At 67.9% G+C, this 55985-nt stretch carries 49 protein-coding genes and 3 pseudogenes (2 of these 52 cut by a window edge); 33 read left to right on the forward strand and 19 right to left on the reverse strand.

Annotation, left to right across the window (positions count from 1 at the left end; translation table 11 throughout):
- Positions 1-393: the 3' end of a UDP-2,4-diacetamido-2,4,6-trideoxy-beta-L-altropyranose hydrolase gene (pseG, locus tag AB8P05_RS21415; RefSeq protein WP_472760269.1), read on the forward strand. 705 nt of this gene lie to the left of the window's left edge; the window shows 393 of its 1098 coding nt (coding positions 706-1098); the start codon falls outside the window, past its left edge; its stop codon occupies positions 391-393.
- Between the two features lie 18 nt (positions 394-411).
- On the opposite strand, the gene AB8P05_RS21420 is transcribed toward pseG, so the two are convergent.
- Positions 412-921, reverse strand: coding sequence for an RT0821/Lpp0805 family surface protein (locus AB8P05_RS21420; RefSeq protein ID WP_455174345.1), 510 nt, complete (start codon positions 919-921; stop codon positions 412-414).
- 170 nt (positions 922-1091) lie between these two features.
- Here AB8P05_RS21420 and AB8P05_RS21425 point away from each other — a divergent pair, with 170 nt between their 5' ends.
- From AB8P05_RS21425 to AB8P05_RS21435, 3 genes are read left to right on the forward strand one after another with little or no spacing between them, the layout of a single operon-like run.
- Positions 1092-2708 (forward strand): acyl-CoA synthetase, encoded by a 1617-nt coding sequence (locus AB8P05_RS21425; RefSeq protein WP_472760270.1) that lies wholly within the window; start codon positions 1092-1094, stop codon positions 2706-2708.
- 4 nt (positions 2709-2712) lie between these two features.
- The gene (locus tag AB8P05_RS21430; RefSeq protein WP_472760271.1) at positions 2713-3450 is read left to right on the forward strand and encodes a sulfite exporter TauE/SafE family protein; all 738 of its coding nucleotides are present in this window, start codon (positions 2713-2715) and stop codon (positions 3448-3450) included.
- 60 nt (positions 3451-3510) lie between these two features.
- Positions 3511-4215: an ABC transporter ATP-binding protein gene (locus AB8P05_RS21435; protein ID WP_472760272.1), complete on the forward strand. Its 705-nt coding sequence runs from the start codon at positions 3511-3513 to the stop codon at positions 4213-4215.
- 54 nt (positions 4216-4269) lie between these two features.
- Here AB8P05_RS21435 and AB8P05_RS21440 read toward each other — a convergent pair whose 3' ends face one another.
- The gene (locus AB8P05_RS21440) at positions 4270-5547 is read right to left on the reverse strand and encodes a tetratricopeptide repeat protein (protein ID WP_472760273.1); all 1278 of its coding nucleotides are present in this window, start codon (positions 5545-5547) and stop codon (positions 4270-4272) included.
- Positions 5548-5761: 214 nt separating this feature from the next.
- Here AB8P05_RS21440 and AB8P05_RS21445 point away from each other — a divergent pair, with 214 nt between their 5' ends.
- The 3 genes from AB8P05_RS21445 to AB8P05_RS21455 all read left to right on the forward strand — a co-directional run bounded on the left by AB8P05_RS21445 (position 5762) and on the right by AB8P05_RS21455 (position 9467).
- A complete protein-coding gene (locus AB8P05_RS21445) occupies positions 5762-6769 on the forward strand; it encodes a L,D-transpeptidase (protein WP_472760274.1) in 1008 nt (335 codons plus the stop codon).
- Between the two features lie 98 nt (positions 6770-6867).
- The gene (locus AB8P05_RS21450; protein ID WP_455174339.1) at positions 6868-7737 is read left to right on the forward strand and encodes a branched-chain amino acid ABC transporter permease; all 870 of its coding nucleotides are present in this window, start codon (positions 6868-6870) and stop codon (positions 7735-7737) included.
- Positions 7734-9467 carry a branched-chain amino acid ABC transporter ATP-binding protein/permease gene (locus AB8P05_RS21455; protein WP_472760275.1) on the forward strand — a complete coding sequence of 578 codons (1734 nt, stop codon included), beginning with the start codon at positions 7734-7736 and terminating at the stop codon, positions 9465-9467. The genes AB8P05_RS21450 and AB8P05_RS21455 overlap by 4 nt, the downstream gene beginning before the upstream one ends.
- 12 nt (positions 9468-9479) lie before the next feature.
- Here AB8P05_RS21455 and AB8P05_RS21460 read toward each other — a convergent pair whose 3' ends face one another.
- From AB8P05_RS21460 to AB8P05_RS21475, 4 genes are all read right to left on the reverse strand, one after another.
- Positions 9480-10073, reverse strand: coding sequence for a family 16 glycosylhydrolase (locus AB8P05_RS21460; protein ID WP_472760276.1), 594 nt, complete (start codon positions 10071-10073; stop codon positions 9480-9482).
- Positions 10074-10445: 372 nt separating this feature from the next.
- On the reverse strand, positions 10446-11612 hold the full coding sequence (rodA, locus tag AB8P05_RS21465; protein WP_455174335.1) for a rod shape-determining protein RodA: 1167 nt from the start codon (positions 11610-11612) through the stop codon (positions 10446-10448).
- 181 nt (positions 11613-11793) lie between these two features.
- Positions 11794-12990: a GGDEF domain-containing protein gene (locus AB8P05_RS21470; protein WP_472760277.1), complete on the reverse strand. Its 1197-nt coding sequence runs from the start codon at positions 12988-12990 to the stop codon at positions 11794-11796.
- A gap of 146 nt (positions 12991-13136) precedes the next feature.
- Positions 13137-13766: a TetR/AcrR family transcriptional regulator gene (locus AB8P05_RS21475; RefSeq protein WP_455174333.1), complete on the reverse strand. Its 630-nt coding sequence runs from the start codon at positions 13764-13766 to the stop codon at positions 13137-13139.
- Between the two features lie 236 nt (positions 13767-14002).
- On the opposite strand from AB8P05_RS21475, the gene AB8P05_RS21480 reads away from it, so the two are divergent.
- The 3 genes from AB8P05_RS21480 (at position 14003) to AB8P05_RS21490 (ending at position 17421) form a co-directional block, all read left to right on the forward strand.
- Positions 14003-15112 (forward strand): HlyD family secretion protein, encoded by a 1110-nt coding sequence (locus AB8P05_RS21480; protein ID WP_472760278.1) that lies wholly within the window; start codon positions 14003-14005, stop codon positions 15110-15112.
- Positions 15113-15249: 137 nt separating this feature from the next.
- A complete protein-coding gene (locus AB8P05_RS21485) occupies positions 15250-16803 on the forward strand; it encodes a DHA2 family efflux MFS transporter permease subunit (protein WP_472760279.1) in 1554 nt (517 codons plus the stop codon).
- A gap of 90 nt (positions 16804-16893) precedes the next feature.
- Entirely contained in the window at positions 16894-17421 is a 528-nt protein-coding gene (locus AB8P05_RS21490; RefSeq protein ID WP_455174330.1) for a hypothetical protein, read from the forward strand.
- A gap of 218 nt (positions 17422-17639) precedes the next feature.
- Here the strand turns inward: AB8P05_RS21490 and AB8P05_RS21495 are convergent, their stop codons facing one another.
- Positions 17640-18854, reverse strand: a complete 1215-nt coding sequence (locus tag AB8P05_RS21495) for an E22 family MetX-like putative esterase (protein WP_472760280.1) — start codon at positions 18852-18854, stop codon at positions 17640-17642.
- Between the two features lie 97 nt (positions 18855-18951).
- Entirely contained in the window at positions 18952-19272 is a 321-nt protein-coding gene (locus tag AB8P05_RS21500) for a heavy metal-binding domain-containing protein (RefSeq protein WP_455174328.1), read from the reverse strand.
- 180 nt (positions 19273-19452) lie between these two features.
- Between AB8P05_RS21500 and AB8P05_RS21505 the strand changes: the two genes are divergently transcribed.
- The 6 genes and pseudogenes from AB8P05_RS21505 to AB8P05_RS21530 all read left to right on the forward strand — a co-directional run.
- Complete coding sequence (locus AB8P05_RS21505; RefSeq protein WP_455174327.1) at positions 19453-20088, forward strand: XRE family transcriptional regulator; 636 nt, start codon at positions 19453-19455, stop codon at positions 20086-20088.
- A gap of 318 nt (positions 20089-20406) precedes the next feature.
- Positions 20407-21381 carry a YqaJ viral recombinase family protein gene (locus AB8P05_RS21510; RefSeq protein WP_472760281.1) on the forward strand — a complete coding sequence of 325 codons (975 nt, stop codon included), beginning with the start codon at positions 20407-20409 and terminating at the stop codon, positions 21379-21381.
- On the forward strand, positions 21369-22253 hold the full coding sequence (locus AB8P05_RS21515) for a hypothetical protein (protein ID WP_472760282.1): 885 nt from the start codon (positions 21369-21371) through the stop codon (positions 22251-22253). The genes AB8P05_RS21510 and AB8P05_RS21515 overlap by 13 nt, the downstream gene beginning before the upstream one ends.
- A 7-nt stretch (positions 22254-22260) precedes the next feature.
- Positions 22261-22590: a hypothetical protein gene (locus AB8P05_RS21520; RefSeq protein ID WP_472760283.1), complete on the forward strand. Its 330-nt coding sequence runs from the start codon at positions 22261-22263 to the stop codon at positions 22588-22590.
- Between the two features lie 33 nt (positions 22591-22623).
- Positions 22624-22884: a hypothetical protein gene (locus AB8P05_RS21525; protein WP_109156138.1), complete on the forward strand. Its 261-nt coding sequence runs from the start codon at positions 22624-22626 to the stop codon at positions 22882-22884.
- 133 nt (positions 22885-23017) lie between these two features.
- A pseudogene (locus tag AB8P05_RS21530) lies at positions 23018-23638 on the forward strand (LysE family translocator); the annotation flags it as partial.
- 140 nt (positions 23639-23778) lie between these two features.
- Here AB8P05_RS21530 and AB8P05_RS21535 read toward each other — a convergent pair.
- The 4 genes from AB8P05_RS21535 to AB8P05_RS21550 all read right to left on the reverse strand — a co-directional run bounded on the left by AB8P05_RS21535 (position 23779) and on the right by AB8P05_RS21550 (position 27972).
- Complete coding sequence (locus AB8P05_RS21535) at positions 23779-26130, reverse strand: Tex family protein (RefSeq protein ID WP_472760284.1); 2352 nt, start codon at positions 26128-26130, stop codon at positions 23779-23781.
- Between the two features lie 404 nt (positions 26131-26534).
- Positions 26535-26975 carry a periplasmic heavy metal sensor gene (locus tag AB8P05_RS21540; RefSeq protein WP_472760285.1) on the reverse strand — a complete coding sequence of 147 codons (441 nt, stop codon included), beginning with the start codon at positions 26973-26975 and terminating at the stop codon, positions 26535-26537.
- On the reverse strand, positions 26972-27400 hold the full coding sequence (locus tag AB8P05_RS21545; RefSeq protein WP_472760286.1) for a hypothetical protein: 429 nt from the start codon (positions 27398-27400) through the stop codon (positions 26972-26974). Before AB8P05_RS21545 ends, AB8P05_RS21540 begins: the two co-directional genes overlap by 4 nt.
- On the reverse strand, positions 27397-27972 hold the full coding sequence (locus AB8P05_RS21550) for a sigma-70 family RNA polymerase sigma factor (protein WP_472760287.1): 576 nt from the start codon (positions 27970-27972) through the stop codon (positions 27397-27399). Before AB8P05_RS21550 ends, AB8P05_RS21545 begins: the two co-directional genes overlap by 4 nt.
- Positions 27973-28292: 320 nt before the next feature.
- On the opposite strand from AB8P05_RS21550, the gene AB8P05_RS21555 reads away from it, so the two are divergent.
- The 3 genes from AB8P05_RS21555 (at position 28293) to AB8P05_RS21565 (ending at position 32116) form a co-directional block, all read left to right on the forward strand.
- Positions 28293-28982, forward strand: a complete 690-nt coding sequence (locus AB8P05_RS21555) for an MOSC domain-containing protein (RefSeq protein ID WP_472760288.1) — start codon at positions 28293-28295, stop codon at positions 28980-28982.
- 109 nt (positions 28983-29091) lie between these two features.
- Positions 29092-29712, forward strand: a complete 621-nt coding sequence (locus AB8P05_RS21560; protein WP_472760686.1) for a GNAT family N-acetyltransferase — start codon at positions 29092-29094, stop codon at positions 29710-29712.
- A gap of 67 nt (positions 29713-29779) precedes the next feature.
- Complete coding sequence (locus tag AB8P05_RS21565) at positions 29780-32116, forward strand: Orn/Lys/Arg family decarboxylase (protein WP_472760289.1); 2337 nt, start codon at positions 29780-29782, stop codon at positions 32114-32116.
- Between the two features lie 37 nt (positions 32117-32153).
- Here the strand turns inward: AB8P05_RS21565 and AB8P05_RS21570 are convergent, their stop codons facing one another.
- Positions 32154-32657 carry a winged helix-turn-helix transcriptional regulator gene (locus AB8P05_RS21570; protein WP_455174315.1) on the reverse strand — a complete coding sequence of 168 codons (504 nt, stop codon included), beginning with the start codon at positions 32655-32657 and terminating at the stop codon, positions 32154-32156.
- 207 nt (positions 32658-32864) lie between these two features.
- On the opposite strand from AB8P05_RS21570, the gene AB8P05_RS21575 reads away from it, so the two are divergent.
- The 5 genes from AB8P05_RS21575 (at position 32865) to AB8P05_RS21595 (ending at position 39508) form a co-directional block, all read left to right on the forward strand.
- A complete protein-coding gene (locus tag AB8P05_RS21575) occupies positions 32865-33218 on the forward strand; it encodes a DUF1428 domain-containing protein (RefSeq protein ID WP_455174314.1) in 354 nt (117 codons plus the stop codon).
- Between the two features lie 209 nt (positions 33219-33427).
- Positions 33428-34843 (forward strand): aspartate ammonia-lyase, encoded by a 1416-nt coding sequence (gene aspA / locus AB8P05_RS21580; RefSeq protein WP_472760290.1) that lies wholly within the window; start codon positions 33428-33430, stop codon positions 34841-34843.
- Between the two features lie 110 nt (positions 34844-34953).
- The gene (locus AB8P05_RS21585) at positions 34954-36228 is read left to right on the forward strand and encodes a dicarboxylate/amino acid:cation symporter (protein ID WP_472760291.1); all 1275 of its coding nucleotides are present in this window, start codon (positions 34954-34956) and stop codon (positions 36226-36228) included.
- Positions 36229-36341: 113 nt separating this feature from the next.
- Entirely contained in the window at positions 36342-38195 is a 1854-nt protein-coding gene (locus AB8P05_RS21590; RefSeq protein ID WP_472760292.1) for a sensor histidine kinase, read from the forward strand.
- The gene (locus tag AB8P05_RS21595) at positions 38168-39508 is read left to right on the forward strand and encodes a sigma-54-dependent transcriptional regulator (RefSeq protein ID WP_472760293.1); all 1341 of its coding nucleotides are present in this window, start codon (positions 38168-38170) and stop codon (positions 39506-39508) included. Before AB8P05_RS21590 ends, AB8P05_RS21595 begins: the two co-directional genes overlap by 28 nt.
- Positions 39509-39523: 15 nt before the next feature.
- Here the strand turns inward: AB8P05_RS21595 and AB8P05_RS21600 are convergent, their stop codons facing one another.
- The 6 genes and pseudogenes from AB8P05_RS21600 to AB8P05_RS21625 form a co-directional block, all read right to left on the reverse strand.
- Positions 39524-40060, reverse strand: a complete 537-nt coding sequence (locus AB8P05_RS21600) for an HD domain-containing protein (protein WP_472760294.1) — start codon at positions 40058-40060, stop codon at positions 39524-39526.
- A gap of 76 nt (positions 40061-40136) precedes the next feature.
- Complete coding sequence (locus tag AB8P05_RS21605; protein WP_472760295.1) at positions 40137-40571, reverse strand: hypothetical protein; 435 nt, start codon at positions 40569-40571, stop codon at positions 40137-40139.
- A gap of 141 nt (positions 40572-40712) precedes the next feature.
- Positions 40713-41612, reverse strand: coding sequence for a LysR family transcriptional regulator (locus tag AB8P05_RS21610; protein WP_472760296.1), 900 nt, complete (start codon positions 41610-41612; stop codon positions 40713-40715).
- A gap of 155 nt (positions 41613-41767) precedes the next feature.
- A complete protein-coding gene (locus tag AB8P05_RS21615; RefSeq protein ID WP_472760297.1) occupies positions 41768-42010 on the reverse strand; it encodes a hydrogenase maturation nickel metallochaperone HypA/HybF in 243 nt (80 codons plus the stop codon).
- A 209-nt stretch (positions 42011-42219) separates the two neighbouring features.
- Positions 42220-44390, reverse strand: a pseudogene (gene fdhF, locus AB8P05_RS21620) (formate dehydrogenase subunit alpha).
- A gap of 57 nt (positions 44391-44447) precedes the next feature.
- Entirely contained in the window at positions 44448-44990 is a 543-nt protein-coding gene (locus AB8P05_RS21625) for a 4Fe-4S dicluster domain-containing protein (RefSeq protein ID WP_472760298.1), read from the reverse strand.
- Between the two features lie 543 nt (positions 44991-45533).
- Here AB8P05_RS21625 and AB8P05_RS21630 point away from each other — a divergent pair.
- The 9 genes and pseudogenes from AB8P05_RS21630 to AB8P05_RS21670 all read left to right on the forward strand — a co-directional run.
- Positions 45534-46127 (forward strand): 4Fe-4S dicluster domain-containing protein, encoded by a 594-nt coding sequence (locus AB8P05_RS21630; protein ID WP_472760299.1) that lies wholly within the window; start codon positions 45534-45536, stop codon positions 46125-46127.
- Positions 46124-48151 (forward strand): hydrogenase 4 subunit B, encoded by a 2028-nt coding sequence (hyfB, locus tag AB8P05_RS21635; RefSeq protein WP_472760300.1) that lies wholly within the window; start codon positions 46124-46126, stop codon positions 48149-48151. Before AB8P05_RS21630 ends, hyfB begins: the two co-directional genes overlap by 4 nt.
- A gap of 12 nt (positions 48152-48163) precedes the next feature.
- Positions 48164-49102 (forward strand): respiratory chain complex I subunit 1 family protein, encoded by a 939-nt coding sequence (locus AB8P05_RS21640; protein WP_472760301.1) that lies wholly within the window; start codon positions 48164-48166, stop codon positions 49100-49102.
- 19 nt (positions 49103-49121) lie between these two features.
- Positions 49122-50584 (forward strand): annotated as a pseudogene (locus tag AB8P05_RS21645) (hydrogenase 4 subunit D).
- Between the two features lie 14 nt (positions 50585-50598).
- Positions 50599-51252: a hydrogenase 4 membrane subunit gene (hyfE, locus tag AB8P05_RS21650; RefSeq protein ID WP_472760302.1), complete on the forward strand. Its 654-nt coding sequence runs from the start codon at positions 50599-50601 to the stop codon at positions 51250-51252.
- On the forward strand, positions 51249-52883 hold the full coding sequence (locus AB8P05_RS21655) for a hydrogenase 4 subunit F (protein ID WP_472760303.1): 1635 nt from the start codon (positions 51249-51251) through the stop codon (positions 52881-52883). Before hyfE ends, AB8P05_RS21655 begins: the two co-directional genes overlap by 4 nt.
- A complete protein-coding gene (locus AB8P05_RS21660; RefSeq protein WP_472760304.1) occupies positions 52880-54595 on the forward strand; it encodes a hydrogenase large subunit in 1716 nt (571 codons plus the stop codon). Before AB8P05_RS21655 ends, AB8P05_RS21660 begins: the two co-directional genes overlap by 4 nt.
- A 12-nt stretch (positions 54596-54607) precedes the next feature.
- Entirely contained in the window at positions 54608-55198 is a 591-nt protein-coding gene (locus AB8P05_RS21665; RefSeq protein ID WP_472760305.1) for a formate hydrogenlyase complex iron-sulfur subunit, read from the forward strand.
- Positions 55195-55985, forward strand: the 5' portion of a protein-coding gene (locus AB8P05_RS21670; RefSeq protein WP_472760306.1) for an NADH-quinone oxidoreductase subunit B family protein. It continues 13 nt past the right edge of the window; the window shows 791 of its 804 coding nt (coding positions 1-791); it begins with the start codon at positions 55195-55197; its stop codon lies off the right edge, out of view. Before AB8P05_RS21665 ends, AB8P05_RS21670 begins: the two co-directional genes overlap by 4 nt.

The raw sequence follows: 55985 nt of genomic DNA on the forward strand, positions 1-55985 counted from the left end.
GATTGCCCGCGCATGGGCGCGCTGATGGCCGACAGCGGGCTGGCGGTCTCGGCGGGCGGCGGCACCATGGGGGAATTGGCGGCGCTGGCAGTGCCGACCCTGCTGGTGGTCACCGCCGACAATCAGGCGATGGCGAGCGGCGATGCCGCCGACCTCGGCTGGAGCGAGGCGGTGGACGCCCGCGGAAGCGATCCGGCGGGCGCCGCGGCGGCCATTGCCAAGCGAGCGCTCGCTCTCTGGGCGGATGCCCTGCGGCGGCAGCGGATGCAGGAAGCCGCCGCCGCCCTGCCACTGGACGGGGAGGGAGCGGTGCGCATCGCCCGCGCCCTGACCGGTCCTGCGCCGTCCCGCTCGGCCGGCAGCACCGCCCGGCGGCGCACGGCGCTGGCCTGACCCCGCTCCCTCACGCCGTCAGCTGACCACGCGCCAGGTGCCGTCGCCCTGCTGGCAGGCGGTGCCGAAGCCCTGCTGGGTACGGCCCTGGACCACGATGGTGGTCTGGTATTCGCGGCAGAGCTGGCCCTGCGGCCCGGTGCCCTCGCGCACCGGCGTGTAGCTGCCGTAATTGCCGGTCTCCGGGTTGTTCCAGCGGATGGTGCTGCCGGTGGGGGCGCTGTAGGCGTTGACCGCCGCCTGCTGGGCATAATTCTGGTCGGCACGGTCGAGCGAGGCGCCGGCCGCGTTGCCCAGTGCCGCACCCAGCAGCGTGCCGACGCCGACCGCCACCAGCTTGCCGCTGCCGCCGCCGAAGCGCGAACCGGCCAGGCCGCCGACCACGCCGCCCAGAACGGTGCCGGCCGTCTGCTTGTTGGCGCTGACGCCGCCATAGGAGTCGCCATAGCCGGGCTGGGCGCAGCCGGCGAGCGGGGCCGCGAGCAGGCTGGCGGACAGCGCGGCGGCGAGGAAGGGGCTGGCTTTCATGGTGGCTCTCGTCCTGTTGAGATCGTCACGAAACTGTTCGTTCCTGACGCCATCAACATGGCTGACCCGCATCTTATTCCCGGCGCGTGACGCGGTGCCTCGCTTGCCCCTATGATCGGGCCAACGGTTCCACAAAGGAATCGACGACAAGTCCTTGGGAGGGAACGAACATGCTGCCCAACGCGGACAGCTATGACGGGGTGTCCCGCGCCTTCGCCTGGCGCGTCCCCGACCGCTACAACATCGGCGTCGACGTCTGCGACCGCTGGGCGGAGTCCGAACCGGACCGCATCGCCCTGATCCACAAGCGGCGCGACGGCGGGGTCGAGGAGTACCGCTTCGCCGACATCCGCGCCCTGTCCAACCGCTTCGCCAACGTGCTGGCCGCCCAGGGCGTCGGCCGCGGCGACCGGGTCGGCATCCTGCTGCCCCAGGCGCCGGAAACCGCCGTCAGCCATGTCGCCGTCTACAAGCTGGGCGGCATCGCGGTGCCGCTCTTCTCGCTGTTCGGGGTGGAGGCGCTGGAATACCGGCTGGCCAACTGCGGCGCCCGTGCCGTGGTGACCGACGCCGCCGGGGCGGCCAAGATCGCCCAGATCCGCGACCGCCTGCCGGAATTGCGCGCCGTCTTCCGCATCGACGGATCGGGGCCGGGTTGCCACGACTGGCACGGGCTGTGCGACGCGGCGTCGGACGACTTCATCTCGGCAGACACCGGTCCCGACGACCCCGCTCTCATCATCTACACCTCCGGCACCACCGGCCAGCCGAAGGGGGCGTTGCATGCGCACCGGGTCCTGCTGGGCCACCTGCCGGGCGTGGAGATGTCGCACGACCTGTTCCCGCAGCCGGGCGACCGCATCTGGACGCCGGCGGACTGGGCGTGGATCGGCGGGCTGCTCGACGTGCTGCTGCCGGCCTGGCACCATGGCGTGACGGTGGTCTCCCACCGGTTCGAGAAGTTCGAGGCGGAGGCTGCCTTCGCCCTACTGGCCGAGTTCCAGGTGCGCAACGCCTTCCTGCCGCCGACGGCGCTGAAGATGATGCGGGCGGTGAAGGCGCCGAGGGAACGCCACGCCATCGCCATGCGCTCCGTCGCCAGCGGCGGCGAGACGCTGGGCGCCGGGCTGCTCGATTGGGGGCGGGAGACCTTCGGCGTCACCATCAACGAATTCTACGGCCAGACCGAATGCAACATGATCGTTTCCTCGGCCGCCACGCTGATGGCGCCGAAGCCCGGTATCATGGGGCGCCCGGTTCCCGGCCATGACGTGGCGGTGATCGACGGGGAGGGCAACCGGCTGCCGCCGGGACGGATCGGCCTGATCGCGGTGCGCCGTCCGGACCCGGTGATGTTCCTCGGCTATTGGAACAACCCCGACGCCACCGCGGCGAAGTTCGTCGGGGACTGGCTGGTCACCGGCGATCAGGGGGAACTGGACGCGGACGGCTACATCCGCTTCGTCGGACGGGACGACGACGTCATCACCTCGGCCGGCTACCGCATCGGTCCCGGCGAGATCGAGGACTGCCTGATCGGCCATCCCGCCGTCCGCATGGCGGCGGTGGTCGGCGTGCCCGACCCGCTGCGCACGGAGATCGTCAAGGCCTTCGTCGTCCTGCAGGAGGGGGTGACGGCGGACGATGCCCTGGTCGCCTCGATCCAGGAGCATGTGAAGACGCGGCTGGCCGCCCACGAATATCCCCGGGCGATCGAATTCCTTGAAAGCCTTCCCATGACCACCACCGGCAAGATCATTCGCCGGGAGTTGAGGAATCGCTCTTAATATCATGACGGAATTGATTTTATTGGTCGCGGCCTTCCTGGCCGGGGCGATGAATGCCGTTGCCGGCGGGGGCAGTTTCCTGACCCTGCCGGCGCTGATCTATGCCGGGGTCCCGCCGGTCGCCGCCAACGCGACCGGCACGGTCGCCCTGCTGCCCGGCTATGCCAGCGGGGTCTATGGCTACCGGCAGGATCTGACGCCGGTCGGCAACCTCAGCCTGCCGCTGCTGTCGGTGGTCAGCCTCGTCGGCGGTCTGGCCGGGGCGGGGCTGCTGCTGGTGACGCCGGATTCGGTGTTCCGCGGCATCGTTCCCTGGCTGCTGCTGCTGGCGACCGGGCTGTTCGCCTTCGGCAACCTGCTGGCGCAGCGGCTGCGCAGCCTCGGCCTGCACGGCAACGGGGCGATGCTGGGCACGCTGTTCGCTGTGTCGGTCTATGGCGGCTATTTCAACGGCGGGCTCGGCATCCTGCTGCTGGCGCAACTGAGCCTGTTCGGGATGACCGACCTCAACGCCATGAACGGGCTGAAGAACCTGTTCTCCGCCGTCCTGACCGCCATCGCCGTGGTGGCCTATGCGGCCGGCGGCGCGGTGGAATGGCCGAAGGCGCTGCTGATGACGGTGGCGGCGGTGGCCGGCGGCTATGTCGGTGCGCGGGTGGGGCGGAAGATCCCCAAGCCGGTGCTGCGCGCGGGCATCATCGCCGTCGGGCTGGTGATGAGCGCGGTGTTCTTCCTGAAATGATCGCGCTATAGAGGGCGCCACCCGCCATCCCTTGGCCCCGCTGCGACCGGATCCGTTGCCATGCTGACCGTTTCGGACCTCGACCTGTATTATGGCGACGCCCAGGCGCTCGACGGCGTTTCGCTGCAGGTCGCGGCGGGGGCGACCACCGCCATCGTCGGCGCCAACGGGGCGGGCAAGACCTCGCTGATCCGCGCCGTCGCCGGCATCCTGAAGCCGGCCCGCGGCAGCATCCGCTTCAAGGACCGCGAGATCTCCGGCCTGCCCAGCCATGTCGTCTGCGATCTCGGCATCGGGCAGGTGGCGGAAGGCCGCCAGATCTTCCCCAGCCTCAGCGTGCGGGAGAATCTGGAGATGGGCGCCGTCATCCCGCGGGCCCGTGCCACCGCCCGGCAGACCTACGACCGGGTGCTGGACCTGTTCCCCCGCCTGCGCGAACGGCTGGACCAGGCCGCCGGCACCCTGTCCGGCGGCGAGCAGCAGATGCTGGCGATCGGCCGCTGCCTGATGGGCAAGCCCGACCTCATCATGTTCGACGAACCGTCGCTCGGCCTGTCGCCGGCCCTGGTGCAGGAGCTGTTCCGCATCATCCGGGCGCTGGCGGCCGACGGGATGACGATCATCCTGGTCGAGCAGAATGTCGCGGCATCGCTGCGGATCGCCGGACAGGCCTATGTGCTGGAGAATGGCCGGGTGGTGCTGTCCGGGACCGGCGAGGCGCTGCTGGCCGATCCCGCGGTGAAGCAGGCCTATCTGGGGCTGTAGGGGAGGAGGGGCGCGGCGGCCCCCACCCCGATCACTCGGCCCGAAGCCGATCCGTCAATACAGCCCCTGCGCCTCGCGCGCATAGTCCAGCAGCTTCTCCACCTGGCGGGAATCGAAGGAGAAGGGGCGGAAGCGCGCCCGCGCCTCCTCCGGCCAGCCGGCGGCGCTGTCCTCCGGCGCGTAGCCCAGCAGGAGCGTGGCGAGCGAGGCCGGCAGGCCGCTGGAGGTGGGCAGGAACACCACCGGACGGGTGCGCGCGAACAGGTCGGCCACGGTATTGGAGGCACCAAAGGCAACGATCACATCGGGATCGAAGCGCTCGACGGCGTCGACGATGGCGGTCAGCTTCTCCTCGTCGAACCGGGGCTGCGGGAAGGACAGCATGCGCACCGCCGCGCCATGGGCGGTGATGGTTTGTTCGCCGTCATACTCCTCGGTGACGTTGTAGCTGTATTCGGGCACGAAGCCGTTCTCGCCCGACACCGCCATGGCGTTGGGGTTCACGATCAGCACCGCGCAGCCATGGTCGTCCTGCAGGCGGCGGGCATAGTCGAAGGCGTCGGTTGTCGGCTGGTGCCCCTCGCCCAGCATCTGGTTGGTGATCAGCGCCACCCGCCTCACCTCTGCGCGCGGGGCCGCCCTGCGCATCCGGACGTCAAGGCCGTAGCGGCGCGCCGTTTCCTCCACCAGCAGGCGGTAGAAGCGGCGGAACTCGCCATGGGTGAAGGCGCCGACGTCGCCCTTGCGGACATCGCCCTGGAACAGCCGCATGGCGATGCCCCAATAGGCGTAATGCAGCGACGGCACCGAGAATCGCTGGGGATCGGCCAGCACCGCGTTGACCAGGGAGCGGTAATAGGCGATGTCGCCGGTCAGCAGGAACAGCAGCGACTGGCGCCGCATCACGTCGCCCATGGTGTAGCGGGCGTCGACCTCCGCCGCCGCGTCGGCGCGGATGTCGTCGTCATAGCGGCGGATCAGGTTGGCCAGCGCGCCGACATTGCCCCAGCCCTCGCCCTCGTTGGTCAGCAGGCTGAGCGCGCGGGCGAAACTCAGCGCCGCCTCGCGCTGGCGGCCGCAGGCGTGCAGGGCGTGGCCCAGATTGGCATGGAACAGGGGAGAGCCGTCGTCGCCGGCCACAGCCTGGGCGATGCGGTCCACCGCCTCCTCCGCCCGGCCGGATTGCAGGGCGATGACCCCCAGCAGATGAAGGGCGTCCGGATGGCCGGGCGACGCGTCCAGCACGTCGCGGTACAGGCGCTCCGCCTCCGCGGTGCGGCCGGCGCGGTGATGTTCCGTCGCGACGGCCAACGTCTGCTCGATCTGATCCATGATGCACGTCCTTGCTGTCGGGGCGGCCCCCATCCCCCGGAAGCCGTCGTCCCCTGCTGTTTACCCTGTTTTAGGAGACACGCGGTCAACTTTCCGCATGCTCGGTTCTACGACCATTCGGGGAAGCGGCGGCCGGGGCGCCGTCCCCTGCCTGACAACAGCCTTCGCGGCCATCCTGGCACGGTGCCTTTTGTGGGGGCTGCCCGCCTTCTGCATGGCCATGGCCGCCCAGATCGCACCGGCCGCGGCGCAGGATTCGGCGCAAAATCAGGCCCGGACGGCGGAGACCGCGGCCGGCGGGCCGTCGATCGCCATCAGCCTTGCCGACCGCCGACTGTACCTGACCGGGACGGACGGCGCGACCCGCAGCTTTCCGGTCGCCATCGGGCGTCCCGGCGTCCCGATTCCCGTCGGCGACAGCAGGATCCTGCGCAAGCGCCGCGACCCGACCTGGAGGCCGACCGCCAACCAGCGCCGGGAGAAGCCGTCCCTGCCGCGGGCGGTGCCGCCGGGACCGGACAACCCGCTGGGCAGGTTCGCGCTCGACCTCGGCTGGCCGGCCATCGCAATCCACGGCACCAACGATCCGGATTCGGTGGGGCGGCAGGCCAGCGGCGGCTGCTTCCGCATGCTGCCCGCCGACATCGAAACCGTCTTCGCCGCGGCGGAGGTGGGGACGCCGGTGCGGGTGGTGCGGGACTCGCTGGCGGGAGGCGCGCCGAAGCCGCCCGCGATCCAGCCGGCGAGGACGCTTCCGGTCGCGGTCAAGGCGGCGGTACCGACCGTTCAGCAGACGCCGAATCCGCTGCCGGTCCCGGCCGTCGCCACCATCGCGCCGGCACCTCCGCCGGAACCACCCCCGCAGCCGGTGGCCGACCCGCGCTGCGCCACGGTGACGGCGCCGCTGCGGCGGATGATCTGCGACGTGCCGGCGCTTGCCGTGCTCGACGGACGCGCCCGCGGCGCGCAGGAGCGCTTCCTGGCCGGCATCGCCGATCCGGCCGCCCGCGCTGCCGCGGCCTACGACCTGATCCAGGAGGAGCGGCGCTTCCACGAGCGGATCGCCGCCCTCTGCTGGATCCGCAGCGGGACGGAGGGCGACCCGGCCGTCGCCGCCGCGGCGCGGTCCTGCCTGACCACCGCGCTCGACCATCGGCTGGAGGATGTGGCGGAACGGATCGCGACGCTGCGCGGCGGCGCCCGGTTGGCGGGGCGGCCATAGGAAAGCCGAATCGCAGAGCCCGACCGTCATTCTGTCTTGCCTGGACCATCGGGGACTGCTAACCCGCAGAACCCCACCGTCCGGACAATCCGCCGCCCATGCCGATCGACTATTACCTGAACATCGCGGCCTCCGGGCTGCTGACCGGCCTGGTCTATGGGCTGGCGGCGCTGGGGCTGTCGGTCATCTTCGGCGTGGTGCGCGTCGTCAACTTCGCCCATGGCGAGATGATGGTGGCGGGCATGTACGGCGCCGTGCTGCTGGGCGGCTGGTGGGGGCTGGACCCGCTGCTGTCGGCCCCGATCATGGCGGCGCTGCTGTTCGCCTGCGGCTGGCTCCTGCAGCGCGGACTGGTGAACAAGTTCGTCGAGCGGCCGGAGCATATGCAGTTCATCCTGCTGCTGGGCATCGCCACCATCCTGGTCAACGCGATGCTGATGCTGTTCGGCCCCGACGCCCGCAACGTCCAGGTGCCCTACAGCTTCGACACGGTGGAGATCGGGCCGATGCTGCTGGATTCGGTGCGGCTGCGCGCCGGGGCGGCGGCCATCGTCGTGGCGGCGGCGCTGTTCGCCTTCTTCCGCTTCAGCCGCACCGGCAAGGCGATCCGCGCCTGCGCCGACAACCCGCTGGGCGCCCGCGTGGTCGGGCTGAACATCGACGGGCTCTATGCGCTGACCTTCGGCATCGGTGCTGCGGTGGTCGGGGTGGCGGGTGCCCTGATGACGCTGCTGGTCGATGCCCGGCCGCAGCTGGCCCCGGAGTACACGCTGCTCAGCTTCATCATCGTCATCGTCGGCGGGCTGGGCAGCCTGCCCGGCGCGCTGCTGGGCGGCGTGCTGATCGGCATGTCGGAGGCGCTGGCCGGCTTCCTGCTGACGCCCTCCCTGAAATCCCTGTTCAGCTACGGGGTGCTGATCGTGGTTCTGCTGCTGCGCCCGCAAGGGCTGTTGGGGAAACGGTCATGACCGGCCTTTCCGGAGTGACGGGACGCGGGATGGTCCTGCTGGCCCTGGCGGCGCTGGGGCTGGCGGTCGCCCCCCTGGTCGCCGACCGCTATCTGGTGTCGGTGCTGACCACCGTGCTGTGGTTCGCCTATGTCGGGCAGGCCTGGAACGTGATGATGGGCTTTTCCGGCCTGCTGTCGCTGGGCCATGCGCTGTATGTCGGCCTGGGCGCCTATGTCAGCGCCGCGCTGTTCGTCCATTTCGGCATCGGCCCCTGGGCCGGCATGGTCCTGGCGATGCTGGTGGCGGTGGCGGCCGGCTGCTCCATCGGATTCCTGGGCTTCCGCTTTGGGGTGAAGGGTGTGCATTTCGCCCTGCTGACCATCGCCTTCGCCGAGGTGGCGCGCGTCGGCTTCGACCACATCACCTGGGTCGGCGGCTCCGGCGGCTTCTTCCTGCCGGTGGAGGCGGGGGTCAGCGATCCGCTGAACCTGCGCGGCTCGCCCTTGCTGTTCTATTACGTCGCGCTGGCGCTGGTGCTGGGCGCGCTGGTCCTGTCGCGGGTGCTGCTGCACAGCCGTCTCGGCTACCAGTGGCTGGCGGTGCGGGAGGAGCCGGACGCGGCGGAGGCGTCGGGCGTCGACCTGTTCCGCGCCCGCATGACGGCGGTGGCGGTGTCGGCCGCCCTGACCGCGCTGGGCGGCGTGTTCCAGGCCTTCTATTTCAACAACCTGTTCCCGGAGCAGGTCTTCTCCATGGGCCGCTCCATCGAGATCATCCTGCCGGCCATCGTCGGCGGCATCGGCACGCTGATCGGCCCGATCCTGGGCGCCTTCATCCTGACGCCGCTGGGCGAGCTGCTGACCTTCCTGATCGAGGTCGGCGGGCTGGACCTGCCGGGTCTGAAGCAACTGTTCTACGGCGTGGCGCTGGTGGTGATCGTGGTGTTCCGGCCGGAGGGCGTGTGGCCCTGGCTGGCCCGCCGCCTGCGTCTCGTCCGCCAGCCGGGGAGGGTGCCTGAGATGACCGCACTGCTGGAGGTCGAGGGCCTGTCCAAGCGCTTCCGCGGGCTGAAGGCGGTTTCCGACGTCAGCTTCACCGTGCCGGAGGGGCGCATCCTGGCATTGATCGGCCCGAACGGCGCCGGCAAGACCACCACCTTCAACCTGATCGCCGGCGTCTTTCCGCCCGACGAGGGGCGCGTCACGCTGAAGGGCCGGCCGCTGACCGGGCTGAAGCCCAACCAGGTCTGCGCCGCCGGGATCGGCCGCACCTTTCAGATCGTCAAGCCCTTCGGCCAGCTGACGGTGGAGGAGAATGTCGTCGTCGGCGCGCTGGCCCGCGAAAGGTCGGTGGAGACCGCCCGGCTCCAGGCCCGCGCCGTGCTGGAGCGGCTGGAGTTGGCCGATCAGGCCAACCGGCCGGCGCGCAGCCTGACGCTGCCCGACCGCAAGCGGCTGGAGGTCGCCCGCGCGCTGGCGACCCGTCCGACCCTGCTTCTGCTGGACGAGGTGCTGGCCGGCCTGCGCCCGACGGAGGTCGACCGCATGGTCGGGGTCCTGCGCGAGCTGAACCGGCGCGAGGGGCTGACCATCCTGATGATCGAGCACGTCATGCGCGCAGTGATGGCGCTGTCCGACCGCGTCGTGGTGCTGGACCATGGCGAGAAGATCGCCGACGGCGCCCCGGCGGAGGTCGTGGCCGACCCCCGCGTGGTCGAATCCTACCTGGGAGCCGAGGCGCTGGACTGAAGCCTGCCCGCCTCAATTGCTGAGGTTCGACGGGTCCTCGCGGTAGCTGACGGCGGCGATCTCGGCGGTCAGCGGATGGCCGGGATAGGTGAAGCGGCGCAGCCATTCGGTGTCGCCCGATGCGCTCCAGAATCGCAGCATCAACCGGCCCGGCATGCGCGGCAGCAGCTGCCCCTCCTTGGCCGCGACCTGATGCACCGGCTTGCCGTCCACCGTCCAGACGATGCCGTCCGGCTTCCAGTCGAAGCCGTAGCTGTGGAAGCCCTTGGCGGCGTCGAAGCCGAGGTCGACCACCGTGTCGCGGTGCCCGACGCCGTTGGCGACCCAGCTGATCTCCATCTTGGTGGTGTCCTTGCCGGCGATGCCGAAGGTGATCTCGTCCCACGGATCGCCGAAGGGCGGGCCGGTGTAGTGGGAGACCGAGGTCATCACCCCGTCGGCCTTCACCGCCTTCAGCGACACCGCATAGCTGCCGTAGCCGTAGAAGCGGTGGGTGGAATACTCGCCGCAGGAATAGCGGTCCCGGCCGCTGATGTCGTCGCTGACCGACAGGGCGAGATGCCCCTTTTCCGACGTGACGTTGGCGCGGTTCCAGCTGCAGTTCATGTGGCCGCCGGCCTTCCAGCCGTCGGAGCGCTGCCAGCGCGAGGCGTCGAACTTCCCGGACTTCTCGCTGAAGCTGCCGCCGAGATGGCTGAACAGGCCGTCGGCCAGCGCCGGTCCGCCGGCAGCGGCCAGCAGGGCCGAAAGCCCCCGGCGACACAGGCGGCGATGATGCGTGCTTTCCGGTTGCCGTATGTCCGTTCGCCGTTTCCGGCGTCGTCGTTGCGCATGGCCGATCCTCCCGCTGAGAACGGGCCGGCGCGCAATTTCGGTCGGCCCCCACCCCCATATCGCGAGGGCAGGGCAGGGCGGCAATTGTGCGGGCGGGGTGGGGCCGGCGCCGGCGGACTTACCTCCGCCGATAACCGCGGAGCCTCAGACGTCGGTGACGCCGCTCTTGGGGATGCGCACGTCGCGGTGGACCGACATGCTCAGCAGCAGGCCGACGCCCACCATCAGCGTCATCATCGCCGACCCGCCGTAGGACACCAGCGGCAGCGGGATGCCGACCACCGGGATCAGCCCCATCACCATCGCCACGTTGACGAAGACGTAGAGGAAGAACTGCGCGGTCATGCCGACCGCCACCAGCCGGCCGAACTGGCTGCGGCTGTTCAGCGCGATGATCCAGCCATAGATGAACAGCAGCAGGTAGAGCGCCAGCAGAGTCAGCGCCCCGACCATCCCGAACTCCTCCGCCAGAACGACGAAGATGAAGTCGGTATGCTTCTCCGGCAGGAACATCAGCTGGCTTTGCGATCCCGACATGAACCCCTTGCCGAACAGCCCGCCGGACCCCAGCGCGATCTTCGACTGCAGGATGTTGTAGCCGGCGCCGAGCGGATCGGTCTCCGGATCGAGGAAGGTGTAGACGCGCTGCTTCTGGTAGTCGTGCAGGAACTCCCAGGCGACGGGAATGGCGCCGAGCCCGCCGCCGATCACCAGCAGGAACTTCCACACCCGCACGCCGGCGGCGAAGAACACCGCACCGCTGCCCAGGATCAGCAGCAGCGAGGTGCCCAGGTTCGGCTGCATCAGCACCAGGGCGACGGGGGTGAAGACCAGCAGAAGGGGAGGGATCAGCAGCAGCGGACGGCCGATCTGGTCCAGGGTCACCCCGTGGAAATAGCGGGCGAGCGCCAGCGTCAGCGCCGGCTTCATCAATTCCGACGGCTGGAGCTGGAAGAAGCCGAGGTCGATCCAGCGCTGGGCGCCCATGCCGATGCGGCCCATCAGCTCCACCGCGATCAGCAGGCACAGCACGATGAAGAAGATGACGTAGGCCGACTTCATCAGGTGCCGGATGTCCACCAGCGCGATGCCCAGCATCAGGACGAAGCCGGGGACGGCGCGGACCAGCTGCGGCTGGGCCCAGGGTTTCCAATGGCCGCCGGCGGCGGAATAGAGCAGCCCGACCCCGACCCCGGTGATCGTGCAGACCAGCAGGACCAGCCCCCAGTTGATGAGCCTGATCTTCGTGCCGAGCGTCAGCTGCGACCGCTGCGGCTCCAGACCGCCGGAGCCGAGATGGGAAAGAACCACGACCGTACGCCGATGTTGCCGGAAAGGAGGGACAGGCTCCGGCAGCCCGCCGGAGGTAACCGGCGCGGATAATGCGGCAAGCCGCCCCATCGGTAAAGCCGCCCGTGCGGCGGCCGCTTTTTCTAACCGGCCCCCATGGGTGGGCAGGCGGGATCAGGCGGTGGGGATCAGGCGGCCGAGATCAGGCGGTCGCCACCGCGGTGCGCAGCGCGGACGCGGCAGGAAAGAAGCGCACCTGATTGCGGCCGGCGTTCTTGGCGTCGTAGAGCGCGCTGTCGGAGTGGGCGATCAGGTCGGAGAACTGGCTGTGACCCCGCGTCATGCTGACGCCGCCGATGCTGCAGGTCACCGTCACCCCGCCTTCGGCACCGAGCGGGGCCAGCTGGCGCTCGATGGCGCCGCGCAGCCGTTCGGCCAGCATCCGCCCGGCCTCCGCCCCGGTTTCCGGCAGCAGGATGGCGAACTCCTCCCCGCCTATGCGGCCGATGGAATCCTCCTGCCGGATCTGGCCGGCGCAGATGTCGGCCACCGCCTGGATCACCCGGTCGCCGAAGGGATGGCCGGCCCGGTCGTTGATCGCCTTGAAACGGTCGATGTCCAGGATCAGCACGGTCAGCTCCCGCCCATAGCGGCGGGCGCGGCGGAACTCGCCCTCGCCCAGTTCGAACAGGCGCCGCCGGTTGAGGGCGCCGGTCAGCCCATCGGTGTGGGCGAGCTTGGTCAGTTCGCGGTTGAACTCGTCGCTGGCCATCAGGATGTAGTTGATGGCGCCGACCACCGTGCCCAGCAGGGACAGCAGGAAGGTCGCGCGCTCCACGGTGTCGTCGACGAGCTGGCCGACCGGCGCCTCGTGGCTGAGGCCGGCGCCCATGCGGACGAGATAGACGATGGCGAGTGCCGCCGACAGCAGGCCGGTGACATAGTGCGGAACGCCGCGGTGCTCGTAGCGGACCAGCACCTCGAAGGCGATGACCAGCAGAACGGCGGCGGCGGCGAAGCTGACCAGCGTGCGGACCGCGGACAGATCGCCGCCGGCCAGCAACAGCAGCAGGCAGCCGAGTGCCACCGCGCCCCCAACCGCCACCGGAACCAGCCGCCGGACCGGCCGGTCCTGCAGATGGCGGACGCAGGTGTAGTTCATCGCCAGCCCGGCCAACCCGATCCCGTTCGCCAGCGGAATCAACAGTTCCGGCATCTCGTCGCCGCGCAGGCCGCCGATGAGGAAGGCGGAACCCAGCAGGAACTTGCCGTAGGCATAGGCACGCAGTGAATTGCGGATGTGGCGGGGATAGCGGCCGGACGCCACGACGATGGACAGCCCCACCGCAAAGCCGATCACTGTGATGACCTGCGCGATGAAGGTCGTGTCGAAATTCATCCGCCGGCCCGCCACGCCCGATTACGTCAGTATGCCTTCGGCACGCTATATGAAGTCTATGCCGCTGACAAGCCGTACCGGGCGAACTCTGGGTCGGGAGTTCTCGCTATTGCCGGTCTATTGTTATCAAGGATGATAGCGGGGCCTTACCGCTTGTCGGGCGCATAGCCCTTGGTGAACAGGTCGACCGCGGCATCGACGAAGCGTTCCAGATCCTCGTCGCTCGGCCGTTCGCTGAGGCAAAGCAGCAGCTTCATGTGCATGTTGGCCTTCAGCAGGCCGAAGAACTGGTGGGTGGCGAGATCGAAGTCGGTGATCGCCAACTCGCCCCTGGCCGCAACATGGGCCATGAACTGGCGCGCACGCTCGAAGGTCTCGGCCGGGCCGCTCTCGTAGAAGGCCTGGGCAAGCTGGGGTTGGCGCAGAACCTCGCCCAACACCATCCGGTAGACCCCCAGCGCCTTCGGCGAGGCGATGAAGCGGACAAAGGTCCGGCCGATCAGACGAAGCCCGTCTGCCGCCGGCAGGCGCATCGCCTCGTCCCAGACGCCGGACATCACGGAGTTGGCGCATTCACAGGCGACCATCGCCCGGAACAGCTCTTCCTTGCTGCCGAAATGCGCGTACAGCGTGGCCTTGGACACGTTCGCCTTCTTGGCGACCGCATCCATGCTGACGGCGCTGTAGCCATGCTCCAGGAACAGGGCGCCCGCCGCCTCCATGATCTGGGCCGGCTTTGAACCTGCTTCGGGAGTGGGGGCAACCAAGGTGGTCATACGCGCCTCGCCTGAGTCCATGTTCTTGGCCCCTACCGCGTTCCGCATCGCCCGACAAGCCCCCAGACACTCTGTTTCCAAAAACTGAACCGTTCAGTTCGGTCTTGACAACAGATAGGCCGTCCGCCATCTTCCGGCAAGACTAAACTGAACGGTTCAGTTTCTTTTCTGCGACGGCGCCGGCAAGAGCGCATGCGCGGAAGGGCGCGGACCGCGGTGGATTGGGGATAGAGACAATGGCGAATGGCGTGCGGAAGATCGTGCTGTCGGGCGTCGCACTGGCCGTGCTGGCCGGCGGCGCCGTCGCCGGCGAACATTGGTGGCGGGAAGGGCGGTTCATGGAATCGACCGACAACGCCTATGTGCAGAGCGACATCACCGTCGTCAGCCCGAAGGTCTCCGCCTATGTCCGGGACGTGAAGGCGGCCGAAAACCAGCTGGTGCGGGCCGGCGACGTGCTGGCGGTGTTGGACGACCAGGATTTCCGCGCCAAGGTGGCGGAGGCGGAGGCCGCGGCGACCGCGCAGAGGGCGGCGCTCGGCACGCTGGACAGCAAGCTGGATCTGCAGCGCACTGTGATCGACCAGGCCGCCGCCACGCTGGCGAGCGCCGAGGCCGAGCAGCGCCGCGCCCAGCAGGAGTATGAGCGCAGCCGCTCACTCGCCAACGACAGCTGGACCAGTCGGCAGAAGCTGGAAACGGCCGACGCCGACCTGCGCAAGGCGGTGGCCCAGGTCGCGCGGTCGCGGGCGGCGCTCGCCGCGGAGAACGAGCAGGTCAACGTCCTGCGCGCCACCCGGACCGAGACGGAGGCCCATCTGGCCCAGGCCGAGGCGACGCTGCGGACCGCGCGGATCGACCTGGAGAACACCGTGGTGCGGGCGCCGGTCGACGGCGTGGTCGGCAACCGCGGCGTCCAGGTCGGCCAGTATGCCCGGCCGGGCGTGCAGCTGCTGTCGCTGGTCCCGCTGCCCGACGTCTATGTGGTCGCCAATTTCAAGGAGACCCAGCTGTCGCGCATGCGCCCCGGCCAGCATGTCAGCATCTCGGTCGACGCCTTCCCCGACCGCCGTCTGGAGGGCACGGTGGAGAGCTTCGCCCCGGCCTCCGGCTCCAAGTTCTCGCTGCTGCCGCCGGAGAACGCGACCGGCAACTTCACCAAGATCGTCCAGCGCGTGCCCGTCCGCATCGCCCTGCCGCGCGACAACGCGCTGGCCGGCCTGCTGCGTCCCGGCCTGTCGGTGGTGGCGGAGGTAGACACCCGCGGCGCCGACGTCCCGCCGCATGTGACCTCTGGCGGCGTCTTCGGCGCGCTCGCCGACAAGCAGGCGGTGGCCGCCAAGTAACGGCGGCCACGGTCCGGCGGGGACGCCGTCCACCTCCCCCTTCTGGGGCGGCGTCCCCGTCACCCATCCAAGCGACATTTTGGCCGGAGCCATCCCTGGGCGGGATTCCGTCGGCCGCGATCCAAGGCAGCGGTTCCATGGCTAATCCGGCCCAGGGCATGCGCCCGCTCACCACGCGCGACATCGTCGGCTTCTTCGCGATGGTCGTCGGCATGTTCATGGCGATCCTGGACATCCAGATCGTCTCCAGCTCGCTGTCGGAAATCCAGGCGGGGCTGGCGGCCAGCGCCGACGAGATCTCGTGGGTGCAGACCTCCTACCTGATCGCGGAGGTCGTGATGATCCCGCTGTCGGGCATCCTGTCGCGCATCATGTCCACCCGCGTGCTGTTCACCGTGGCGGCCGCCGGCTTCACCCTGACCAGCGTCGCCTGCGCCTTCGCCGGCAGCATCGAATCGATGATCGTCTGGCGCGCGCTCCAGGGCTTCATCGGCGGCGCGATGATCCCGACGGTCTTCGCCACCAGCTTCATGATCTTCCCGCCGGAAAAGCGGGCCGGCGTGTCGGTGATGATGGGGCTGGTCGCCACCATGGCGCCCACCATCGGCCCGACGCTGGGCGGCTATCTGACCCAGCACATGTCCTGGCACTGGCTGTTCCTGGCCAACGTGATCCCCGGCATCGTCGTGACCTCGCTGGTCTGGTTCCTGGTGGACGTTGACCGGCCGAACCCGGAACTGCGCAAGGGCTTCGACTTCATCGGCCTGTTGCTGATGGCGACCTTCCTGGGCAGCCTGGAATATGTGGTGGAGGAGGGGCCGCGCAACGACTGGTTCGACGACGAGGCCATCCTGGCGCTGGCCGTGGTGGCGGCGATCGGCGGCATTGGCTTCTTCTGGCGGGTCCTGTCCTACCGCAATCCAATTGTGGAGCTGCGGGCCTTCGCCGACCGCAACTTCGCCATCGGGTCGCTCTACAGCTTCATCCTCGGCATCGGGCTCTACGGGTCGGTCTATCTGCAGCCGCTGTTCCTGGCGCGCGTGCGCGGCTTCAACAGCCTGCAGATCGGCGAGATCATGTTCGTGACCGGCGCCTTCCAGTTCCTGTCCGCCCCCATCGCCGGCGCCCTGTCGAAGCGGATGGACCTGCGCGCCATGCTGGCGCTGGGGCTGATCCTGTTCGGCAGCGGCGTCTGGATGAACAGCCACTTCACCGCCGAGACCGGATTCTGGGAGCTGTTCCTGCCGCAGGCGGTGCGCGGTATGTCGCTGATGCTGTGCTTCATCCCGATCAACAGCGTGGCGCTGGGCACCCTGCCGCCGGACAAGCTGAAGAACGCGTCGGGCCTGTACAACCTGATGCGCAACCTGGGCGGCGCCATCGGGCTGGCGGCGATCAACACGGTGCTGACCGACCGCAACGCCCTGCACATGAACCGGCTCGGCGACAATGTGAACCTCGCCCGGCCGGAGGTGCAGCAGATGGTGGACAATCTCAGCCAGCGATTCGACGGGCTGGTGGCCGATCCGACCGCCGCGGCGATGTCCCGGCTGGTCGGCCTGGTCCAGCGCGAGGCGATGATCCTGACCTTCAACGACGCCATGCTGCTGATGTCGGCGGTGTTCTTCGGCGCGCTTCTGTTCATGCCGCTGGTGCGGCGTCCGGGCGGGCCGGTGAAGGCCGACCATTGAGCGGCGCAAACCCGCGAGCGGCATAGGTTGTCGCCCGCGGGTTGTGCTATAGCTTGGCGCGGTCCCCCTGCCGAGCCCCCGCCGATCGCCATGAGCAAGCGCCAATATACCCGAGCCGAGGTCAAGGAACTGCTGGGCGCCCTGGAGCGCCAATGCCGCGAAGCCTCCAAGCTGGCCCAGCTGGCCGAGCATGAGGCGAGCAAGCACAGCTTCGGCGCCTACCGCGACTTCCGCGACAAGGTGGGAGAGTTCCAGGCCCTGGTGATCCTGATCGAGCAGCGCATGCGCAATCTGGTCGACGCCCGGTCCGACGACCTGCGCGACCAGTTCGAGAAGCTCGATACGGTGATGCTGGCCCTGCTGGTGCGCGCCAGCATGCGATTCTTCTTTGTGCTGTCGGCCAACCCGATCCTGCCGATGGGTGCGCGCGAGATCTTCGTCGCGGAGCTGCGCAGCCTGCACGACGCTGCGGAAAAGCTGCGGCGTCCGAACTATGCCGGCAAGCTCGGCCCGGAGCTGGAGCGGGAGCTGGAGACGGCCTCGCTGATTCTGGAAGAAATCATCGACAAGGCGCCGAGCCTGCTGAACTTCCGCGGGGTGCCGGTGAGTGGGGAGTAGGGGGCTTTGCGAAGCTAGACTCCCACCCTAACCCTCCCCCGCTGGGCGGGGAGGGGACAAGTGCTTGTTCGGAAAAGAAGCGGCAGTCCCTCCCCCGCCCAGCTCTCGCACAAAGCTCCGCTTTGTGCTGACGCGGCAGGCGGACCGGAGGTCCGCTGAGAGCGGGGAGGTTAGGTGGGGGCAATCGAAGCCTGCGCTAAGCCACCCCCAAAACCCCCTCACTTCGCCAAGAACTGCGTGATCGTCTCCCCCGCCTTGGCGATGTTCGCCACCCCGTCCAGATGGCCGAGAGTCGAGGTGATCGACTCCGTATACTCCACCGCGTTGCCCTGCTTTTCCAGACGGTCCTTCAGCGGACGCATGTTGCGGTCGGGCGGGAAGACGAGGTCGTCGGCGGACGGGATCAGCAGGACCGGCGCCTTGATCTTCGCCAGACCGTCCTCCAGCGAGCCGCCGTTGCCGGTGACGAAGGTCTGGTTGGCCTTCACCAGATAGAGGAAGTGGTTGGCGTCGCTCACCGCGGCGCGGCCGGACGCCGCCTTGTCCAGCCAGGCTTCGATGGCGTACTGGTTGCCCATCGCGGCCTTCGGGTCCTTGCCTTCTTCCGCCCATTTGCGGCCGAAGGCGGCGTCGGCCCATTTCCAGTGGCGGGCGTGCAGGGTGACCAGCTTCAGCGCTTCGGTCAGGCCGGCCTTCGGCTCCGTCTTGCCGTAATAGTCGCCGTTGTTCCAGTTGGGGTCGAGCTTGATCGGCGCCGCCCACAGGTTCAGCCAGCCGATCAGGAAGGGATCGGCCTCCGGCCCGCCGATGGCGGCGATGACGCGCTTGACCATGTCGGGATGGTCGGCCGCCCATTCGAAGGCCTGCAGCGAACCCATCGAGCCGCCCATCACCGCCTGCAAGGACTTGATGCCCAGACTGTCGATCAGCGCCTTCTGGACATTGACGAAGTCCTTGATGGTGACGATAGGGAAGCTCATGCCATAGGGCTTGCCGGTGTCCGGGTTGATGCTGGCCGGGCCGGTGGTGACGACGGTGGGGTCCTTGGGCGACAGGTTCACCAGCGTGTCGGAGCTGATGATGAAGTATTTGTCGGTGTCCAGCGGCTTGCCCGGCCCGATGATGCTGTCCCAATAACCGGGTGCCGCATCCTCCGCCTTGTATTTCCCGGCGGCGTGGCTGTTGCCGCTGAAGAAATGGGTGATGAGGATGACGTTGTCCTTCGCCTCGTTCAGCTTGCCGTAGCTTTCCCAGCCGATGCGGACGTTCTTGATCGTCCCGCCGCCGACGGTGGTGTAGGACGGCATCTCGAAAACCTTCTTTTCGACGATGCCGTCCAGCGCCAGCGCCGGCAGCGCGCCGAACAGGCATGCGGCCATGGCGAGCCCGCCGAGACGAGCGGACCAGGTGGATCCGCGGACAACCCGAGGCATGGGCAACCCCCTCCCAATTGTTTGCTGGACGGGCAGTCTACCCATACGGTTGTGTCTGTCCAGACGCCTTCGCTGACGCTTAAGGTTAGGTGCGCCCTCAGCGCAGGCGGACGGCGGTGCCGTTGACCGACACCATCAGCATGCCGTTCTCCTTGCCCAGCACCTCGTAATCGACGTCCACCCCGACAATGGCGTCGGCGCCGAGCGACCGTGCCGCCTCCTGCATGTCGGCGAAGGCCGCCTCGCGCGCCTCGCGCAGGGCCGCCTGATAGCCGCCGGCCCGGCCGCCGACGATGTCGCGCACGGAGGAGAACAGGTCGCGGAACACGTTCACGCCCATGATCGCCTCGCCGGCGACGATGCCCAGATACTGGGCGACGGGGCGGCCTTCGACGGAATCGGTGCTGGTGACGATCATCGCCGCGTTTTCCCTTGGCAGTTTCGATGCCGGACAGATGGGGGCTCTACGGCGGAGTCCAAGGCGGCACTGCGAATTCGCAGGTGCAGCTAGCCCATCGCACCTTCCCCCACCCCGTCCGTACCGTGTAGGACAGGGTTGAGGTCGCCGGGGGCGAAGGGGCAGGCTAGGGGGAAAGCGATGGACGACACGCGGCGTGCCATCCTGCGCTGGATGACCGGCGTCATGGAGGCGAAGGGCTGGAGCGCTGGCGGCTGGGCACGGCTGGCCGGCGTCACCGCCACCAACCTGACCCGTTTCCTGCGCGATCCGGTGATGGGCAGCGTGCCCAGCGCCGACACGCTGGCCCGCTTGGCCCGCGTCGCCGGGTCGGAACCTCGTTTCCTCGACGACCATGCCTATGCCCCGGTCTCCCGCGTGCCGGTGCTGACGCTGGAGCAGGCGCACATCTTCCTGGACCTTGGCCGCAGGGCAGGGGAGGCGTTCCTGGAAGGGGCGCTGAAGGACGGTGCGTCGTCGGTCGCCATGGACGGCCGGACCTCCCGTCGGGCCTTCGCGCTGCGCATCCTGTCCAAGAGCCTGGATGCCGCGGGCGTGCTGCCGCGCGACTGCGTGGTGCTGGAACCGCTGGACGTGCTGACGCCGCAGGCGGGCGACGTGGTGGTGACGGTGGGGGAGGGCACCATCTGCGGCTACCGCTTCTTCCCGCCGCACCTGATGCCGGTTTCAACCGACCCCGACTGCCGCCCGACCGCCATCGACCGCGCCCATGTGGCCGGAGTCGCTGTCCATGTCGTGCGAGCGCTTCGCATGTAAATCGCCTCCGCCGCATGAGTCGCGGCGCGCGTTCCGGATCCCTGCGACTCGCAAAAACGGACGTCTCTACTCCGTCCGTTTTGTCTTGTGACGAATCTCCAAAGAAGGCACCAAATATAGCGTGTTTCCAGGACTTTGCGCTGGTCTACGGCCAAGCCAAAGGTTCACGTTTTGTTCTTGAATGCTGCGTGTTCGCATCCCATATTCAGGGTCCGGTCAGGCGGTCCGAAAAACAGGCTGCGAAGTCGCAGCGGCGGTCACGCTTCGAAGCCGGAATGGCGGCCCGAATGGGGCCGGAACCGGGAATGGCGGAACGGCATGGCGATCACTCAGGCACAGCGGGAATTGCGGGCAGGGCGGCTCGGCTCGTCGGACGCCACGCGCGTGATGGCCGGCGACTGGCTGTCGCTGTGGCGCGAGAAGACCGGCCGGGTCGAGCCCGAGAATCTCGACCTCGTCGCCGCCGTGCAGATCGGCATCGCGACCGAACATCTGCACCCGCGCTTCGTCACCCATGCGACCGGACTGCCTTGCGTGCCGGCACCCGACACCTACCGCCATGCCGACCATGACTGGATGGTGGCGCATCCCGACTTCCTGGCCGGCAGCGAGGCGGGTGGGGCGCTCGACACCATCGTGGAGGCGAAGTTCAACAGCGGCTTCCAGAGCGATGCCGACCTCGCCCGCCGCTACCACTGGCAGATCCAGCATCAGCTGGAGGTGGTCGGGCTGGACCGCGCGCTTCTGTCGATCCTGCGCCCGACCGGCCACAGCCTGGTGACGGTGGACCGGCGCCCGGACGATGTTGAGCGGCTGGTGGAAACGCTGGAAGCCTTCTGGTGGCACGTCGTCAACGACGTCGAGCCGTCGGATCCGCTGCCGATGGACGGCCCGTCCTATGAGAACGGCCGCGTCTTCGACATGGGGCGCCACAACCGCTTCCGCGCCCTGGCCGACCGGCTGGTCGCCAACCGGGCGGCGGCGCTGGAGGTGAAGGAGGCCGAGGCCGCGCTGAAGGCGCTGATGCCGGACGATGCCCGCATCGCCTTCGTCGCGATGGATCAGCCGGACGGCCGGTCCGGCGGCCTCTATCTCGCGCGCGACCGCGAGGGCCGGCTCAGCCTGCGCTACGGCGCACCGCCGCGCCGGGCCCTGGCCGACGCGCAACATTGGATGCCCTCCGCTGACCCGAACGCGGTGGAACTCAGCCTGGATGCAGTGCTGGCCGCCGGCTGGGGTGAGGGGAGAGCCGAAACGTTTGGACAAGAAGGACCCAAATCATGGGACGCATGAGCAAGACCGACCACGTCGTCGCCGATACCGAAACCGCTGAATCCAATGTGGCCGAATCCAGCGTAGCCGAGTCCAACGTGCCGGAAACCACCGAGGTGGAGACCAAGTCCGGCGGCAGCCGTGGCTCGCAAGGGTCCAAAGGGTCCGCCGGCGCCAGCCGGGCGGCGGAGCCGCAGCGCATCGACACCATGTTCCTGTGGAACCGGCTGAAGCGCACCGACCCGAAGGCGACCAAGCCCTTCACCCGCTCCGGCGGCTTTCGCGGCACGCAGATCGACCCGACTTGGCGCTTCCAGATGATGACGGAGGTGTTCGGTCCGATCGGTAAGGGCTGGGGCTACGAGCAGGTGGACTGGACCATCGCGGAACGGATGATCTTCATCTGCGCCCGCGTCTGGTACATCGATCCGGAATCCAAGGAGAAGTGCTTCACCGGCCCGCAGTGGGGCGGGACCGAGATGGTCCGCCGCCGCAACGGCATGGAGATGCCGGACGACGAGTGCTTCAAGATGTCGATGACCGACGCGGTCGGCAAATGCCTGCTGCAGCTGGGTCTGGCCGCCGACGTCTATATGGGCCAGTTCGACGATAGCAAGTACCGGGAGGAGTCGGAGGCCTTCTATGCCGCCAAGTCCAACCCGGATCTGCAGCCCGCCGCCGTCGAGGCTTTCGAGGCGGAGGTGAAGCGCCGTCTGGGGGCCTGCCTGGACCTGGATGACCTGGAAGAGGTCTGGCGGTCCGGCGTCGGCACCCGCCTGCGCGAGATCGGCACTGTGGACCGCGCCGCCCAGCACCGCATCACCGGCCTGTTCGCCCAGAAGAAGGCCGAGATCCTGAAGCGCGAGGAAGAGGAGGGGCGGGAAGCCGCCTGACGGAACCATGGCCCAGACGACTCATGACACCGGCGACCGGTCGCCCAGCGGTCTTTTCCGCATGAGCGCCTGGGAAGGCGAGTTCGAGCGCGCCAACGCCCAGCTGCCGCGCTGGTACTGGAACCGCGACCAGCGGCGCCGCCACTACGCCCGCTGGGTGGAGGCGGAGGCCGAGACGCTGGCGATGCGGCTGTCGGGACTGCTGAGGTCCGACACCCCGGCGGAAACCGCAGGGGCGGCCCGCGTGCTGGTCGAGTCGCTGTCGCGTGACATCGACTGGGCTCGACGGTTGGAAGACTCGGAATCGGAAGACGGGACGTTCGCCCACGCCGCCTGATGGCAGGCGGCATCAAGGGAAGGATATCATCTCATGACGATAGAAGAGGTCCAGGCGCGTCTGCGCGCCGCTCAAGCCCGGCTCGGGCGTGAGGGCCGCTTCGCCCTCACCCTCAGCCTTGACGGGCGCGAGGAATGCTACATCACCCATTGGTTCCGCCCCGAGCCGCACGCCTTCGAGGACTGCCGCGCGGTCGGTTCCGGGACCCTCAGCGAGTGCCTCGACGCGCTGGACCGCTATGTGGCGGTGAACCGGGTGCGCGACGAGGCTCCGGTGCTGATGGCCGCCGAATGACATCCCCGTAACGGCCAAGCCATCGGCCTTTCTCCCCTCGTCCCCCCCGCGGACGAGGGGATTTTTTGCCCGCCGTTCGCGGACTGTCGAGGTTGTGTTATCGTCGCCACCTTCAAGCCGAAGGGGAGCGAACATGGATCCCGTACTTGCCTTCGTCAGCATCGCCGGGGCCATCGCGGTCGGCGCCGCCAGTCCGGGCCCAAGTTTCGTGCTGGTCGCCCGCACCTCCATCGCCGTATCCCGCCGGGCCGGTCTGGCAACCGCGCTCGGCATGGGGATCGGCGGCGTGTTCTTCGCGTCGCTGGCGCTGCTGGGGCTGCATGCCCTATTGTCACAGGTCGGCTGGCTCTATGCGGTGCTGAAGCTGGTGGGCGGCGCCTATCTGCTTTATCTCGCGGTCCGAATCTGGCGCGGTGCCGCCGAGCCGCTGGTGATGGCGGACGAGGGGCAGACGGCGCCCGCCGGGCTGATGCGGCCACTGCTGTTTGGGCTGCTGACGCAGCTGAGCAATCCGAAGACGGCGCTCGTCTATGGCAGCATCTTCGCCGCGTTGATGCCGGCCGAACCGCCGTTCTGGCTGTTCGTTTTCCTGCCTCCGGCAATCTTTCTGATCGAAGCCGGCTGGTACGCCATCGTCGCCGCAGCATTTTCCGCCGGCCGGCCGCGCGCCGCCTATCTCAGGTCCAAGCGCTGGGTCGACCGGGTTGCCGCGGCAGCGATCGGTAGCCTGGGCGTCCGTCTGATGTCGGACGCCTTGCCCCTCCCTAACCCTCCCCGCGTTCCGCGGGAGAGGGGACTGCCGCTGCATTGCAAACCTACCCTCTCCCGCAAAGCGGGGAGGGAGGGACCCGCGGCGCAGCCGTGGGAGGGAGGGGGCATCACGCTCCCCAAGCTTTACTTCTTCTTCCCCGCCTGCGCCCGCGCGAACGCTTCCGCAAAGGCGCTGTTGACCGGTTCCGGCGCCTTGGCCGGCTTTGCCGCCACCTTCGGCGCAGGCGCCGCCGGCCGGCGGTCCTGCTGCTGCGGACGCGCCGGCCCCCTCTGCTCCTCCCGGCGTTCCTCCCGCCGGGCCGGGCGGGGCGCTTCCTCGCCCATGCGCATGGTGAGCGCGATGCGCTTGCGCGGGATGTCGACCTCCAGCACCTTCACTTTCACCACGTCACCGGCCTTCACCACCGTGTGGGGATCCTTCACGAAGCTGTTGGCCAGCTGCGAGATGTGCACCAGACCGTCCTGGTGGACGCCGATGTCGACGAAGGCGCCGAAGGCGGTGACATTGGTCACCACGCCTTCCAACATCATCCCGGGCTGAAGGTGCTTCAGCTCCTCCACGCCCTCCTTGAAGGTGGCGGTCTTGAACTCCGGACGCGGGTCGCGGCCGGGCTTCTCCAGCTCCTTGATGATGTCTTCGACGGTCGGCACACCGAAGCGTTCGTCGGTGAACTCCTCCGCACTCAGGCCGCGCAGGAAGCGGGCGTCGCCGATAACGCTGCCGAGATCGCGGCCGGTCGTCTTCACGATGCGCTGGACCACCGGATAGGCTTCCGGATGGACGGCGGAACCGTCGAGCGGATTCTCGCCGTCGCGGATGCGCAGGAAGCCGGCGGCCTGCTCGAAGGTCTTCGGCCCCAGCCGCGCCACGTCGAGCAGCTGCTTGCGTGAACGGAAGGCGCCGTTGCGGTCGCGGTGCTCGACGATGTTGCGGGCGATGGTCTCGTTCAGGCCGGACACGCGGGTCAGCAGCGGGATCGACGCGGTGTTCAGGTCGACGCCGACCGCGTTCACGCAATCCTCGACCACCGCATCCAGCGAACGGGCCAGCTTGCCGCCTGCGACGTCATGCTGGTACTGGCCGACGCCGATCGATTTCGGCTCGATCTTCACCAGCTCGGCCAGCGGATCCTGCAGGCGCCGGGCGATGGAGACGGCGCCGCGCAGGCTGACGTCCAGGTTGGGAAACTCATGCGCCGCGGTTTCCGAGGCCGAATAGACCGACGCGCCGGCCTCGCTGACCACCAGCTTGGTCAGGGACAGCTCCGGATGGCGCTTCATCAGGTCGGCGGCCAGCTTGTCGGTCTCGCGGGACGCGGTGCCGTTGCCGATGGAGATCAGTTCCACCTTGTGCCGCGCCGCCAGCGCCGCCAGCACGGCGATGGAGCCGTCCCAGTCGTTGCGCGGCGGATGCGGATAGATGGTCGTCGTCTCCACCAGCTTGCCGGTGGAATCGACGACGGCGACCTTCACGCCGGTGCGGATGCCTGGATCGAGCCCGATGGTGGCACGCTGGCCGGCCGGCGCGGCCAGAAGCAGATCGTGCAGGTTGCGGGCGAAGACGCGGATCGCCTCGTCCTCCGCCCGCTCGCGCAGGGAGCCCATCAGGTCGGTCTCGATGTGCGGGCCGATCTTCAGCTTCCAGGTCCAGCGCACCACGTCGGACAGCCACTTGTCGGCCGGACGGCCCTGGTCGCGGATGCCGGTGTGGGCGGCGATGGCGCCCTCTGCCGGGTGGGGCTGGCCCTCTTCGACCGGCAGATCCAGACGGATGTCGAGCACGCCCTGTGCCCGGCCGCGGAACAGCGCCAGCGCGCGGTGCGACGGCAGCTTCGACCAGTTCTCCGAAAAATCGAAATAGTCGGAGAACTTGGCGCCCTCCGCCTTCTTCTCCTCGATCACCTTGGAGGTGACGACGCCCTTGTCCGCCATGGCGGTGCGCAGGCGGCCGACCAGTTCGGCATCTTCGCCGAACCGCTCCACCAGGATATGGCGGGCGCCATCCAGCGCCGCCTTGACGTCGGCGACGCCCTTATCAGCGTTGACGAAGGCGGCGGCCTCCGAATCCGGCTGCTTCCGCGGGTCGGCCAGCAGCGCGTCGGCCAGCGGCTCCAGCCCGGCCTCGCGGGCGATCTGGGCCTTGGTGCGGCGCTTCTGCTTGTAGGGCAGGTAGAGGTCTTCGAGCCGGGTCTTGGTGTCGGCTTGGCGGATCTGCAGTTCCAGTTCGGGCGTCAGCTTGCCCTGGTCCTGGATGGCCGACAGGATGCTGGCGCGGCGGTCCTCCAGCTCCCGCAGGTAGCCCAGCCGCTCCTCAAGGGTGCGGAGCTGGGTGTCGTCCAGGCCGCCGGTCGCCTCCTTGCGGTAGCGCGCGATGAAGGGAACGGTCGATCCCTCGTCGAGCATGGCGATGGCGGAAGCGACCTGGGACTCGCGGACCGACAGTTCGTCGGCGATGCGCTGGCTGATGGACAGCATGTGGCAGGGACCCTGCGGGCTGTGGTGACGATGCGAAAGGGCGACTGTCATAGCGCGTCGGGGCAGGGCGGCGCCACCCCGCCCTTTCGGCAGAGTGCCCGACGACGCGAAGCGGAAGCGGAACCATATGGCCGGGTTCTTCGCAAAAAGGTGGTAGGGGCGGATTTCCCGCATCCCTTCACCCGACGTTAACCATATCGGCCCTATACCTCTGCTTGCAACTTGGTTGCGTTTCCTCCCGAACCTAACTTACGGGCGGCCCTGCGGCGATAGCGCGGGGCCGCCTTTTTCTTTTGTGCGGCGGGATGCCGCGACCGGACCGGTATGAAGGAAAAAGGGCCGGGACGGACATGCCGCCCCGGCCTTACCCCGGAAGTGTCTGCCACCGGTCGAAACCGAAAGGATCAGGGAAGGCGGCTTTCAGCGAGACGCAGGCGGCCTTCCGGGGACAAGCGGGACAGGGTGTCGGCGACGCGTGCCTCGAACTCGCTCCGAAGCGCGGCGTCCTTGGCGTGGATGTTGTTGAACAGGGCCTTCAGACGCTCCGGATCGAAGGGTTCGGCCATCAATTCGGTGCGCAGGCGCGGCGCGAACTCCTCGCGGCCGACGCGGATGCGGACGAACAGCGGGCGCGCATCGTCGAGCGCCTTGCGCAGGATCGCCGCGTCGGCCGGCGACAGCCGGTCCGACACCTCGTCGACCAGCCGGCCCAGCATATGTTCGGGGCCGGGCGGCGGGGGCGGCCGGAAGGCGTGGGCGACGACGAAGCCGCCGGCCAGCATGTTCAGCGCAAGGGACCCGACCAGAAGGAACCAGGGCCAGCGGCGCCGGATGGACGGCGTCATCGCACGTCTCCCAGATAGCTAACGATCATCACGCCCGAAAGGCCGGGCGTGCTCGCCTTTTCGAAGGAAATCAGGCCCTGGCCGTAGCTGAGGAAGCCGACCACCGCCATGACTGTCAGGAATCCCGCAAGCGGGGCAGGGCGGAAGGGTGGACGCGACAGGAACCACGGCACGAATTCGGGAACGACCCGCTGGGCCAGACAATCGGCGATGCGGGCATAGACCTGCGCCTCCCGCCTGGACGAGACAAGCGGGGTCGATGCGGCATCCAGCAGCGTGTCGGTGACGGCGGCATCGGCCAGCAGGTCGCGGGCTTCAGCGCTGTCGTCAAGAAGGGTCAGCGCATCCACCCGGGCGGAGCGCGGCCAGCGGTCCAGATCGGCGCCATAGGCCGCGGCATAGCGTTTGAACTCTTTGAGCGTCATGACCGTACACCGTCCTTCTGACGGATCAGGGGTTGAAGCCGGGCCCGCACCACGCGGCGCGCCCGGACCAGCAGACTTTCCATAGCCGAAACAGACACCTGCAATATTTCCGAAGCCTCAGCGCACGTCATCTCCTCATGGTAGCAGAGACTAAGGGCCGCCCGCTGGCGTTCGGGCAGCGCCGCGATGGCGGCATCCACCGCCGCACCGATCCGGATGCCGTCGATCACCGTTTCGGCGCTCCAGGCCGGATCGGCGATCTCGCCGGCGTCGTCGATCGGGGCGAAGCTGCGCCGCCTTTTGTAGTCGATGGCGCGGTTCACCACGATCCTGTACAGCCAGGTCGTGAAGCGGGTTCCGTCGCCGCGCCAGCGGTCGGCGTTGGCCCAGATCTGCAGGAAGGCGTCCTGCGCGACCTCTTCGGCGTCGGCGGCGTTCCCGACCACCCGTTGGGCCAAGGCGATGCTGCGGCGCAGATGCCGGCGCGTGAGTGTTCCAAACGCTTTCCGGTCTCCGGCCGCGGCGCTCGCCATCAGCGCCTCGTCCGTCACCGTCTCCTCGGTAGGCTCCACGCCGTCTTCCGCCCGCTCCCGGTTGCTGTCATAGGCTTATACGCCGCAAGTGCAGGATCCCTGCGCAGGGACGACCCTGATTTCCGGCGCGTATGCGATGTCGCATAACGGCAAGTTTTTTCCATAATATGACTTATGTGTTTTTTGTCTGTAAGCGCAAGACTGAACTGTCAGCCCGTCACACCACCCACGCTCGAATTCCGCATCTGACGGGAATGGGGCTGCGATATACCGGAACGGCGACAGGACCAGACCGGAGACATTCCCTCGATGACCGAAGCCGTCACCATCCCGCCGTCCCGGCCCGCAAGGTCCGGCGAATGACCGCGCCCGCCACGCTGAAGGCCGTGCTGATCGGCAAGGCTGTTCCGTTCGGCAAGCCGGGAGCGCTCAGCGCCATCGGCAAGCACCCGGTCGGCGGCGCGCTCGCCATCGGGCCGACCGGCCTTGCCGGCGACGAGCAGGCCGATCTCCGCAATCATGGCGGCCCCGACAAGGCGGTGCACCATTACCCGTTCGACCATTATATGGCATGGCGGGCCGACCTGCCCTCCCCCGTTCCCTTGCTGGAGACGGTCGGAGCCTTCGGCGAGAACCTGTCGACGCTGGGCCTGACCGAGGAGGAGGTCTGCGTCGGCGACGTGTTCCGCATCGGGACGGCGATGCTGCAGGTCAGCCAGGGGCGCCAGCCCTGCTGGAAGCTGAACCACCGTTTCGGCGTGACGGACATGGCGCGCCGGGTTCAGGCCACCGGCCGGACCGGCTGGTATTATCGGGTGCTGGAACCGGGCGTGGCCGCGGCCGGCGACGACGTCGCCCTGGTGGAGCGTCCCCTGCCCGACTGGCCGCTGGCCCGCATCCTGCGCGCCTTCTATCACGACACCGGAGACGTCCGGACGCTGTCGGGCATCGCGGAACTGGAGCCGCTCGCCCCCGGTTGGCGTCAGCTGGCCCGGCGGCGGGTGGAGAGCGGGAAGGTCGAGGACTGGTCGTCGCGTCTGGGCGAATAGGCGGCCGAACCACCGGACGTCATACGCCTGTCATGGAGCTGCTGTAGCGTTGCGCGCGGGCGCGAGGTCGTGCCGACGCTGCTTGCCAGGGGACGCTCCCGTGTACGACATGTCCACACCGAACGCCGGTCCGGCGACCGATCCCGCCGGTTCCTTCCCCGTCGCGGCGCCGGGCGCATCGCCGGTCCGCATCCGCAATTCGGCGGAAGCGGATGTGCCGGCGATGCTGGACATCTACAGCTATCATATCCAGCGCGGGCTCGGCCCCTACGACATCGAGCCCCCGCATCCGGAAGAGCTGAAGCGCCGCCGCAAGGCGATGCTGAAGCGCCGTCTGCCGCATCTGGTCGCGGATCTGGACGGGGTTGTCGTCGGCTATGCCTATGCGGCCCCCTTCCGCAAGCGGCCGGCCTACCGCTACACGGTGGAACACTCGATCTACATCCACAAGGACCATCAGGGCCGCGGCATCGGCCGGCTGCTGCTGCCGTCGCTGATCGAGGCCTGCACCGCCGCCGGCTGCCGCCAGATGATCGCGGTGGTGGACAGCGCCAATGTCCCGTCGCTGCGGCTGCATGAATCCTGCGGCTTCGTCCAGGCCGGCATCCTGCGCAACGTCGGCTTCAAGTTCGGGCGCTGGACCGACAGCGTCTTTCTTCAGCGCGCGCTGGGCGCCGCCGACCGCGAGCCGCCGCACGACCATCGCGCCGGCTGGGCGGCGGCCGAATAATCGCCCTTGCCGGCTGCCATACGCTTTTCCTTTCATCCTCCTCCCTGCCCTTCCGGAGACCCGTCGCATGGATTTCTTCCGCCGCTTCAACTTCCTGGTCTGCGCCCCCGCCTTCGAGGTGGACGAGTTGGAGGGTATGCGGCTTCAGCAGATCCTGTCGGAAGTGGAGCGGATGGGCTTCGAGGTGGTCCGCGCCCGCCGGGTCGAGGACGCCGAACTGGCCATCCGCACCGATGCCGCCATCGGCTGCATGATCGTCGATTGGGGCAAGAGGGGCGCCGATGGCAAGCAGGCGTCCCTGATCGCCTTCGCCCGCCAGCGCGGGCTTGAAATGCCGATCATCCTGCTGGTCCGCCGCCAACGGCTGGAGAACATCCCGGTCGACGTGCTGAACCAGGTCGACGGCTACATCTTCCTGGCGGAGGAGACGCCGGAGTTCATCGCCAAGAATCTGGTCAGCCGGCTGAAGCAATATGCCGACACGCTGAAGACCCCCTTCTTCGGAGCGCTGGTCGATTACGCCGAGGAGGGCAACCAGCTCTGGACCTGTCCCGGCCACAATGGCGGCATCTTCTACAGCCGCAGCCCCATCGGCCGCATCTTCGTCGAGCATCTGGGCGAGGCGGTGTTCCGTGACGACATCGACAACTCGGTTCTGGAGATGGGCGACCTGCTGGTCCATGAGGGACCGGCCCTGCAGGCGCAGAAGGAGGCCGCCCGCATCTTCGGGGCGGAGCGCACCTATTTCGTGCTGAACGGCACCTCTGCCTCGAACAAGATCGTGCTGTCGGCGCTGGTGGCGGAGGACGACCTCGTGCTGTTCGACCGCAACAACCACAAGGCGGCCCACCATGGCGGACTGTTCCTGGGCGGCGGCATCCCGATCTTCCTGGAGACCGAACGCAACGCCCACGGCCTGATCGGCCCCATCGACCCGCGGGCGCTGGACGAGGAGGTGATCCGCGAGCGTATCCGTCGCAATCCCCTGGTCAAGGACCCCGACGCCTGGAAGCGCGAACGCCCCTTCCGTGCCGCGGTGATCCAGCAATGCAGCTACGACGGCACCATCTACAACGCCCAGATGATGCTGGAGCGGATCGGCAAGCTCTGCGACTACATCCTGTTCGACGAGGCCTGGGCCGGCTTTCTGAAGTTCCATCCGCTGTTCAAGGGCCATTTCGCCATGGGGCTGGAAGGGCTGCATGACGGCCATCCCGGCATCATCGCCACCCAGTCCACCCACAAGCAGCTGGCCAGCTTCTCCCAGGCATCGCAGATCCATGTGAAGGACAACCACATCAAGGGGCAGCGCCGCCGGGTGGAGCATCGCCGCTTCAACGAGACCTTCCTGCTGCACGCCTCGACCTCGCCCTTCTACCCGCTGTTCGCCTCGCTGGACGTCGGCGCGCAGATGATGAAGGGGCGGTCGGGCGAGATCCTGTGGGACGACACGATCCGGCTGGGCATCGAGCTGCGCAAGAAGATCCGGGCCATCCGCCGCGAGTTCGAGGAACGCGAGAGCGATCCGGCCAAGCGCTGGTTCTTCGATCCCTTCGTGCCCGACCGCGTCAGCCGCGACGGCCTGGAGACCGCGTGGGAGGAGGTGCCGACCGACGAGCTGGCGACCGACGTGCGTCATTGGGAGTTCGCCCCCGGCGCCGACTGGCACGGTTTTCAGCATGTGGAGCCGGGCTATGCCATGACCGACCCCAACAAGCTGACCCTGCTGACCCCCGGCTTCGACCGCCACAGCGGCGCCTATGGCGACCACGGCATCCCGGCCCCGGTGGTGGCGCAGTATCTGCGCGAGAACCGCATCGTGCCGGAGAAGAACGACCTCAACTCCCTGCTGTTCCTGCTGACGCCGGGGGTGGAATCGAGCAAGGCCGGCACCCTGCTGAGCGGTCTGGTCGCCTTCAAGCGGCTGCACGACGACAACGCCCCGCTGGAGGAGGTCATCCCCGAATTCGTCGCCAAGCGGCGCGCCCATTACCTGGGCCGGCGCCTGCGCGACCTGTGCGCGGAGATGCACGCCTTCTACCGCGAGAAGAACACCAGCGCCCTGCAGCGCGCCATCTTCCGGCCGGAGCATCTGCCGACCATGGCGATGCCGCCGCGCGAGGCGACGCGCCATCTGGTCCGCAACGACGTGGATTACCTGCCCATCGACGAGATCGCCGACCGCATCGCCACCACGCTGTGGGTGGTCTATCCACCGGGCATCGCCACCATCGTCCCCGGCGAACGGCTGGATGCGCGGGCCAAGCCGATGATCGACTACCTGAAGGTCTTCCAGGAGAGCGCCAACCGCTTCCCCGGCTTCGACAACGAGATCCAGGGGCTGTACCGGGAGACCGACGCGAAGGGCGTGATCCGCTACTTCACCTATGTGGTGAGGGAGTGAACCCGACGCGGCCATCGCCCTTCGGGGCCTTGGCCGCTTACAGGGTATCGATGCCCTGTTCCGCAGCGACCTTCTCATACGCGGCCTGCAGCCCGGCAAGGACCGAGGGTCCCTTGACCGGCGCCTCCAGATGCAGGCTGCGCAGTTCATCCATGAAGGCCGCCCACATCGGCGGCCCGCCCTCTTCCAGCAGTTGGGCGCGGATGGCGAGTTCCGGGGTCACCGGCCGATGCCGGCGGCCCCAGGCTCCCATATGCACGAGCAGCGGCACGAGTTGAATCGCCGCTTCCGTCAGGCTGTAGATCGCCTTCTGCTGATGGGTTGGGTCATCCCGCTTCGTCAGCAACCCGGCCTCCATCAGGCGCTTCAGCCGGTCGGCCAGGATGTTGGAGGCGATCCGCTCATGCGACCGGCCCAGCAACTCCCGAAAATGCCGGCGATTCCCGAACATGATGTCGCGGATGACGATCAGGCTCCAGCGGTCGCCCAGCACCTCCAGCGTCAGATTGATCGGACAGCCGGAACGGTGCCTGTCCTCCATCGCCAACTCCTCCGAAAACCGCTTGCAAAATAGGATCGGTCTGGCCTAATGGCAACTGATTGCAATACGCAATCGGATTGTCGGCAGTCCAGTCCTCCGCCATCGCCGAGGCTGGACACGAGCCCGTTCCCGAAGCCCGAGTGCGGGTTCGCCCCGCCCTTCACCAGTCATCCTGTCCCTGGTCACGCCGCAACAGAGGAGACGATCATGTCCTATGTCGATGGATTCGTCCTTGCCGTGCCGAAACAGAAGCTCGACGCCTACAAGGAGATGGCCCGCAAGGCCGGAGCGGTCTGGATGGACCATGGTGCGCTCGCCTTCGTCGAGTGCGTCGGCGACGATGTGCCTTATGGAGAGCTGACCTCCTTCCCGCGCGCGGTGCAGGCGACCGAGGACGAGATCGTCGTGTTCTCCTGGATCCTCTACAAATCGCGCGAAGACCGCGACACGATCAACGCGAAGGTCATGGCCGATCCCCGCATGCCGAAGGACATGAGCGAGATGCCCTTCGACGGCAAACGCATGATCTACGGCGGCTTCCGTCCCTTCCTGGAACTCTGACCCCCGCCCCCCATCCGGATTCCCGAACGCCCGCCCCCGGCCGCGTTCGGGAATCCGAACGGCGGCGGCTCTGACCAACAATTATCCCTCATAATTCCAACAGCTTAGCAGGCCGGCCGGCGAGGGTCGGCCCTGGCACGCCGGTTGCTCCTTACGGGTCGCGTCCCGCGCAGACGGGGCGGATTCAAATCAAGGGAGCGAAACGTCCGATGCCTGCCACAACGCGCACCGAACACGACCTGCTGGGCGACCGCGAGATTCCGGCCGATGCCTATTACGGGGTCCACACCCTGCGCGCTGTCGAGAATTTCCCCATCACCGGCACCCCGATTTCCCATTACCCCGATCTGGTCCGCGCCCTGGCCGAGATCAAGATGGCGGCTGCCCGCGCCAACCATGAACTGGGTCTGCTGGGCGCCGAGCGGGCCGAGGCCATCGTCGCCGCCTGCCGCGAGATCCGCGCCGGAAAGCTGCACGACCAGTTCGTGGTCGACGTGATCCAGGGCGGGGCCGGCACCTCGACCAACATGAACGCCAACGAGGTGATCGCCAACCGCGCGCTGGAGATCCTGGGGCATAGCCGAGGCGATTACGCCCACCTGCACCCCAACGAACACGTCAACATGGGCCAGTCCACCAACGACGTCTATCCGACGGCGCTGAAGCTGGCGACCTACACCGGCATCTTCCGGCTGGTGGAGGCGATGAGCCATCTGCGCGCCGCCTTCCAGCGCAAGGCCGACGAGTTCCGCGACATCCTGAAGATGGGCCGCACCCAGCTGCAGGACGCCGTGCCGATGACTCTGGGCCAGGAATTCTCCACTTACGCCGTCATGCTGGCCGAGGACGAGGAGCGGCTGAAGGAGGCCGCCCTGCTGATCCGCGAGATCAACCTGGGCGCCACCGCCATCGGCACCGGCATCAACGCCCATCCCCGCTATGCTGCACTGGCCTGCCGCCATCTGGCCGAGATCAGCGGCGTGCCGGTGGTCACCGCCCCCAATCTGGTGGAGGCGACGCAGGATTGCGGCAGCTTCGTCCAGCTGTCCGGCGTGCTGAAGCGGGTGGCGGTGAAGCTGTCCAAGACCTGCAACGACCTGCGCCTGCTGTCGAGCGGCCCGCGCGCCGGCTTCGGCGAGATCAACCTGCCGGCGCGTCAGGCCGGCTCGTCGATCATGCCGGGCAAGGTCAACCCGGTGATCCCGGAGGTGGTCAACCAGATCGCCTTCGAGGTGATCGGCAACGACATGACCGTCACCTTCGCCGCGGAGGCCGGGCAGCTGCAGCTGAACGCCTTCGAACCGATCATCGCCCACAGCCTGTTCAAGAGCATCACCCACCTGCGCCAGGGCTGCATCGTGCTGGCCGACCGCTGCGTCGATGGCATCACCGCCAACCGGGAGCATCTGGAAGCCGGCGTGCGCAATTCCATCGGCATCGTCACCGCGCTGAACCCCTACATCGGCTACGCCAACGCCAGCGAAGTGGCGGCGGAAGCCCATCGCACCGGCAGGGGCGTGGCCGAGCTGGTGGAGGCGCGCGGCCTGATGACCGCCGCCGCCCTGGCTGAGGTTCTGCGGCCGGAGGTTCTGACCCAGCCGCGGCTGCTGGCCACCGCCGGCTGACCGTTCCGCCACCCGGTCCCCGGCCCTGCGAAGGGCCGGCGGGCCGGGACCCAATCGACCGTACCCCGGCCGGCGCGTGAGGCGGGCGGGAAAGGTGAGGTAGTAGGACCATGAACAAACAGACGACGCTGATCATCGTCGCCATGCTGCTGGGCATCGTCACCGGCTATGTCTGCAACAGCATGTTCGACCCGGCCGCCGCCAAGACCATCGCCAGCTATTTCGCGATGGTGACGGACATCTTCCTGCGCCTGATCAAGATGATCATCGCGCCCCTCATCTTCTCCACCCTGGTCGCGGGTCTGGCCGGCATGAGCGACGCCCGCACCGTCGGGCGCATCGGCGGCAAGGCGGTCGGCTGGTTCCTGATGGCCTCCTTCGCCTCGCTGTTCATCGGGCTGGTCTTCGCCAACCTGCTGCAGCCGGGCGCCAATGTCGGCGTGCCGCTGCCCGATGCCGCGGCCAGCGCCGGCCTGAAGACCTCGGCCCTGAACCTGAAGGATTTCCTGACCCACGTCTTCCCGCGCAACTTCTTCGAGGCGATGGCGAACAACGAGATCCTGCAGATCCTGATCTTCTCGATCTTCGTCGGCCTCGCCATCGGCCAGCTGCGCGACACCAAGGCCGGCCTGCTCGCCCGCTCGATCGAAGAGGTCGTGCCGGTGATGCTGAAGGTCACCGACTATGTCATGCGCTTCGCCCCCATCGGCGTCTTCGCCGCCGTCGCCAACGTGGTGACGACGCAGGGACTGGGCGTGCTGGCGGTCTACGGCAAGTTCATGGGCAGCTTCTACCTGACGCTGGCGGTGCTGTGGGCGGCGCTGATCTTCGCCGGCTTCGTCGTTCTGAAGGGCGATGTGTTCCGTCTGGTGAAGACGATGCGCCAGCCGATTCTGCTGGGCTTCTCCACCGCCTCCAGTGAATCCGCCTATCCTCGCGTGATGGAAGGGCTTAAGGAGTTCGGCGTGAAGGAGCGGGTGACCGGCTTCGTCCTGCCGCTCGGCTACTCCTTCAACCTGGACGGCTCGATGATCTACACGACCTTTGCGTCGCTGTTCATTGCCCAGGCCTATGGCATCCCGCTGACGCTTGAACAGCAGATCGTCATGCTGCTGGTGCTGATGGTGTCGAGCAAGGGCATCGCCGGCGTGCCGCGCTCCTCGCTGGTCGTCGTCGCCGCCGTGCTGCCGATGTTCAACCTGCCGGAGGCCGGCGTGCTGCTGATCATGGGCATTGACCACTTCCTCGACATGGGCCGCACCGCCACCAACGTGCTGGGCAACGGCATCGCCACCACGGTCGTCGCCAAGTGGGAGGGCGCCATCGGCGAAGAGGACGAGGAGGAGGCCGGCGCCCACCTGCCCGCCCCGGCCGCGGCGGAATAAGCGGGACAGGACATCCACAAAGACAGTCTACAAAGGCGGGCGGGCAATGGGAGGGGGCTTCTGCTATGATGCGGCGGTCGCCGTTTCTCCCCATGCCCCTGCCCGCCTTTTTCATGCAGATTACGCGCCGCCTTCGCACCATCGGACTTCTCCTGCCGGTCATGGCCGGGCTGGCCCTGCTCGCCGGGCTGGCAGGGTTCCATATCAGCGAGGGGATGGGGCTGGCCGCCCTGCGGGAGACCGGGCGCCACCGGCTCGACCTCTATGCCGAGAGCCTGGAACGGGAGATCGACAAGTACGCCTATTTCCCGGCCACGCTGGGGCTGGAGCGCGATGTCCTCGACCTCGTGACCGGGCGGGCGCCGCTGGCCTGGGGGCTGAACCGCTATCTGGAGCGGCTGAACGAGCGGGCCGGCACCCTGTCGATCTATGTGCTGAACCGCCAGGGCCGGGTGCTTGCCGCCAGCAACTGGAACCGCCCCGACAGCTTTATCGGCGAGGATCTGTCCTACCGCCCCTATTTCATCGAGGCCGCCGCCGGCCGCCAGGGCCGCCTGTTCGGCGTCGGCACCACGCGGGGGGAGGCCGGCTACTACCTGTCCTCGCCGCTGGCGGAGGACGGCGCCATCGTCGGCGTGGCGGTGGTGAAGGTCAGCCTGGAGCAGCTGGAGCAATCCTGGTCGACGGTGGAGGCGCCGGTCCTGGTCACCGACGAGAACGGCGTGGTCATCCTCGCCTCCGTTCCCTCCTGGAAATTCACCACCCTGCGGGCGATGGACGAGCCGACGCGCCGGCATTTCGAACGGACCCTGCAATACAACGCCCGCCCGCTGCCGCCGCTGGGGCTGACGCCGCTGGACCGCATCGCCCCCGACGCGGAGCTGGTCCGGCTCGCCCGCCCGGCGGACGGGGAAGCGGAGACGACGGGCGTCTTCCCGGTCAGCGGCAGCTTCCTGGCCCAGACGGCGCCGCTGCACGGCACCGGCTGGACGATGACCGTGCTGTCGCCGGCCTCCGACATTACCGGCATGGCCTGGACCCGCGCGGCGCTGGCGGCGGTCGGCAGCGCCTTCCTCGGCATCCTGCTGCTGATGTGGGTACAGCGCCGCGGCCATCTGCGCGACCTGGAACGCAAGGTGGAGGAGCGCACCCGCAACCTGCGCGCCGCCCAGGACGAGCTGGTGCATGCCGGCAAGCTGGCGGTGATCGGCCAGCTGTCCGCCGGGCTGGCGCATGAGCTGAACCAGCCGCTGGCAGCCCTGCGCACCCTGTCCGGCAACACGGTCAAGTTCCTCCAGCGCGGCAACCTGGATGCGGCCCAGGGCAATCTGGAGCGCATCGCCCAGCTGGTGGACACCATGGGCGCCCTGACCAGCCAGCTGAAATCCTTCGCCCGCAAATCCTCGGGCGCGCCCCGTCCGGTGGCGGTGCGGCGGCCCATCGACAATGCGCTGTTCCTGCTGGAGCAGCGGCTGCGCCGCTCCGGCGTCGCCGTGCAGCTGGAGGTGCCGGAGGATGTGGCGGCGCTGTGCGATCCCAACCGGCTGGAGCAGGTGGCGATCAATCTGGTCGCCAATGCCCTGGACGCGCTGGCCGGACGCAAGGACGGCAAACTGACCCTGACGGCGCGGACGGAGGACGGACGGGTGCGCATCCAGGTGGCGGACAACGGCCCCGGCCTGTCCGAGGAAGTGCTTCCCCGCCTGTTCGAACCCTTCTTCACCACCAAGGAGGCGGCGAAGGACGGGAACAGGGAGGGCAGCGGCGGGCTCGGCTTGGGGCTTGCCATCTCTGCCGGGATCGTGCGTGACTTCGGCGGCACCCTGACCGGGGCGAACGGTGCCGATGGCGGAGCGGTCTTCACCATCGACCTTCCCGCCGCCGCCCTGCCCGCCGACCCGACCACCATCCTGGCCCCCTTCCAGGCCGGAGACCTCGCATGCCCGACACTTCCTCCGCCGCCCTGAAGGTCCTGATCGTCGAGGACGACCCGAACGTCAGCCTCGGCTGCCAGCAGGCGCTGGAACTGGAGGACATCCCGACCCAGGCGGTGGACAGTGCCGAAAAGGCGCGGCGGCTGGTGGCGGACGGCTTTCCCGGCGTGGTCGTCACCGACATCCGCCTGCCGGGCATGGATGGGATGGAGCTGCTGTCCACGCTGCTCGCCGCTGATGCGGACCTGCCGGTGGTGCTGATGACCGGCCACGGCGACGTGTCGATGGCGGTGCAGGCGATGAAGCTGGGCGCCCACGACTTCATCGAGAAGCCCTTCTCCCCCGACTATCTGGTGGAGGTGGTGCGCCGGGCGCTGGAGAAGCGGCGGCTGACGCTGGAGGTGCGCGAGCTGCGCGCCCGGCTGCAGAACCGCGACAGCATCGAAGCGCGGCTGGTCGGCGGATCGCCGCAGATGGAGCGGGTGCGCCGGCTGATCGGCGAACTCGCCACCTCCGCCGCCGACGTGCTGATCCATGGCGAGACCGGCTCCGGCAAGGAGTTGGCGGCGCGCTGCCTGCACGATGCCAGCCCGCGCCGCGCCGGCAACTTCGTCGCCATCAATTGCGGCGGCCTGCCGGAAAGCCTGATCGACAGCGAGATCTTCGGGCATGAGGCCGGGGCCTTCACCGGGGCCGGCAAGCGCCGGATCGGCAAGGTGGAGCATGCCAACAGCGGCACGCTGTTCCTCGACGAGATCGAGAGCATGCCAATGCCGGTGCAGATCAAATTCCTGCGCGTCCTTCAGGAACGCACGCTGGAGCGGCTGGGCTCCAACACGCCAATCCATGTCGACTGCCGGGTAATCGCCGCGACCAAGGTGGATCTGCGCGAACTGGCCGACCGCGGGCAGTTCCGCGCCGACCTCTATTACCGGCTGAACGTCGCCAACCTGCCGCTGCCGCCCCTGCGAGACCGGCGCGAGGACATCCCGCTGCTGTTCGAGCAGTTCGTCCTGCAGGCCGCCGCCCGCCATGGCCGCCCGGTGCCGCCGCCGGATGCCGAGCGGATGCGCCGGCTGATGGCCTATGACTGGCCCGGCAATGTGCGGGAACTGCACAATGTCGCCGACCGCTGCGTGCTGGGCATCGAACAGGGCTTCCCGCCTTTCGCCTCCGCCTATCCGGCTACCGCCCGGCCGCTGGCCGAGGCGGTCGAGTCCTTCGAACGCGCGCTGATCGCCGACACGCTGCGCCGCACCGGCCACAGCCTTGCCCGTGCAGCGGAGGAGTTGCAGATCGCCAAGACCACGCTGCACGACAAGATCAGGAAATACGGCCTGTCGTGACCGCTCCGCTGCCGGTCAGCGGGAAGCGCCGGCCAGCGCGGCGGCGTAGCGTTCGGCCAGCAGCGGGCTGGCGGCGGCGCAGGCCTGCGCGACGAGGCGGGAGCCTTCGACATAAGCGTCCGCCCGCTCGACGCTCCAGGACAGCGGGCGTTCCACCGCCAGAGCCTTCAGGATCGAGATCTGCTCGGCCAGCTTGATGCGCTTGGCGCCGTCGGGCGCTGCGGCGAGGCGGGCGGCCTGGATCGCCTTGCGCTCGGCAATCGCGCGGCCGACATCCTCCGGTGCATCGCTGACGGCGGCCACCAGATCGGCGACCTCGCGGCCGAAGCGGTCGGCCAGTTCGGCGATGGTGGTCAGCCCATCCTCGACCGCGTCGTGAAGCCAGGCGGCGGCGATCTCCGTCGGCGTGCCGCCGGCCTGGGCCACCAGTTCGGCGGTCTCCGACAGGTGCGAGACGAAGGGCGTGCGTGCCCGGTCGGGGCGGAAGGTGCCGTCATGCAGGGCAGCCGCATGGCGCAGCGCCGCCGTGATCAGTTCATTGTTGTCAGACATCTGGTCTCCTCCGTGCCGCGGGCGGGCGGCGACATGGCATTGCCCGCCCAGGCGGCGACAGTGCGCCACGGTCCGGTCAGGCAGCGCTTGCCATCGGCAGGCGGCGACAACCCATCTCGAACGCGTGCAGCCGGGTCCGGAAATGGTCGGCCGTTGCGCGGTCGAAGTCCAGAATCTCGGCCGGCGGCAGATCGCCGCGGATCCGCATGTGGATGGCCGCCTTGCCGTCATGGGTCAGATGCAGGTCGAAGCTGCCGACCAGCCGGTGCAGCCCCTCGCCCTGGTCCTCGCCATGATGGGCGCGGTAGAGCAGCTGAGCCCCGCCGTCACGCTCCACCAGCTCGACGGTGCCCACATCGGCCATGCGCCGTGCAAGCGCCTCCACTTCGCTGCGCAGGCGGGCGACCACCTGGGCGAAGGCGGCATGGACGCCGGCATCCAGCGGTTCGTGATCGAGCGCGCGCTGGGCAGGGGCGACCGACCAGCGGTGCGACGAACTATCGGTGTTCATTGGAAAAAGCACTCCTCGGGGGAGGCGTGGACGGGCCGATCCCGGCGCGTCTCCCGTCCGATTCCTTACCATGCTGCATCGCAGCACAGGGGCGCGACAAATCGTCAAGTGGTATGACCACTTGGCAAAGCTGCCCCGCGGTCAGGCCGCCATCGCCAGTTCCGGGGCCAGCCGGCGGGCATCGGCGATCAGCGCCGCGGTCAGCGGCGGCTGCGGATCGCGCCTTGCGACCACGAGGCCGATCAGGGTGGACAGCTCCGGCGCCACGATGGGGACGGCGCGGATAGTGGGCGGCAGCAGCAGCGAATCCGCCATGATCCGCGGCATGATCGTCGACCACATGCCGGTGCAGAGATGGTTGGTCAGCACGACGATGGAGTTGGATTCCAGCATTGGTTCGGCATGTACGCCCGCCTCTGCAAAGGCGCGGTCGATGATGCGGCGGTTCTGCATGTTGGCGTTCAGCAGGCAGAGCGGCACGGTCGCCGCCTCCTCCCAGGTGATGCTGTCGCGCGCGCCGAACGGGCCGTCCACCGAGGTGATGAGATGATAGCGCTCATGATAGAGCGGCACCTCGTCCACGTTGCCCAGCGGTTCGTTGTCGAGATAGGTGATACCGGCCTCCGCCTCCAGATTCTCCAACCGCGACAGGATCTCGGTGGAGCTGTGGGAAGCGATGGTGATCTTGATGCCGGGATGCATCGACCAGACGGTTGCGGTCAGCCGCTGGACCATCGGCAGTGCGGTCGGCACCACCACCAGCCGCAGCGTGCCGGTCAGCCCCTGCTTCATCGTCTCCACGTCGGCCCGCATCGCCTTGTAGTCGCCGACGATGCGCCGCGCCCATTCCAGCACCCGCTCCCCCTCCGGGGTGAAGCCGATGAAACGGGCACCGCGGTCGACCAGGGGCACGCCCATAGTCGATTCCAGCTGCTTGATGGCGGCGGAGAGGTTCGGTTGCGACACCCCGCAGACCTGCGCCGCGCGGCCGAAATGCTTTTCGGTGGCCAGCGCGATCAGAAATTCCAGCTTTTCCTGCATGCCGGGGCTCCTCCCACCACGTTGGGCGCAGCGTGGATCGGGAACTTTTCCATCACGACCCGAGCAACATCATTGATACGTTTCACGTGTTCACGTCTCCGCGCGGGCTGCCGCAGCGGCAATGCGACGCATCGTAGGCGCACGAAGGGTCACGCTCACGACACTTCCATCTCGACCAATCGAAATCCCTCCCCTGGCGGCCGCTCGATCCGCAGGTCGGCACCCTCCAGGAAGGTGTCGCGGCTGAGCAGGTCGAAGGCATGGCGCAGGGCGTCGGGTTGCACCCGGCTGGTTCGTCCGACCGACAGGCTGACGCGGACCACCCGGTTGAATGGGTTGGCGTCCCGCGCCTTCATCGCCTGCTCCAGCAGGGATTGGCAAAGGGCGATCTCATGCATGGGCTGGGTCTTTCCATAGAAGCACGAACGCAGGGCCAAAACGCCCTCTCCCGCCCCGGGAGAGGGAGGGGACCCACGAAGTGGGGAGGGTGAGGGGAGAGCAAGAATCCCAAGCCGCATGGTTCCTTGCACTCCCCCTCACCCTTCCCAAGCTGCGCTTAGGCCCCTTCCCTCTCCCGGGACGGGAGAGGGAGAAATCGCTCCCATGGTCACGCGTAAGCCGGGGCCTTCTTCGTCGCGCGGGTCACCGCGTTGCTGAGGCCGCCCTTCAGCTTCGCATATTCCTGCTGGACGTAATTCTCGGCCCAGACCTGATCGGCGATCGGCTCGACCCGGACGGCGGCGTACTTGTATTCCGGCGTCTTGGCGATGGGATCGACGGCGTGGATGGTCAGCTCGTTGCAGGCGCCGATCCACCACTGGTAGGTCATGTAGACGGCCCCCTTGTTGGTGCGGTCGGTGACGCTCGCGCGGCTGATGACCTTGCCGCGGCGCGACGACACCCAGACCAATTCCTGGTCGCGGATGCCCAACGCCTTGGCGTCCTTCGGGTTGATGGTGACATAGCCGGGTTCGTCGGCCAGCGTCTGCAGGGCGGCGCAGTTGCCGGTCATCGAGCGGCAGGAGTAATGGCCGACCTCGCGCACCGTGCAGAGGATCAGCGGGAACTCCTCGGTCAGCTGGTCCTTCGGCGGACGCCATTCGGTGGCGAACAGCAGGCCCTTGCCGCCCGGCCGCTGGAAGACGTTGCCCTCGTACAGATACTTGGAGCCCGGCGATCGAGGTCGCGGCAGGGCCACGGCACCGCACCCAGCCCTTCCATCTTCTCGTAGGTGACGCCGTAGAAGATCGGGCAAAGCTCGCGCAGTTCGTCCCAGATCTGTTTGGTGTTGTCGTAATGCATGGGATAGCCCATCGCGGTGGCGAGCAGGCTGATGATCTCCCAGTCGTGCTTGACGTCGCCCTTGGCATCCACCGCCTTGGTGAAGCGCTGGAAGCTGCGGTCGGCGGCGCTGAACACGCCCTCATGCTCGCCCCAGGAGGTGGCCGGCAGGATGAGGTCGGCGAACATCGCCGTCTTCGTCATGAAGATGTCCTGGACGATGACGAACTCCATCGCCTCGAAGCCCTTGCGCACCAGTGCCAGGTCCGGCTCGGTCTGTGCCGGATCCTCGCCCATGATGTACATGGCCTTCAGCTTGCCGGTCTCCGCCAGATGCGGCACGTCGGTCAGGCGGTAGCCGATCTGGTCGGGCAGCGACTCGACACCCCAGGCCTTGGCGAATTTCGCTCGGATTTCCGGGTCGGTGACCTTCTGGTAGCCGGGGAACTCGGTCGGCAGCACGCCCATGTCGCAGCTGCCCTGCACGTTGTTCTGGCCGCGCACCGGACCGACGCCGACATTCGGGCGGCCGAGATTGCCGGTCAGCAGCGCCAGCCCCGACAGGCCCTTCACCACATCGACGCCCTGGCCCCATTGGGTGACGCCCATGCCCCACAGGATGGTGGCGGAGGGAGCTGCGGCATAGATGCGCATCGCCTCGCAGATGTCCTCGGCGGGCAGGCCGGTGATCGCCGCGGCGTATTCGGGAGTGTATTTGTCGACGATCTTCTTGTACTCGTCGAAGCCCTCCGTGTAGTTGGCGACATACTCCTTGTTGTAGAGTCCTTCATTGATCAGGACATTGGCGAAGGCATTGACCAGCGCCATGTTGGAGCCGTTGTTCAGCGGCAGCCACAGGTCGGCAAGACGCGCCGTCTCGATCTTGCGCGGATCGCAGACGATGATCTTGGCGCCGCGCTCTTTGGCCCTGATGATGCGCTTGGCGATCACCGGATGGCTGTCGGCGACGTTGTAGCCGAAGACCAGGACGCATTTGGTGTGCTCGATCTCGGGGATCGAGTTGCTCATGGCTCCGTTGCCCAGCGTCACCTGCAGACCGGCAACCGACGGGCCGTGGCAGACGCGCGCGCAATTGTCGACATTGTTGGTGCCGAGGACCGCGCGGGTGAATTTCTGCATCACATAGTTGGTCTCGTTGCCGGTGCCGCGCGACGAGCCGGTGGTCATGATCGAGTCGGGGCCGTATTTGGCCTTGATCTCGCCCAGCTTGGTCGCGGCGTACTGGATCGCCTCGTCCCACGATACCGCCTCGAAGGCGGCATCGCGCGAGCGGCGTAGCATCGGGTTGCGCAGGCGCGGCGTCAGGATCTTGGTGTCGTTGATGAAGTCGTAGCCGAAATAGCCCTTGAGGCAGAGTTCTCCTTCGTTGGTGACGCCGTTGAGGGGTTCGGCACCGACGACCTTCCCGCCCTCGACCAGCAGATTCAGTTTGCAGCCCGTACCGCAGTAGGGGCAGACCGCCATATGCTTTTCCATCTCGACCTCGATATTCGCTCGATTGCGCCGGCTGTGCGCCAGCCGCGGTAGTGGGGGTCAGGCCGCGACTTCGGCGGCTTCCAGGGCGGCACGCTCGCGCCGGCGGCGCAGGGTCTCGTCCATCGCCTCCCGGTCCATCAGGGTCAGGGCGCTGGTCGGGCAGACCGACACGCAGGCCGGGCCGGCGTCGCGGCCGACGCACAGGTCGCATTTGTGAGCCTGCGCCTTGACGCCCAGGCTGAGCGTCATGCCGGCGAATTGCCGGACCGCCGGCACCGTCACCACGTCCATGGCGCCGAACGGGCAGGCCAGCACGCAGTTCTTGCAGCCCAGGCAGCGCTCCTGCTCCACCTGCACGCTGTGCTGGCGATAGACGATGGCGTTGTTCGGGCAGGCGTTGACGCAGGGCGCGTCCTCGCAATGGTGGCACATCACCGCGGTGCTGACGTTGGCCGTCTTCACCATGCGGATGCGCGGCTTGAAGGTTTCCGGCGCCAGTCCTTCGACGCCGGCACCATCGGAATGGGCAAGCGCACAGGCAACCTCGCATGTCCGGCAACCGATGCACTTGCTTGGGTTTGCAGTGACGAATCTGTTCATTCCCGTCGTCCTTGTTGCAGCCGGAGGGGGCCGTCGGACGGCCCCGCCCCGGCATCGCTTCACTGTTCCCTGGCGTTACGCGCCGGTTGGCCGCTGTGGGCACCGGTGGCTTCACGTCCGATTGAAATCGCTTATCGCCCGATCTTTAAAAGTAATCGACGCCGATAAGCCGATCCTATCGAGTATCTCTTCTTCCTTATCGGAGTTTCCGGGAAGCCAATCGGCAATCAAACCGACAGATGACTTCCTGTCTTTGTGTCGCGCACCTTATACCCACTTTTTTTATGTGTCTAGTTGACATCGCGTCATTCAGGGGAATAGCGTAGCGAAGTCGATGGCGGTCCCATCCGAGACAGCCTTTTGACAAAGATTCGCAACAGCTGGCTCTCCTTCTGCCGCACCGCCTGCAACAACAGGCGGCAACGGGGGCGTGCGCGAGCCAATACTGTCTTCTTATTGGCCGATCAGGTTTCTTTATCGGGAATTTTCCAACCCTGATCCGGCCCATTCGACGCACCCGCCCGGGAAGCCGGAGGTCTGGACATGAATCGCTTCGTTATCGCGGAACCGAGAAAATGCATCGGGTGCAACACCTGCATGGCGGCCTGCACCGAGGCACACAAAAAACAGGGGCTGCAGGCGCATCCCCGGCTGACCGTCATGCGGATCGGCGACGACACCGGCCCCGTCCTCTGCCACCAGTGCGAGGACGCGCCCTGTGCCCGCGTCTGTCCGGTCGACGCCATCACCCATGCCGCCGACACCATCCTGCTGGATGAGCAGGCCTGCATCGGCTGCAAGATGTGCGCGCTGGCCTGCCCCTTCGGCGCCATCACGCCCAGCGGCACCGGAATCGCGGGCGTCGCCGGCATCGCCACCGCCACGCCCAGCCACCCGGCGGCACTCGATCCGCTGCTGGCCTGGGACATCGGCGTGCGCAGCGTGGCGGTGAAATGCGACCTTTGCGCCTTCTCCGACGACGGCCCGGCCTGCGTGCGCGTGTGCCCGACCGCCGCCCTTTACGCGGCAGACGCCGATGCCACCCGCCAGGCTGCCGCCGTCAAGCGCACGCTGGCCGCGGCGGCGCCGGTCAGTCCTGAAACGCCGCTCGCCTCGCTGGAGGGGCTGGACCCATGATTCCACTCTCCCTGCTCATCATGTCGCTGCTGCTGTCCTGCGGCGGCGCCATCCTCTGCCTCCTCCTGAAGCATCGGGAGGGGGACATCCGTCTTGGCGGCAGCGGCGTCGGCATCGCCGCTGCGCTGGCCGGGCTCGGCGCCGGGCTGACGGCCATCGCCGCCGGCCAGCCGGCCGTGCTGGACGCCGCCGGCCCCTACCCCTTCGCCCATTTCGTCCTGCGGCTCGACCCGCTGGCCGGTCTGATGATCGCGGTCATCTCGCTGCTGTCGCTGGTCGCCTGGATCTACGGTTTCGCCTATGTGCGCGAATATGCCGGGCGCGGCATCGGGGCGATGGGCTTCTTCATGAACGCCTTCATCGCCTCGATGATGCTGGTGGCGGCGGCCGACAACGCCTTCTGGTTCCTCATCTTCTTCGAGATGATGTCGCTGGCCTCCTATTTCCTGGTCATCTTCGACCAGGATGACGAGGCGGTGGGCGCCGGCTTCCTCTATTTCCTGGTCGCCCATGGCGGCTCGGTGCTGATCATGGCCGCCTTCTTCCTGATGGCGAACCAAGCCGGCAGCTTCGATTTTGCCGCCTTCCGCGCCCATCCGCTGCCGGCCCCGCTGGACAGCGTCGCCTTCCTGCTGGCCTTCATCGGGTTCGGCGCCAAGGCCGGCATGATCCCGCTGCACATCTGGCTGCCGCGCGCCCATCCGGCCGCGCCGTCGCACGCCTCGGCGCTGATGTCGGGCGTGATGATCAAGATCGGCGTGTTCGGCATCGTCAAGGTCGGCATCGACCTGCTGGGCGCCAGCGCCGGACCGGCGATGCTGGGCTGGGGCCTGCTCGTGCTGGCCTTCGGCGCGGTCTCTTCGGTGCTGGGCGTGGTCTATGCGCTCGCCGAGCACGACATCAAGAAGCTGCTCGCCTACCACTCGGTCGAGAATATCGGAATCATCCTGCTGGGTGTGGGCACCGGGATGATCGGCATGGCGCTGCACCAGCCGGTGCTGGCGGTGCTGGGGCTGATGGCCGGGCTCTATCACCTGCTGAACCACGCGGTGTTCAAGGGCCTGCTGTTCCTCGGCGCCGGCTCCGCCATCTTCCGCATGCATACCAAGGACATGGAGGAGATGGGCGGGCTGGCCCGTACCATGCCCTGGACCGCCCTGTCCTTCCTGGTCGGCGCACTGGCGATCTCGGCGATCCCGCCGCTGAACGGCTTCGTGTCGGAATGGTACACCTACCAGGCGCTGTTCGCCGCGGCGCTCGACGGCACCCCGCTGGTGAAGTTCGCCGCCCCCGTCGCCGCCGTCATGCTGGCGCTGACCGGCGCGCTGGCGGTGATGTGCTTCGTCAAGGCGTACGGCATCATGTTCGCCGGGGCGCCGCGCAGCCATCATGCGGAAGAGGCGCGCGAGGCGCCGGCCGCCATGGTCGCCGGCATGGCGGTGCTGGCCGTCGCCTGCGTGGCACTCGGCCTGCTGGCCCCGCTGGTGGCGCCGGTGATGGGCCGCATCGCGGCGGCGACCATCGGCACCGCTCCGGTGACGCTGGCGGTCGGCACCACCCTGCTGCCGGGCGATGCCCAGCAGGCGACGCTGTCCACCCCGCTGATCGCCATCCTGCTGATCGCCATGGCCTTCCTGCCCATCGCGCTGAAGGCGGCTTTCGCCGCCAAGCGCGGCGGCGACCGCAAGGTGGCGGCGCCCTGGGCGGCCGGCTATCTGCCGGACCATCACATGCCCGCCACCGCCGGCAGCTTCGCCCAGCCGATCCGCATGTTCTTCGCCCCGCTCTACAGCATGCGCCGCTCGATCGCCGGACGCTGGACCGGCATCGCCCACGGCTTCGAGCGGGTGGTCACGCTGGCGCGGCGCACCGAACCGCTGGCCGACCGCAGCGTCATCGCCCCGATCACCGGCGCCGTCGATGCCAGCGGCAAGTGGCTGCAGGTCATCCAGGCCGGCGATTTCCGGATCTACTGCCTCTACATCGTCGCAGCACTCATCGCGCTGCTGGCGCTGGCCGTCTGACGGGAGGACGCCATGCTGACCTTCTCGCACTTCATCCTGGGCCTGTTCCAGGCGCTCCTCCTGCTCGCCGCGGCCCCCCTGATTTCCGGCCTGTCGCGCATGGTCCGGGCAAAGCTGCACACCCGGCACGGGCCGGGCCTGCTGCAGGACTATCGCGACATCGCCAAGCTGCTGACCCGCCAGGACCTGACCCCACCCAACAGCGGCTTCGCCTTCCGCGCCATGCCGGCGGTGATGCTGACGACGGTGCTGGTCATCGCCATGGGCATCCCGATGCTGACCCGCTTCACGCCGGTGGCGCCCATCGGCGACCTGATCACGGTCATCTACCTGTTCGCGCTCGCCCGCTTCTTCTTCTCGCTGTCCGGCATCGACAGCGGCAGTTCCTTCTCCGGCATCGGCGGCAGCCGCGAGCTGACCATGGGCGTGCTGGTGGAACCGGTGATGATGCTGTCGCTGTTCGTCGCGGCCCTGCTGGCCGGTTCGACCAACCTCGGCGCCATCGGCACCGCCATCGCCGACGGCCATGTCCAGTCGGTCACCGCGACCATCGTCGCCGCCCTGTCCTTCGCCTACGCCATCTACATCGAGCTGGGCAAGCTGCCCTACGACATGGCGGAAGCGGAGCAGGAGCTGCAGGAAGGCCCGCTGACCGAATATTCCGGCCCGTCGCTGGCGCTGATCAAGTGGGCGATGTCGCTGAAGCAGGCGGTCGTCGTCGCGTGGTTCATCGGCGTCTTCCTGCCCTTCGGCAGCACGACCGGGATGACGTTTTTCGGGCTGCTGTTCGGGCTGGTCGCCTTCGCCATCAAGCTGGTCCTGATCTTCGCCGCGGTCGGCGTGGTCGAGAACAGCGTCGCGCGCGTCCGCTTCCGCCTGACCCCCCAGCACAGCTGGGTCGGGGTCGGCGCCGCCTCGCTCGCCTTCGTCTTCTATCTGGTCGGCCTGTGAGCCGGCGAGGGGCAGCATCATGATAACACTCCCCACGGAACCGCTCGGGCTGCTGGCGCTGGCCGCCATCCTGGTCCCCTTCGGCGGTGCGGCGGCGATTGCGGCATCGGAACGGGCATCGGCCAAATGGCTGTGCCAGGGCTTCGCCGCTGCCACCGTCGCGGTGATCGCCATCCTCGCCATGTCGCTGCTCGGCGACGGCAAGGTCGGCGGCACCTATGAGCTGATCTCCTTCGGATCGGTCTCGATCCTCGGGCTGGTGGTGGACAGCGTCAGCGTGCTGATCGCGCTGGCGGTGATCGCCATCGGCCTGCTGGTGGCGGTCTATTCCGCCGCCTACCTGAATGCCGGCAACCGCGAGCATCCCGACATCGGCCGGCGGCGCTTCTACGCCTTCCTGCTGGTGTTCATCGGCGCCATGACCGGGCTGGTCTTCAGCTCCACCATCGTCGGCCAACTCGCCTTCTTCGAGCTGACGGGCGCCTGCTCCTGGGCCCTGATCGGCTATTACGAGTCGCCCAAGGCGCTGCGCTCCGCGGCGAAGGCGCTGCTGGTCACCCATGTCGCCTCGCTCGGCCTCTATGTCGCGGCGGCGCTGCTGTTCCTGTCGACCGGCACCTTCGCGCTGACCGCCATCGCCGATCTGGCGCCGGGGATGAAGGCGGTGGTGCTGCTGGCGATCCTGGTCGCCGCCTGGGGCAAGTCGGCCCAGCTGCCCTTCCACATGTGGTTGCCCGACGCCATGGAGGCCCCGACCCCGGTCAGCGCCTACCTGCATGCCGCCTCGATGGTGAAGGTCGGCGTCTACATCTTCGCCCGCGGGCTGATGTCCTCGGGCGGCGCGCCGGAGATCGTCGGCTGGGTCGGCTCGATCATGGCGGTTCTGACGCTGGTCTACGGCTTCTTCATGTATCTGCCGCAGGTCGATTTGAAGCGCCTGCTCGCCTATTCGACCATCACGCAGCTGGCCTACATCCTGCTGGCGCTGTCGCTGTCGGTCTTCGGCTCCGACCTCGCCTTCAAGGGCGCCATCGCGCACATCTTCAACCACGCCTTCGCCAAGACGCTGTTCTTCCTGGTCGCCGGTGCGCTGAGCTACACCGCCGGCACCCGCCTGCTGCCGTCGCTGCGCGGCATCGTCACCAAGTCGCCGCTGCTGGGCGTCGCCTTCGTCTGCGCCGCGCTCGCAATCACCGGCGTACCGCCCTTCAACGGCTTCTTCAGCAAGTTCGCCATCTTCGCCGGCGGGTTCGAGGTTGGGGCGCATCACTGGGCGCTGATGCTGCTGGTCGTCATCGCGCTGGCGGAATCGGTCGGCTCCTTCGCCTGGTTCCTGAAATGGCTGGGCCATTCGGTGCCCGGCAAGCCGTCCACCACCATGGCCGCGGCAGCACCCTGCCGGCCGGCATGAAGTTCGTGCTGGTGGCCCTGGTGGCGATGACGGTGGTCTCAAGCTCCATCGCCGCCTCGTGGCTCGGCTGAGGGAGGGAACGGTCATGAACGGATTTCTCATCGTCAATGGCCTGTCGGGCCTGCTGATCGTCAGCTCCCTTCTGGTCACGCTCGCCGGCAATCCTGCCAACTCCGCCCGCTTCTACGCGCTGCAGAGCTTCATCCTGGTGATGCTGTTCGTGGCACTGGCGGGGACCACCGGGTCGGGCGAGCTGTATCTCTGGTCCTTCACCGCGCTGCTGACCAAGGTGATCCTGGTCCCAACGATCATGTACCGCGCCTTCCGTAGGCTGAGCGACCCGGCCATCGGATCGGGTGCGGTGATGCCGACGGCGCTGTCCATCGTCGGGGCGGCGGTCGCCGTCATCCTCTGCTTCGGCGTCGCGTCCAAGGTGACGCTGCCGGCGGCGGATGCCATCAAGCCGGCGCTGGCGGTGTCGCTCGCCCTCTTCTTCATCGGGCTCGCCTGCATCGTGGCGCAGCGGAACATCCTGAAACAGGTGTTCGGCTACTGCCTGATGGAAAACGGGTCGCACCTGACCCTGGCCCTGCTGGCCCCCAACGCCCCTGAACTGGTGGAGATCGGCATCGCCACCGACGCCATCTTCGCGGTGGTGGTGATGGCGGCGCTGGGATCGCGGATCTTCGACACGCTGCACACGCTCGACGCGCGCCAGCTCACGAGCCTGAAGGGATGACCGCCATGGTACCCTCGATCCTTCCCCCACTTCTCCTGATCGGTCCGCTGGCGGTGGCGCTGTTCCTGCTGACCCTGCCCTGGTTCCGGGAGTCGCTGCCCGAAGCCTTCGCGACCGACAAGGGCAGCGTGACGCTGCTGGAGCGCATCCATCTGGGCTCCATCGGCTATGTCTTCCTGCTGAGCATCGCGGCGCTGATCCAGGTGCTGTCGAACGGCGCCATCGCCGCCTTCGGCGACTGGCTGTTCGTCGATGCGCTCGGCGCCGTCTTCATGATGCTGATCGGCGTGGTCGGCCTGCTGACCGGACTCTATTCCATCGCCTACATCCGGCACGACCTGGAAGCCGGGGTGATCGACGCCGGCAAGGTCCGCATCTATTACGGCTTCTTCAGCCTGTTCCTGTTCACCATGCTGCTGGCGGTCACCGCCAACAACATCATCATGATGTGGGCGGCCATCGAGGCGACGACTCTCGGCTCCGCCTTCCTGGTCGGGCTCTACGGGCAGAAATCCTCGCTGGAGGCCGCCTGGAAATACGTCATCATCTGCACGGTCGGCGTCGCCTTCGGCCTCTACGGCACGGTGCTGGTCTTCTCCAACGCCGCCGACGTGCTGGCCGACCCGCATCAGGCGGTGCTGTGGACGGCCCTGGTCGGCCATGCCGCCGAGTTGGACCCGATGCTGGTCAAGCTGGCCTTCGTCTTCGCCCTGATCGGCTTTGGCACCAAGGCCGGCATCTTCCCGATGCATGCTTGGCTGCCCGACGCCCATTCGGAAGCGCCGAGCCCGGTGTCGGGCCTGCTGTCGGGCGTGCTGCTGAAATGCGCGCTGCTGATCGTCATCCGCTTCTACGTCATCACCGTCGGCACGGTCGGCACCGGCTTCCCGCAGATGCTGCTGCTGACGCTGGGCCTGCTGTCGGTCGGCGTCTCGTCGCTGCTGTTCTTTGTGCAGCAGGATCTGAAGCGCAAGCTGGCCTATTCCAGCATCGAGAATGTCGGGCTGATCGTCGTGGCGCTCGGCATCGGCGGGCCGCTGGGAATCGCCGCGGCCCTGCTGCACTCCATCAACCACAGCGTCACCAAGGCCCTGTTCTTCTGCAGCGCCGGCAACGTCCTGATGAAGTACGGCACCCGCGACCTGCGGGCGGTGAAGGGCGTGCTGCGGGTGGCCCCTGCCACCGGCCTCTTGATGATGGGCTGCGCCCTGGCGCTGGCCGGCTTCCCGCCCTTCAACATCTTCGTCAGCGAATTCATGGTCTTCATGGCCGGGCTGAACGAGGGCTATGCCTGGGTCATGGCGCTGTGCGCGCTGTTCCTGTGCATCACCATCGCCGGGCTGGTGAAGATCGTCGCCGACAGCGTGCTGGGCAAGAGCCCGGAGGCGATGCCGAAGGGTGACGTGGGCTGGAAGGCACTGGCCCCGCTGGGTGTGCTGGCGGTGCTGGTGCTGACGCTGGGCTTCGCCGTGCCGCAGCCGCTGTCCAACCTCGTCCAGCAGGCGACCGCGGTGGTGATGAACGGCGACAGCCGCCCGGTGGTCGCCGCGCCCTGGCAAAAATACGACACGGTCCGCGCCGCTGGGCCGGTGGTGACCGGCAGCCTCTCGCAGACGGAGATTTCAAAATGAACCTCATCACTCCGGAACGGGTCGGGAGCGGCTATATCGCCTCCCTGCGCGAGAGCCTGCCCCATGCGATCCTTGATGAATCCTGGCAGACCGAGGCCCAGGTCACCATCACGGTCAAGCCGCAATCGCTGCCCGACGTCGTCGCCAGCCTCTATTACGACCATGGCGGCTGGCTGTCGGTGGTCGTCGGCAACGACGAACGGCCGCTTAACGGCGCCTATGCCGTCTACTATGTCCTGTCCATGGAGGGCGGCGACAGGTGCCATGTGGTGGTGCGCTGCGAGGTGCCGGCCGACACGCTGGAATACCCCTCCGTCACCCCACGGGTGCCCGCCTGCGTCTGGGGCGAGCGCGAAGTGCGCGACATGTTCGGCCTGCGCCCGGTCGGGCTACCGGACGAACGCCGCCTCGTCCTGCCCGACGACTGGCCCGACGAGCTGTATCCGCTGCGCAAGGATTCGATGGACTACCGGCTGCGGCCGGCGCCGACCAGCGACGACGAGACCTACCAGTTCATCAACGAGGCCAAGCAGGAGACCCGCGTCGTCCCGCTGGGACCGCTGCACATCACCTCCGACGAGCCCGGCCATTTCCGCCTGTTCGTCGATGGCGAGGACATCATCGACGCCGATTACCGCATGTTCTACGTCCACCGCGGCATGGAGAAGGTGGCCGAGACGCGGATGGGCTACAATGACGTCACCTTCCTGGCCGACCGCGTCTGCGGCATCTGCGGCTACGCCCACAGCGTCGCCTATGCCAGTTCGGTGGAGAATGCGCTGGGCATCAAGGTGCCGCCGCGGGCCCAGGCCATCCGCTCCATCCTGCTGGAGACGGAGCGGATGCACAGCCATCTGCTGAACCTTGGCCTCGTCTGCCACTTCATCGGCTTCGACACCGGCTTCATGCAGTTCTTCCGCGTGCGCGAGAAGGCGATGACGCTGGCGGAGCTGCTGACCGGCGCCCGCAAGACCTACGCGCTGAACCTGATAGGCGGGGTGCGTCGCGACATCCTGGGCGACCAGCAGGCGAAGACCCGCGAACTGGTCGCCGAGCTGCGCGACGACGTGACCCGGCTGGTCGATGTGCTGCTGTCCACCGCCAACGTCAGCGGCCGCGTCAAGGGCGTCGGCCGGCTCGACCCGCAGATCGCCCGCGACTACAGCCCGGTCGGGCCGGTGGTGCGCGGCAGCGGCCACCGCCGCGACACGCGCGCCGACCATGCCTTCGCCGGCTACAGGCTGCTCGACATGCCGGTCCATGTCGAACAGGGCTGCGACGTGCTGTCCCGCACGCTGGTGCGGGTGGCGGAATTCTTCGACAGCCTGTGGATCATCGAACAGCTGCTGGACAAGGCCCCGGCCGGCCCGGTGCTGACCGAGGACTTCACCTATGTCCCGCACAAATTCGCGCTCGGCTTCACCGAGGCGCCGCGCGGCGAGGACATCCACTGGTCGATGACAGGCGACAACCAGAAGCTCTACCGCTGGCGCTGCCGCGCCTCGACCTACAACAACTGGCCGGTGCTGCGCTACATGCTGCGCGGCAATACGGTGTCGGACGCCCCGCTGATCGTGGGCAGCATCGACCCCTGCTATTCCTGCACCGACCGCGTGACCGTGGTGGACGTGCGCAAGAAGCGCTCCAAGACCATCGCCTACAAGGAGATGGAGCGCTACTGCCGCGAACGCACGGATTCACCGCTGAAGTGACGGGGGCGACCAATGCTCAAGCTACTCAAGGAGATCTTCCGCACGGGCGAGGCGACGGTCAAATACCCCTTCGCACCGATGCCGGTCTGCAAGGACTTCCGCGGCAAGCCGGAACACAGGGCGGAGGACTGCATCGCCTGTGCCGCCTGCACCGTCGCCTGCCCGGCCAACGCCATCGGGATGGAGACCGACACCGCCGCCGCCACCCGCACCTGGTCGATCAATTACGGGCGCTGCGTCTTCTGCGGCCGCTGCGAGGAATCCTGCCCGACCGGCGCCATCCGCCTGTCCGACGATTTCGAACTGGCGGTCGGCAGCAAGGCCGACCTGACGCGCAAGGCGGTGTTCACGCTGGCCGACTGCGCCTGCTGCGGCAAGCCCTTCGCCCCGGCCAAGGAGGTCGATTACGTCGCCCGCCTGCTGAGCCAGTCGGCCCGCAGCGCGGAGGAGGCCGACCGGCTGCGCCTGACCGTCTCGACCTGCCCGGCCTGCAAGCGCGCCCAGGATGTCCACCACATCGCCGGCATGGGAATCGCCCGGCAGATGGAAGCCGGCCTCTCGAAAACCGGAAAGCCGGTCAAGGAACTGGAGCCCACGCCATGACCATCCCCGTAGACCCCAAGACCCTGGTGGCGGAGATGTCGCCGGTCTCCACCGGTGAGCAGATCGCGACGATGAAGAAGGCGCTGCTGAAGAACATCCAGCGCTCCGCCTACGTCTATCGCGTCGATTGCGGCGGCTGCAACGGCTGCGAGATCGAGATCTTCTCGTCCATCACCCCGGTGTTCGACGCGGAGCGCTTCGGCATCAAGGTGGTGGCCTCGCCCCGCCATGCCGACATCCTGCTGTTCACCGGGGCGGTGACCCGCTCCATGCGGATGCCGGCGCTGCGCGCCTATGAGGCGGCGCCCGATCCGAAGATCGTCGTGTCCTACGGCGCTTGCGGCTGCACCGGCGGCATCTTCCACGACCTCTACTGCGTGTGGGGCGGCACCGACAACATCGTGCCGGTGGACGTTTACATCCCCGGCTGCCCGCCGACGCCGGCCGCGACCATCCACGGCTTCGCCGTGGCGCTCGGCCTGCTGGAGCAGAAGCTGAAGGCCGAGACCCATGTCGAGGCCGCCGGCGAGACCGCCGCCCTGCCCCACCCCGACATCCCCTATGCCCTGCGCGTCCGGCTGGAACGGGAAGCCCGGCGGATGGCCGGCTACCGCCAGGGACGCGACATCGCGGAGGAGTTCATGGCCATGCTGGAGGGGCATGCGCGCAAACGCGGCTCCTTCACCCTATCCGAATGCATGATGGAGGCAATCGCCGAGGAGCGCGATCCACGCCGCGCCGAGATTATCGGCCGGCTGGTCGACGTCGTGCAGCAGGCTGTCCGGGG

This window comes from Azospirillum sp. VT-I1 (genome assembly GCF_055698305.1).

Coding starts and splice junctions, on each gene's coding strand:
- AB8P05_RS21585 (WP_472760291.1), top strand. CDS start 34,954: ATGAACAAACAGACGACGCTGATCATCGTCGCCATGCTGCTGGGCATC.
- AB8P05_RS21610 (WP_472760296.1), bottom strand. CDS start 41,612: ATGCAGGAAAAGCTGGAATTTCTGATCGCGCTGGCCACCGAAAAGCAT.
- AB8P05_RS21435 (WP_472760272.1), top strand. CDS start 3,511: ATGCTGACCGTTTCGGACCTCGACCTGTATTATGGCGACGCCCAGGCG.
- AB8P05_RS21640 (WP_472760301.1), top strand. CDS start 48,164: ATGCTGACCTTCTCGCACTTCATCCTGGGCCTGTTCCAGGCGCTCCTC.
- AB8P05_RS21540 (WP_472760285.1), bottom strand. CDS start 26,975: ATGACGCCGTCCATCCGGCGCCGCTGGCCCTGGTTCCTTCTGGTCGGG.
- AB8P05_RS21460 (WP_472760276.1), bottom strand. CDS start 10,073: ATGAACTGCAGCTGGAACCGCGCCAACGTCACGTCGGAAAAGGGGCAT.
- AB8P05_RS21505 (WP_455174327.1), top strand. CDS start 19,453: ATGGACGACACGCGGCGTGCCATCCTGCGCTGGATGACCGGCGTCATG.
- AB8P05_RS21625 (WP_472760298.1), bottom strand. CDS start 44,990: ATGAACAGATTCGTCACTGCAAACCCAAGCAAGTGCATCGGTTGCCGG.
- AB8P05_RS21545 (WP_472760286.1), bottom strand. CDS start 27,400: ATGACGCTCAAAGAGTTCAAACGCTATGCCGCGGCCTATGGCGCCGAT.
- AB8P05_RS21495 (WP_472760280.1), bottom strand. CDS start 18,854: ATGCCTCGGGTTGTCCGCGGATCCACCTGGTCCGCTCGTCTCGGCGGG.
- AB8P05_RS21510 (WP_472760281.1), top strand. CDS start 20,407: ATGGCGATCACTCAGGCACAGCGGGAATTGCGGGCAGGGCGGCTCGGC.
- AB8P05_RS21570 (WP_455174315.1), bottom strand. CDS start 32,657: ATGGAGGACAGGCACCGTTCCGGCTGTCCGATCAATCTGACGCTGGAG.
- AB8P05_RS21525 (WP_109156138.1), top strand. CDS start 22,624: ATGACGATAGAAGAGGTCCAGGCGCGTCTGCGCGCCGCTCAAGCCCGG.
- AB8P05_RS21665 (WP_472760305.1), top strand. CDS start 54,608: ATGCTCAAGCTACTCAAGGAGATCTTCCGCACGGGCGAGGCGACGGTC.
- AB8P05_RS21485 (WP_472760279.1), top strand. CDS start 15,250: ATGGCTAATCCGGCCCAGGGCATGCGCCCGCTCACCACGCGCGACATC.
- AB8P05_RS21420 (WP_455174345.1), bottom strand. CDS start 921: ATGAAAGCCAGCCCCTTCCTCGCCGCCGCGCTGTCCGCCAGCCTGCTC.
- AB8P05_RS21575 (WP_455174314.1), top strand. CDS start 32,865: ATGTCCTATGTCGATGGATTCGTCCTTGCCGTGCCGAAACAGAAGCTC.
- AB8P05_RS21630 (WP_472760299.1), top strand. CDS start 45,534: ATGAATCGCTTCGTTATCGCGGAACCGAGAAAATGCATCGGGTGCAAC.
- AB8P05_RS21615 (WP_472760297.1), bottom strand. CDS start 42,010: ATGCATGAGATCGCCCTTTGCCAATCCCTGCTGGAGCAGGCGATGAAG.
- AB8P05_RS21555 (WP_472760288.1), top strand. CDS start 28,293: ATGACCGCGCCCGCCACGCTGAAGGCCGTGCTGATCGGCAAGGCTGTT.
- aspA (WP_472760290.1), top strand. CDS start 33,428: ATGCCTGCCACAACGCGCACCGAACACGACCTGCTGGGCGACCGCGAG.
- AB8P05_RS21455 (WP_472760275.1), top strand. CDS start 7,734: ATGACCGGCCTTTCCGGAGTGACGGGACGCGGGATGGTCCTGCTGGCC.
- AB8P05_RS21430 (WP_472760271.1), top strand. CDS start 2,713: ATGACGGAATTGATTTTATTGGTCGCGGCCTTCCTGGCCGGGGCGATG.
- AB8P05_RS21440 (WP_472760273.1), bottom strand. CDS start 5,547: ATGGATCAGATCGAGCAGACGTTGGCCGTCGCGACGGAACATCACCGC.
- AB8P05_RS21490 (WP_455174330.1), top strand. CDS start 16,894: ATGAGCAAGCGCCAATATACCCGAGCCGAGGTCAAGGAACTGCTGGGC.
- AB8P05_RS21595 (WP_472760293.1), top strand. CDS start 38,168: ATGCCCGACACTTCCTCCGCCGCCCTGAAGGTCCTGATCGTCGAGGAC.
- AB8P05_RS21475 (WP_455174333.1), bottom strand. CDS start 13,766: ATGACCACCTTGGTTGCCCCCACTCCCGAAGCAGGTTCAAAGCCGGCC.
- AB8P05_RS21470 (WP_472760277.1), bottom strand. CDS start 12,990: ATGAATTTCGACACGACCTTCATCGCGCAGGTCATCACAGTGATCGGC.
- AB8P05_RS21500 (WP_455174328.1), bottom strand. CDS start 19,272: ATGATCGTCACCAGCACCGATTCCGTCGAAGGCCGCCCCGTCGCCCAG.
- AB8P05_RS21655 (WP_472760303.1), top strand. CDS start 51,249: ATGACCGCCATGGTACCCTCGATCCTTCCCCCACTTCTCCTGATCGGT.
- AB8P05_RS21660 (WP_472760304.1), top strand. CDS start 52,880: ATGAACCTCATCACTCCGGAACGGGTCGGGAGCGGCTATATCGCCTCC.
- hyfB (WP_472760300.1), top strand. CDS start 46,124: ATGATTCCACTCTCCCTGCTCATCATGTCGCTGCTGCTGTCCTGCGGC.
- AB8P05_RS21450 (WP_455174339.1), top strand. CDS start 6,868: ATGCCGATCGACTATTACCTGAACATCGCGGCCTCCGGGCTGCTGACC.
- AB8P05_RS21515 (WP_472760282.1), top strand. CDS start 21,369: ATGGGACGCATGAGCAAGACCGACCACGTCGTCGCCGATACCGAAACC.
- AB8P05_RS21600 (WP_472760294.1), bottom strand. CDS start 40,060: ATGTCTGACAACAATGAACTGATCACGGCGGCGCTGCGCCATGCGGCT.
- AB8P05_RS21605 (WP_472760295.1), bottom strand. CDS start 40,571: ATGAACACCGATAGTTCGTCGCACCGCTGGTCGGTCGCCCCTGCCCAG.
- AB8P05_RS21480 (WP_472760278.1), top strand. CDS start 14,003: ATGGCGAATGGCGTGCGGAAGATCGTGCTGTCGGGCGTCGCACTGGCC.
- AB8P05_RS21445 (WP_472760274.1), top strand. CDS start 5,762: ATGGCCATGGCCGCCCAGATCGCACCGGCCGCGGCGCAGGATTCGGCG.
- AB8P05_RS21425 (WP_472760270.1), top strand. CDS start 1,092: ATGCTGCCCAACGCGGACAGCTATGACGGGGTGTCCCGCGCCTTCGCC.
- hyfE (WP_472760302.1), top strand. CDS start 50,599: ATGAACGGATTTCTCATCGTCAATGGCCTGTCGGGCCTGCTGATCGTC.
- AB8P05_RS21560 (WP_472760686.1), top strand. CDS start 29,092: ATGTCCACACCGAACGCCGGTCCGGCGACCGATCCCGCCGGTTCCTTC.
- AB8P05_RS21590 (WP_472760292.1), top strand. CDS start 36,342: ATGCAGATTACGCGCCGCCTTCGCACCATCGGACTTCTCCTGCCGGTC.
- AB8P05_RS21535 (WP_472760284.1), bottom strand. CDS start 26,130: ATGCTGTCCATCAGCCAGCGCATCGCCGACGAACTGTCGGTCCGCGAG.
- AB8P05_RS21565 (WP_472760289.1), top strand. CDS start 29,780: ATGGATTTCTTCCGCCGCTTCAACTTCCTGGTCTGCGCCCCCGCCTTC.
- AB8P05_RS21520 (WP_472760283.1), top strand. CDS start 22,261: ATGGCCCAGACGACTCATGACACCGGCGACCGGTCGCCCAGCGGTCTT.